Origin of the sequence: Brevibacillus sp. NSP2.1 (genome assembly GCF_000470975.2) — a bacterium.
GTDB lineage: Bacteria > Bacillota > Bacilli > Brevibacillales > Brevibacillaceae > Brevibacillus > Brevibacillus agri.
Window position 1 is genome coordinate 2,312,899 of sequence record NZ_CP048274.1, and the last position, 56,560, is coordinate 2,369,458.

Consider the following 56,560-nt stretch of genomic DNA (forward strand, 5'->3'; position numbering starts at 1 on the left):
TCCAGCACTTCGGTAAGCCTGAAAAAAGGCGATACGAAAACGGTTTCCCTCCAATACGGAGGCAAAGCGCTTTCCGGCCTCGATGCATACTGGGTATCTTCTGATGAATCGGTGGCGACGGTAAAAAGAGGCGAAATTACGGCGAAAGCAAACGGTACCGCAGTTATAACGGCTGAGTACAAAGGAAAGTCCATCAAAATTAACGTGAAAGTGTCCGGCAATCAATCCGGCAAGCTCGAAGCCAATGAGAGCAAAATTTCGCTGAAAAAAGGCGAGAAAGAAACGATCAAGCTCACCTATGATGATGAAAAGCTCGCTGGATCGAAAGCAACCTGGAAAACATCCAAATCTTCCGTAGCAACTGTATCGGATGGGGTCATCACGGCGAAAGCCAAAGGTACGGCAACCATCACAGCGGAATACAAAGGCTACAAGGTAGAAATCGAAGTCAGCGTCGACAACGGCAGCTCGGCTTTGCTGGAAGCAAACGAGACTAAGCTGAAGATGAAAAAAGGCCAGGAAAAAACGATTACCCTCCGCTATGACGACGAAAAGCTCAACGGCTCCAAAGCAGAGTGGAAAACATCCAAATCATCTGTAGCGACTGTTGACGACGATGGCGTTGTCACAGCGAAAAAGAAAGGGACCGCAACGATTACGGCTACGTACAAAGGTGAAAAAGTCGAAATCGAGGTTACGGTAGGCGACAAAGGCAGCAGCCTGCTGGAAGCGGACGACACCAGCCTGAGCCTGAAAAAAGGGGATTCGGAAACGATTACGTTGACCTATGATGGAACAAAGCTCACCGGCTCCAAAGCGAGCTGGAGCACGTCCAAGTCTTCCGTAGCTACCGTTTCCACGAGCGGCAAAGTGAAAGCGAAGGCGAAAGGAACGGCAACGATTACAGCCAAATACAAAGGCGAAGAAGTAGAGATCAAAGTAACGGTAAAATAATAACGCCCGCGAAAACGCTCGCTGAATCCAGACCATCTGGTTCAGCGAGTTTTTTTTAGGTCCGCACACAGTAGCCGGATGAAGACGCACTTGCTACAATCAGGAAAGACGGTAAAAATTCGGACGACACGTCAGCGTTTGTTTTGCGCTCGCGACTGTCGGGAAGGGGATGGCAGATGCAGGAACTCATCAGGCAAAAGCTGCTGGAAATCGAAAAAGAACACGAGCTGAAGGTGCTGTTTGCCGTCGAGTCCGGGAGCCGTGCCTGGGGCTTTCCTTCGCAGGATAGCGACTATGATGTACGGTTTGTGTACGTGAAGAAGCCCGAGTGGTATCTTTCCATTGATGACAAGCGGGATGTCGTGGAGCTGCCCATCGATGAAACGCTCGATATAAGCGGCTGGGATATACGAAAGGCGTTGAAGCTGTTTCGCAAATCCAATCCGGCTCTGCACGAATGGCTGGCTTCCGGTATCGTTTATCGGGACGAGCTCGGATTTCGCGCGGAACTGATTCAGATGCGCAACGAGTTGTTCTCGCCCAAAACAGCGATGCTCCACTATTTGAGCATGGCGAATGGAAACTACCGCAAGGATTTGCAGGGTGACCACGTGCGGATCAAAAAATATTTTTACGTCCTGCGCCCGATCTTGGCTTGCGAATGGATCGAAAAGTACAGGACAAACCCTCCGCTCCTGTTTCAGCAGTTAGTAGCCGAGCTGGTGACAGATGCGGACCTGCGGCGGGAAATAGACGAGCTGCTGCACCGGAAAATGGAGGGAGACGAGCTTGATCTGGAACCGAGGATAGATGTGATTCACGCGTATATCGACGACAGACTGGAAAGACTGAGCGCCTGTGCGAGCGAATACGCAGGCAGCATGCCCGATCAGACGGCCAGGCTGGACGAGCTGTATCGCCGCTATTTGCGCTTGGCCTGGCCGGAGTGATGCGAGTGCCGTAGGAGCAGCGAAAAGAGCACAGGGATGGGGGAGCAGCCAATGACAAAGCTGCCTGAGCATACCCGCGAGGAACTGAAGCGCAAGGACAAGTTGGGCGAGCCTGCAAAGTCCGCAAAGCCCGCATGTGTCCAAGCGACCGCCTTCATGCAGCGAAACACCACTTGCTGGGAGCCAGGCGTGACGGAGAGAGGTTCGGCAGCAGCGTGTTCAAAGCGTTTGCATCCGACAGACTTTCCAGCCTGCAAGCGATTTGTCATTGCTCCTTACGTCGGGGCTGGAGTGATTTTGCTTGGCATGAGCCGGGAGGAAGCGGCCGATGCCATGCAGTTCATTCCGCGACCATTTCGCACGTTTCAGCAGCCTTTGGACAGTGACGATTTCTCGTGTTGCTTTGTTTCCTACAAACCTCCCGGCGTTTGTGAGGCGGTGGAATTTCATCCGAATGTTGAAGTTCTTTTTTACGGAAAAAATTTGCTGGGGCAGCCGTATCAGGAAGTAGAAGCGTTCGTTCGGGAGCATGATCCTGATTGGCAAGCGACAGGCGACGGTTTTACTTCGTTTCGCTACGGCTTTGGCGTCTACGCTCCCTATGCGTTTGAAGACGTGTGCCAGCCTGTGGAATCTGTCATCGTCTTTGAAAAAGGCTACTACGCGCAAGCACCTGGAAGCGGCTAGATTGTAGCGGACGCATTGAAAAGCAAGCTCACAGTCGATTGCCCGCCAATTATTTGGTATAATGCCGTAGGTACATACGATCTTTTCCAACCATTATTTTTTCGTGCAAAGTGAGGATTTCCATGATGAAGAAGCTGGTACTCGTATTAGACGTAGAAAAAGCAGACAAAATCGACATGCAAAAGCTGGCCGACTCGATGTCGGAAGCCATTCAAACTGTAGAGGGCATCGTCTTGCACGACCTCGTCATGTTTGACAACGACGAAAACAATGCCGACAAGCTCATTGCCAATGTGAAAAAGGAGCTTTCCTAAAACGAACAGCGCTGCGCCGCGCAAGTGACGGCTTGCCGCCAGGGTGTAGCGGCTGCAGGGACAAAAGAACAGCCATGCCAAGACTCGCGTATTGTGTAGCGGGTCTTTTTGTGTTTGGACAGATTTGTTGCAAGACACAGCCAGTTGCAAGAGAAGGGAGGCAGTCTGTGAGAAACGGATATGCGGCAGGTTTGGAAGATTTTCTGCCGCTGCGATAAACTTTCGTACTCAGCTTGCTTTTCCACTTGCGCTAAACCTGCGTGTACCTCGCTTTCATTCTCACTGCTGAGCTAAACCTGCGCACCTCGCGTTTTCATTCCCGCCACTGTAATAAACTTGCACATCCCTGCTATCTTTTCCTACGCTACTAGCAAAGGGGGAGAGAATATGTACGCATGCAGCTTTTCCGGGACTGTTCTCGGCATAGACGGGATGATTGTGAGCGTGGAAACGGACATTGCCAATGGACTGCCGCAGTTCGACCTGGTCGGGCTGGGCGGCTCTGCCGTGAAGGAAGCGAGGGACCGCGTTCGTGCTGCCTTGCGCAATGCAGGCTACGATTACCCGATGCAGCGAATTACGGTCAATCTGGCGCCAGCGGACCAGCGCAAGGAAGGCTCTGGCTTTGACCTGGCCATCGCGTTTGGCATTTTGCTTGCCTCCAAACAAATACTGCCCCGCCCAGAGCGAATTTTGATCCTCGGAGAGCTTGCCCTCGATGGCTCCCTGCGTCCCGTGCCGGGCGTTCTCCCCATCCTGCTGGAAGCGACGAAGGCAGGCTTTACCCACGTCATTTTACCCGAGGCAAACGCCGCCGAAGCGCATCTGGTCGAGATTATCGTCTTGCCCGCCGCCAATTTGACGGAAGCGGTGCAGTATTGGAAAGAAGGACTACAGCCCAAAAATCCGCAGGCTGCGGCGTCTGCATCAACGCGGACTAGCCAAACCCCTGTGACCCCGCAGGCACCGGATTTTGCGCATGTGTACGGCCAGCGCTTCGTCAAACGCGGGCTGGAGATCGCGGCAGCCGGTTTTCACAACGTCATTCTGGTCGGACCGCCCGGCTGTGGCAAGACGCTGCTGGCCACCTGTTTGCCAGGCATCATGCCAAAAATGACGACGGACGAATCGTACGAGGTCACGAAAATATACAGCATTGCAGGACAACTGAAGCGCGAGGGCGGACTCATCCAAGAGCGGCCGTTTCGCGCTCCGCATCATACGATTACAGCTACAGCTCTGATCGGGGGAGGGGCACAAATTCCCCGACCGGGCGAATGCAGCCTCTCGCATGGCGGGATTTTGTTTTTGGACGAGATGCCCGAGTTTTCCCGTCACGTCCTTGAGGTGCTGCGCCAGCCACTGGAGGCAGGGATTGTGACGATTGGCCGCGCCAAGCAGGTGTTTTCCTTTCCGGCGAGATTTTTGCTGATCGGCTCGTGCAATCCTTGTCCGTGTGGATTTTTCGGCACCCGGGAGAAGCAGTCGTGCTCCTGCTCCCCGCAACAAATATACAAATACCGCTCCAAGCTGTCCGGGCCGCTTTTGGACCGGATTGACCTGCATATCGAAGTCCCGCGTGTGCCCGTACAACTGTTGCACAACCGCTCCATGGAGGAATCGTCGCGGGACATTCAGGCGCGAGTAGAACGGGCGCGCGCCATTCAATGCGACAGATATCGGCATCGCCCCGCCAGCCCCTTCAATAGCATGATGAACGCCGAAGAGCTGCGCAACTACACCAAACTGGACAAAGAAGGACAAGAAATGTTGCAGCTTGCGTTTGAGACGCTCGGTCTGAGCGCGAGAGCCTACGACAGAATCGTCAAGGTAGCGCGAACGATTGCAGATTTGGAGGGAGCAGCGAAGATTGAGGCCGCGCACGTCGCGGAGGCGATTCGGTACAGGGCGTTGGACAGAGGGGTGCCGTTTTGACCGCGTGCAGTAGGTGGGCAAGTGCGGTTGAGCGCTTTGGCACGCAACCGCTGCAAGCAACTACAACACCTACTGCAAGCACCTACCCAAACATCTAGCTACAAACCTCATTCTGGCAAACAAGCGCAAGCGAATACTCTCTGTACCGCTTGGCAAACGCCTTGCTTAACCCAAGCCTTTTACAAATCGCCTTTTTCTAAGCAACACGAAAACCCAGCTTCACTCACCCCATACCCAACCACTAAAACTCACACAACCGTAACGACATAAAAAACAAAGCTGGCACAATCAGACGGCTCCCACGGACGGCAGTACTTGAACGAAAGCGAAGTCACACCCCGGCGCAGCGCCCGAAAAGTGAACCGCTGCTGACCGCCTTGCCCAATCCGAGCGGGCTGCGAAGGCGGAACAAATTCACTGGATTGCAGAAACAGAAACGTCTCGTCCACCGAATTGGACAGTGCCCACTGGTACCCAGTCGTCGGATTTGCGTCGAGCGTGACCGCAAACGGCTGGCCGCTCTGCACCTGAAGCGTATAAGTCGAGATCATCGCCATTTTCATCATCCTTTCCTCTGCAAAACACCTTTCCCCAAACTGTATGAAAAAAACGGCAAAGTGCCTAAGCAATCCGAGTGGAGAGCGGCGAAAGGAGAGCAACTGGAGAGCGACAAAGCCAAAAATAATTGTTCCATATAGGAAAAAACGGCATGCCTCGCGCAGAAAATTATGCCGAGCTATCCAAAAGCTGCTTTTTTTTCAGCAGAAATTTAGTATGATTTGGAAAGGGATATGCAAAACAATGGCGAATAACTAGGAACAAAGACATATGTTGTCGAATAGACTGGAGATTTTGTGATCTCTTTTACCTAGTTTTCGCGCCGAAAACTTCTAGGGTTTGCGGTCTTACTGGTCGTTGAACTTCCCAGCACTTCCAATGAATTGGGCGTACATCCTATGCACCTCACACTTGGGAAGCTTTCTCTGTGTTCATATTTGCTAGGAAAGGGAAAGGAAAATTGATGGAGAGCATTGCGGAACTATTTGAGAAAAGAGAGTATTATCATGCGTTTCAGCCCATATGCCAATTCCCTGATAAAAAAAGAATAGGGTATGAGGTGCTGCTCCGCAGCAAAGCGGGACTAAACCCGGAACTGTTGTTTTCGATGGCCAAGGAAAAAAGAAAGTTGCCGGAGCTGGATACCCAGTCATTTCGGCATGCGCTTTTGTCTTTTCTTCGTTCATCCAAGGAACACACCCAGGAGCTCCTGTTTGTCAATATTTTTCCGTCCACGATCGTGGAAGATTCGTTTCCGGGATTCATCGAGGAAATCAAGCAAGCTTTTTTTCCGTATTTGAAAAGAATCGTACTGGAAATAAACGAATCGATCATGGAAGGGGAATGCTGGCATGAGCCCGTTTTTACCAATCGCATTGGCGAATTGAAAAAGATGGGTTTTTTGATCGCGTTAGATGATGTAGGGGATGCAGCAAATATTTTTCATAAAATAACTGATCTTTCGCCTGATTTCATCAAAATCGATCGTTTCTATTCCAAGGAGCTTTCGACTTCGCAAGAAAAACAGACAGTCGTCAAGCTGTTTGTTGACTTTTGCAAGTACGAACCTCAACTCATTCTTGAAGGAGTTGAAGAAGAAGAAGATTTTGCTTGCGCCTCTTCATTGGGAATTGCAATGGGACAAGGATACCTTTTTGGGAAACCAGATCGCCTGCGAGAAGATTAAGAGGGGAGAGCAGAATTGGAGGAATTACTGATGTTTGGTGATAGTAGCGTATATTCTAGGAAAGCCACTCTTTCCTTAAAAATATCCGAGTTTGAAGTCCCTCCGATGCAGGATATGCTGATTATCGGCAGAAAAGCGCCGATCGGACCGGAAGCAGTACGGAGGATGGCAGAGGCACTGTCTCCGGAGCAGTTTACCCTGCTGAAAATCGATCATCCGAAGATCGAGGCGGTGTTGCTGAGAAACTCGCTCCTGCAGATGATGGACGAAAAACTGCTGATGAAAATTATTCTTGAGGAATCAGAGCGGATGATTAGCGAATCAATGGTGTTGCGTTCTGAGCTGAAAATTGCGTTGTCTGTACAGCGAGAGGTGGATTTGCTATGAACATCTCCGAAATCATGAACCCGACGATCCATTCCATTTCCTCTGACAAATCCGTTTCCCATGCTGCAAGGCTCATGAGTGAGTATCAGATGGATTCGCTGGTCGTCATTGACCATGGAGAGGTCGTAGGTTTAGTGACTTCCCGAGATGTCCTGACTGCGCATCCAAACCGGATTGTCGCCGATGCGATGTGCAATCAGGTGCATTACCTGCTGGCGGATCAAAACATTTGGGAGGCGCACCATTACTTTCTCAATGAAAATGCCAGACTGGCGATTATCCTGGACGACGAGCAAATAAGCGGGATGATTACGAAAGAAATCGTGGAAATGCAAATTGCCCAATACAAAGACCCGCTGTCCGGTCTGTATCGGGCGCCTTATATCCAGTTTATCGGGGAGAGCTATTTGCAGAAAAAAATTCCGTTTCACCTGCTGTTCATCGATTTGAACGATTTCGGCAGAATTAACAAGCAATACGGGCATCCTTTCGGCGATGACGTCATCCGGACTTATTCGGCTGTGCTTTCCTCGATCGCCGAGGATCAGGGAGATCATCTGTGTCGGTATGCAGGGGATGAATTTGTCTTGATCTCTACTGCTCCTGACGCGCTCGTCGAGCAGTATATCGAGCTGATTTCGCGTCCGACCGACGTGCTGGACATCACGGTTTCGGCCGCAGTCGGCCATGTGAACGGCTACAGTGAGCCTGATTTCTTCGCCCACTCCTGGAGGGAACTGATCGCGCAAGCAAGCCTTGCCTCGTCTGCGATCAAGGCACAGAAGACGGCGTCTACGTTTTCCTGATCGTTACGTAAGCACGCTGCTGGATAAGGGCATGGTTACAGGCACACACTTTGAGTAAGCCGCCCGCTAAAAAAGGGGCAACTGAAACCGCCGCAAAGTTCATTCGTATTACATATTGTCAGAGTGAAATGAATTCGGTTAGAGGAGGCCTTTTCCATGATTATTACCACAACCAGCACGTTGCAAGGTAAAGAAATTGAAGCCTATTTGGATATCGTCAGCGGAGAAGTCATCATGGGGGCGAACGTGGTCCGCGACTTTTTGGCAGGAATCACGGACATCATCGGTGGCAGAAGCGGCTCCTACGAAAGCAAGCTGGCAGAAGGACGCGAAATGGCGCTGCAAGAAATGAAGGAAAAAGCGCGCGCGCTCGGGGCAAACGCAGTCGTTGGAGTCGACCTCGACTTCGAAACGCTCCGAGAAGGCATGATGATGGTCATCGCGACTGGAACCGCTGTTCGAGTAAAATAAGCCGGCAAATGCCCGGCTTTCTTTTTTTGTGCGAACACTTGCGAGCGCTTCAAGCCAATGAGAGCGAGAGCGAAGCGAGCGACGTTCCCCGACTGGTGTAAACGGTGCTGGTACGAAAAGCTGACGAAAGGGCGCCTCGCCTCTTCGCACGGCGTATAGAGGAAGCGGCGACAAAAGGGTGATGAACGTGTCTGTAGCAGATACACTGATAGAGCTGGCGCAAAAAATCAAAGCGAATCCGAAGCCGATCCGCAACTTTTCTGCCGTCTATCATTTTGTGCTTGCCGGAAAAGAGGGCGGTACGTACGAAATCAAATTTGCCAATGACGAAGCGACCTATCGCCTCGGGGCTACCGAACAGGCGGGCTGTACGCTGGAATTGTCCGATGAAAATTTCATCAAACTTGTCCGTGGTACACTCAATCCTGCCGCAGCTCTTGTCACGGGCAAGCTGAAAATAAAAGGGGACATGGGACTGTCTTTGAAGCTTCAAACATTGCTGTACGCCTACCAGTCCCGCCCTGAAAAAGCAGGAAACTAGACGGCGGCGCCTGTCTTTTGGCGGGCGTTCCGCTGTCGCTTTCCGGGCGATTGCATAAAAAAACTGGTCAACCTCCAAATAGTTGCGTTAAAATTATGACCAAACAATGACAAGGATTCCAAACAAAAGAACGAGGGAAAACATGCGCCATATTTGTTCCTTACTCGCCGTTGTCCATGAACTGACAGAACAATCTGTGCGTTTCGACTTGTACCAGGAGATTCGAAGGTCTACGGTTGACCGAGAGCTGCTGCGGCAAAATGCCCAGTTGCCTAGGCACTATTTTGACTTTTTGTTTCATTCCGGCGTCCTGGAAGTGGAGAACGATCCCCCTTATCAACCGGGGATTACGAAGCCTGCTTCCATCGGAATGAACATTCGATCACTCGGCGGCAATGTATTGTTTGACATGTGCTTCGCTCCACAGACGTATAAATTATGGCAGAATACAGATGCGAGTCTGGAAGACCTGTCTTTGCCGGCTGATATCTTTGAAGAGTACGTATATCGCTTGGGGGCGATCAGCAGGTTTCGCTATCTCGGGCGGGTAGACGATCCGCTCGTGGCAACCTCGCTTGGCGAAAACGACATGATCGAATTCAAGCGCGACTTTTTGCTGTCCAAAGGCGGAATTATTAAAACTGTCGTAGCATTTGCCAACTCGAACAACGGCAATCTCTTTTTGGGGATTACGGATGAAGGTACCATTTGCGGCATCGATCACGAAATCGAGCAATACGGCGACCCGGATAAATACATTTTGGCCATAACACAGTACATTCAGGACAAAACATCGCCATTTTTAACCCCTTTTCCTAAAATCTCCCTGAAAAAAGTGGACGGCAAGCATGTCGTCGCGATTTTTGTGGAGGTTTCCTCCGAGCTGATTTGCGGACTGGATAAAAACGGTGAGAAGTACGTTGTCATCCGCACGAACAATCGCTCGGTTGTGGTCAAAGACCCGCACCAAATAGGCGAAATTTACGTCAAACGAAAACTTGGCAGTGAGATCAGCCGACGATTGGGACTTTTGTAGAATCATCGGGCACGATTGATACTCGAAGGAGGGTGCTGCATGGTATCGTCTTTGCGTGCTTACCTGTTAATTGTGATGGTCGCAAGTATGATGATTTCCGGTTGTGCGCAGCCTGACAAGGTGCCGGCCGACATGAGTAACCGTATCGAGAAAGAGCTTGGTGCGGTAGAAAAGGTAACCGTCATGTCAACAGATGGGCAGGAAGTGATGCTGGATTTGCCGACATTCATGAAGGAGCTGTCTGGGCAAGGCAAAGATTTGCAGCTTTCAGAAACAGCCTTGAAGCAGGAAGACGTGCGCTTTACGCTCGTGCTCTACCGCAAGCAATTAGCCCCTCTCGTCGTGGCCGTCGGAGAAGGAGCCAGCCAGTTTGGCGAAAATACATATCGCGGTGCAGGCGCTGTCGCTTTTTATCACTGGATTCAAAAGCTGACAGGAAAAGGACTGCTGTCGCAAAAAATCGACACGGTCCTGCTCTCGGCTGAGGACCTCGCCAAGACACGGGTGCTTGGCGAGACGGAGATAGAAGACATCCGCAAGACGTTGGCAGCGGCTGTGCCAGAGACGGGAGCGAGCCTCAAGCAGTATCCGCTCTACCCGAATTATCGCTTGCGCATCAATTCAGCAGAAAGGCCGCTGGAAGTGACCGTGCTGACCCCTACCTTAATCAGTGTGCCGTTTGGAAAAGAAACCCACACGTTTCACTTGGACGGCGGGCTGTTTTCCAAGCTGACAGAATGGATTTCGCCAACGGACAAGAAGGAAGAAAAACAGCTCGAGCAGCTATTCAAGGCGAGCCGGATTCGGATTGCCGCAACAGGTGCGATGGCTGTAGAGAGCCTTGAACTGGAAGTCCGAAAAACGACCGTGGAGCAAGGGATTGCGCACCAGGCCGTGCGTCTTTTGCAAACGGCAGAGCTGCTGAAGGAAGCACCGAAAGATCCGGGACCGGAGCAGTATCGCTTGTTCTTTACCGTCAATGGGAAAGAGCGCGAAGTCATTTGGTATGCCAAGTATTTTCAATTGGATGCAAATTGGTTCACTCACAATGAAATGGCCGAAGCGCAGTGGAAATTGTTGCAAAGTCTTAGAAAATGATGGGTTTTCCTCATGAAGTTTCGAAGTTCTGGTCACGATAAAGAGAACATATTACTACCACTTTTGCAATTTTTGTCGTAGAATAGTTACGTTGCACTGATAGTGGAGGCTTTCGACCGGAAGAAGACAGATGTCTTTGTGCCGGTCTAAAAGCTTGCCGATCTTTATCTGCCATAGGAGGATGGAGAATGAACATTCATGAGTATCAAGGTAAAGAGATACTTAAGCAGTACGGTGTAAAAGTTCCTGAAGGTCGCGTAGCTTTCACAGTGGATGAAGCTGTTGAAGCGGCGAAAGAACTGGGCACCCAGGTTGTTGTCGTAAAAGCGCAAATCCACGCTGGTGGCCGCGGTAAAGCTGGCGGTGTAAAAGTGGCAAAAAACCTGGATGAAGTTCGTACATATGCCAGTGAAATTCTTGGCAAAGTGCTGGTAACTCATCAAACAGGTCCGGAAGGCAAAGAAGTAAAACGCCTCTTGATCGAGCAAGGCTGCGATATTAAAAAAGAATACTACGTGGGTGTCGTTGTTGACCGCGCAACAGGTAGCGTTGTCATGATGGCTTCTGAAGAGGGCGGTACGGAGATTGAGGAAGTAGCAGCGCAAACTCCGGAAAAAATCTTCAAAGAAGTAATCGATCCGGTAACGGGCCTGAACGCGTTCCAAGCGCGCCGTCTGGCTTATGCGATCAACATCCCGAAAGAACTCATCAACAAAGCAGCTAAGTTCATGATGAGCCTGTACCAAGCATTTGTTGAAAAAGACTGCTCTATCGCTGAAATTAACCCTCTCGTTGTTACTGGCGACGGTGAAGTAATGGCACTCGATGCCAAACTGAACTTCGACAGCAACGCTCTCTACCGTCATCCTGACATTGTAGCTCTGCGCGACCTGGATGAAGAAGACGAGAAAGAAATCGAAGCGTCCAAATACGATCTGTCCTACATCGCCCTCGATGGTAACATCGGTTGCATGGTAAACGGTGCAGGTCTTGCAATGGCTACCATGGACATCGTGAAATTTTACGGTGGAGATCCTGCCAACTTCCTCGACGTAGGCGGCGGTGCTACTGAAGAAAAAGTAACCGAAGCGTTCAAAATCATTCTGCGCGACGAAAAAGTAAAAGGCATTTTCGTTAACATTTTCGGCGGTATCATGAAATGTGACGTCATTGCAAACGGCGTAGTGAATGCAGCGAAACAAATCAAGCTGGATAAACCGCTCGTTGTGCGTCTCGAAGGTACAAACGTAGACCTCGGTAAGAAAATCCTTAACGAATCCGGTCTGAACATCGTTGCGGCTGAATCCATGGCTGATGGCGCTGAGAAAATCGTATCCTTGGTAAAGTAAGCAATTGCGAGTAGATACGTAAAAAAAGGTGGGAAAAAAACGCGATGAGTATTCTCGTTAATAAAAATACAAAAGTAATTACACAAGGGATTACCGGTGCAACAGGTTTGTTCCACACTCGCGGAGCCGTTGAATACGGTACACAAATGGTTGGCGGCGTGACTCCAGGTAAAGGCGGAACCGAAGTAGACGGTATTCCAATTTTCAACACCGTAGCAGAAGCGGTAGAAAAAACAGGCGCAAATGCTTCCGTTATCTACGTTGCTCCTCCTTTTGCTGCTGACGCGATCATGGAAGCGGTTGACGCTGAACTGGATCTGGTCATCTGCATCACCGAAGGTATTCCTGTCCTCGACATGGTAAAAGTAAAACGTTACATGGAAGGCAAGAAAACCAAGCTGATCGGACCTAACTGCCCAGGCGTTATCACTCCAGGCGAGTGCAAAATCGGCATCATGCCAGGCTACATTCACACCCCTGGTAAAGTGGGTATCGTATCCCGCTCCGGTACCTTGACTTATGAAGCTGTACATCAAACTTCCACTCGCGGCATCGGTCAATCCACTGCTGTAGGTATCGGTGGCGACCCTGTAAAAGGGATGGAGTTCATCGATGTACTGAAAATGTTCAACGAAGACCCAGACACTGAAGCCGTTATCATGATCGGTGAAATCGGCGGTACGGCGGAAGAAGAAGCGGCTGAATGGATCGCGGCGAACATGAAAAAACCAGTGGTAGGCTTCATTGGCGGACAAACTGCTCCTCCAGGAAAACGCATGGGCCACGCTGGTGCGATCATCTCCGGCGGTAAAGGTACAGCCGCTGAGAAAATCGCGAAGCTCGAAGAGTGCGGCGTTCGCGTAGCGAAAACGCCAGCAGTAATCGGTGAAACACTGGTAGAACTGCTGAAAGAGCGCGGCATGCTGGAGAAAGTGTTGAACAAGTAATCGTTTTGATAGCAGAAGTGGACAGGCAGATGCTTGTCCACTTTTTCTTTTTTTGAAAGAGGCCGCTGTCTTTCGCTACAATAGCACTCGAAGCCGTCCAAGGTAACGCTTGGAATGCAAGGAGGGTGTTTGATGGGCAAACCGCAAATCAGTGAGCGAGATTGGCTGTATGTACTGGCGATGACACCGGGGTTGGGACGTCGAACAATCAGGAAAATTAGCGAAACAGCAGGGTCTTTTCAGAATGCTGTCGATCATTGGCTTTTGATCGGGGAAGAGTTGGGGCTTTCTGTCGAGCTTGTGCAACAAGTTGATATGCAAACAAATGCCGCGGCTGTCATGCACCTGTTAGCAAAACGGGAGGCGAGTCGGACTCGCTTTCTTTGCATCTTTGACGAAGACTATCCCTCCTTGCTGCGGCATATTCCTGACCAGCCGCTGACGCTGTTTTGCCGAGGCGATCGCAAGCTGCTTGCAGAGGCGGCCATCGGTGTTGTCGGCTCGCGCAAGCCAACGCCGTACGGCCGGGCGAGCTGCGCGTATTTGGTGAAAGAGCTGGTGCAGGCGGGGCTTGCGATTGTATCCGGTCTGGCCTATGGCATAGATGGCGAAGCGCATCAGACGGCGCTTGCGGCTGGAGGAAAGACCATCGCCGTATTGGGCTGCGGGCTGAATCATGTGTACCCGCCAAGGCATCAAACGCTCTACGAAAAAATTGAATCTTTTGGACTACTTTTGTCCGAATACCCGCCAGATACTCCGCCCGTCCCAGGGCTGTTCCCCGAGCGAAACCGCATTATCAGTGGACTAAGTTTGGGCGTAGTAGTCGTGGAAGCAGCAGAAAAAAGCGGATCGCTGATTACAGCGGACTGTGCGCTGGAGCAAGGACGCGACGTTTTTGCCGTTCCAGGCCCGATTTTTTCCTTGATGAGCGCAGGGCCGCATAACTTGCTCAAACAAGGAGCAAAGCTAGTAACAAGACCCTGCGATATCTTGGAGGAGTTGCCGCGGGCTTATGCGAGCGGTGCTGAATCAGCGTCTGTCGCCGGAAAAGGCAGCAGTTCCATGACGCTTACCGCAGAGGAAAGCGTGATTGTGGAGGCGATCACTTACGAAGGCGTGCACGTGGATGAGCTTGTACAGCAACTGGAGCCTGACCGGCGCAAAAACGTGCACCAATTGCTTGTCCGACTGGAGGCAAAAGGGGTGCTTGCGGCACTGCCAGGGGGGTATTTCGCGCGGCGCTAAGGCATGTTTGACCTTTCCCGGGAATCCCCTAAAGCTTGCAAGTGTTTGACAAATCGGATAAGCATATTTAATAATAGGGAAGATTCCTTACTAAAAGGGGAGGAAAAAAATGGCTGATACGCTCGTAATCGTAGAATCCCCTGCGAAAGCGAAAACCATTGGAAAATATCTGGGTAGCAAATATATCGTGAAAGCGTCCATGGGACATGTGCGCGACCTCCCGAAAAGTCAGATGGGGGTAGATGTCAATCATGGCTTTGAACCCAAATACATAACCATTCGCGGCAAGGGCGATGTACTCAAGGGCCTGAAGGATGCCGCCAAAAAAGTAAAGAAAGTCTATCTGGCAGCCGACCCGGATCGCGAAGGGGAAGCAATTGCCTGGCATCTGGCCCAATATCTCGGACTCGATTTGAACCAGCCGCTTCGCGTGGTGTTCAACGAGATTACCAAAGACGCGATCAAGGAAGCGTTCAAGCATCCGCGCCATATCAACATGGATTTGGTGAACGCCCAACAGGCGCGGCGTATTTTGGACCGGCTGGTCGGCTACAACATCAGCCCGATCCTGTGGAAAAAAGTGCGCAAAGGTTTGAGCGCCGGACGCGTCCAGTCTGTCACCGTCAAGCTGATTATGGATCGGGAGCGCGAAATCCAGCAATTCATTCCCGAAGAGTACTGGACGATTGCCACCAAGCTCGCAAGCAACGGCAAAGAGTTTGAGGCGAAGTTTTACGGCTATGAGGATGAAAAAGTCGAGCTGAAGTCGGAAGAGGACGTCAAGCGCGTGCTGGACAAAATGAAGGATCAGTCGTTTGTCGTGCAAAAGGTAACAAAGCGCGAGCGCAAACGCAATCCTGCACCGCCGTTTATCACCAGCTCTCTGCAACAGGAAGCCGCGCGCAAGCTCAATTTCCGTACCGCCAAGACGATGCGGATCGCCCAGGAGCTGTACGAGGGGATTGACGTCGGCAACAAGGAAGGCGCAGTCGGTTTGATTACGTATATGCGTACAGACTCGACCCGCGTATCCGAAACCGCGCAAAATGAGGCGAAAGAGTACATACTGGAAAAATTCGGCGCTGACTACATACCGGCAGAACCTCGTGTCCAGGTCAAAAAAGAAAACGCTCAGGACGCGCACGAGGCGATCCGCCCAACCTCGGTCGCACGTACGCCGGATGAGATCAAGGAATTTTTGTCGAGAGATCAACTGCGCTTGTATCGACTCATTTGGGAGCGGTTTCTGGCGAGCCAGATGTCTTCCGCTGTACTCGATACCATGAGTGTAGATATTGATGCAGGGGGCGTCATGTTCCGGGCGACTGGCTCGAAAGTGAAGTTCCCTGGATTTATGAAGGTTTATATAGAAGGAAATGATGACGGCACGGAAGAAGAGAGCTTCCTGCCGCCAATCGCTGAAGGCCAGACGCTGGAACAGCGAGAAATAACGCCGGCGCAACATTTTACCCAGCCGCCGCCGCGTTACTCGGAGGCGCGTCTCATCAAGACGCTCGAAGAAGGCGGCATCGGCCGTCCCTCTACGTACGCTCCAACGCTGGAAACTATTCAGAAGCGCGGCTATGTCGCGCTGGAGGAAAAGCGGTTCATCCCGACAGAGCTGGGCGAAATCGTCATTACGCTGATCGAGGAGTTTTTTCCGGAAATTCTCAATGCGGAGTTTACCGCCCATATGGAGTCCGATCTCGACGAAATCGAGGAAGGCACAGCGAACTGGGTTCAAATTCTCGATGCGTTTTACGGTGACTTTGCCAAGCGAGTGGCCGTAGCGGAAGAAGAAATGAAGGAAGTCGAGCTGAAAGACGAAGAGTCTGACGAGACTTGCGAGCTGTGCGGCCGCGTGATGGTCTACAAGCTCGGGCGCTTCGGCAAGTTCCTCGCTTGTTCCGGGTTCCCGGAATGCCGCAACACGAAACCGATCGTCAAAGAAACAGGGGTAAAGTGCCCGCAATGTGAAACTGGACACATTATCGAACGTAAATCTAAGAAGAGCCGTATTTTTTACGGCTGCAACCGATATCCGGAATGCGATTTTGTATCGTGGGACAAACCGATTGCCCGTCCTTGCCCGAAATGCGCAAGCCTACTCGTGGAGAAAAAGCGCAAGAAGCAAGGGGTTAGCGTTGTCTGCACCAAATGCGACTATCAGGAAGAAGCAGACTCCTGATTGGACGAGGTAGAATTTGTAGCTTGGAGGAAGAACAGCATGACAACACCAACTATTACTGTAGTAGGCGCGGGTTTGGCCGGAAGCGAGGCTGCCTGGCAAATTGCCAAGGCAGGCATTCCCGTCAAGCTGTACGAAATGCGGCCTAAGACCCAGACACCTGCCCATCATACCGACAAATTCGCGGAACTGGTCTGCAGCAACTCCTTGCGCGCGAACTCCTTGGCCAATGCCGTCGGCGTATTAAAGGAAGAAATGCGCCGTCTAGGCTCGGTCATTATCGAGGCTGCTGACCGTTGCGCCGTTCCGGCAGGGGGAGCGCTTGCGGTAGACCGGCATGAGTTTGCTGGCTATGTCACGGATGCTGTGAAAAATCATCCGCTGATCGAGGTTATCACCGACGAGATCACCGACATTCCCGCGGATGGCATCGTCGTCATTGCGACAGGACCACTGACATCGCCAGCGCTTTCCCAAAAGCTCAAGGAGCTGACTGGGGAAGAATACCTATATTTTTATGATGCTGCAGCACCAATTATCGAAAAAGACTCGATCGACATGAACAAAGTCTTCGTGGCGTCCAGGTACGATAAAGGGGAGGCTGCTTACCTGAACTGCCCGATGACGGAGGAAGAATTTAATCGCTTTTACGATGAGCTGATTGCCGCCGAAGCGGTTCCGCTGAAGGAGTTTGAAAAAGAAATTTTCTTCGAGGGCTGCATGCCGATCGAAGTCATGGCAAAACGCGGACGCCAAACGATGCTGTTCGGCCCGATGAAGCCTGTCGGTCTGACAGACCCGCGCACAGGCAAAAAGCCGTACGCAGTCGTTCAGCTTCGCCAGGACAACGGCGCGGCTACCTTGTACAACATCGTCGGCTTCCAGACCCATCTGAAATGGCCGGAGCAAAAGCGGGTGTTCTCGCTGATCCCTGGCCTGGAAAACTGCGAAATCGTCCGTTACGGCGTCATGCACCGCAATACGTTCATTAATTCGCCGAAGCTGCTGCGCCCTACGTATCAGTACAGGGAGCGGGACACCTTGTTTTTTGCAGGCCAAATGACAGGGGTGGAAGGCTACGTGGAATCTGCCGCTTCCGGACTGCTCGCAGGCATCAATGCCGCGCGTCTGGCAAAAGGCGAAGAGCTGATCGTGCTCCCGCCGGAAACGGTCATGGGCAGCATGGCGCGCTATATTACGACGGCGGATCCGAAACATTTTCAGCCGATGAACGCGAATTTCGGGCTGGTTCCCGAGTGGCCAGAGCGCATTCGCAACAAGCGTGAGAAAAACGAAAAGCTTGCTGAGCGGGCGCTAGATACAATTCAGAATTTTACACAATAACGACACAATTAGCGTTGATATCCGAATTTCGTCTGTGTTACTATATAGGTGCTTCGAGGAGGGTGCATCCCATATGGACATTTCGCAACAAATTTCTGCGGATCTTGCGATGTTTACCCGTTATTTGCTAGTCGAAAAAAACGCCTCTCCTCATACGGTAAAGCAGTATATGGCAGATATCAGCGAATTTGTCTCCTTTATGGAACAGCACCAAATCTCTGCATTTGCTGCTGTTTCTTATTTGCATGGTCGCTCCTTTCTCGCGCACTTGGCGGGCAGGGGGTTATCCCGGCGAAGTATTGCGCGCAAGCTCTCGAGTTTGCGAAGCTTGTATCGATTTTTGTTGCGTGAAGGTCAACTGGAGCAAAATCCGTTCCAACTCGTTTCCACTCCGAAGATGGAGAAGAAACTCCCTTCCTTTTTGTATCCACAAGAAGTTCAAGCGTTTTTTGATCTGCCAGATACATCAACGCCTTTAGGAATACGCGATCGGCTGATATTTGAACTGTTGTACGCGAGCGGCATGCGAGTTTCTGAGCTGGTTACCTTGTCAGTCGACGATGTGAATCCGAGCATGGGCGTCGCGCTTGTATATGGAAAAGGGGCAAAAGAGCGGTATGTGCCTGTGGGAAGTTATGCCTGCGACGTTCTTAGGCAATACCTAGAGTATGGAAGAGAAAAACTGTTGGCCGGCAGAGTAGATCACGGCAACCTGCTGCTTAACTATCGCGGAGAGCCGTTGTCCGACCGCAGCGTCCGCCGGATTGTAGACAAATACGTAGATATGTGCGCTTCTCATTTGCGTGCTTCACCTCACACCTTTCGTCACACGTTTGCGACCCACATGTTGAATGGAGGAGCTGACCTCCGGACGGTCCAAGAGCTGCTGGGACATGTCAATGTCTCTACGACGCAGGTTTACACGCATGTGACCAAGGAGCGACTTCGCCATGTATATGACACCGCTCACCCGCGGGCTAACCCGAATAGTACAGGTTCCGCCAATCGGACATAACGGGAGGAATCAGTGATGGAACAGTTTCACGCAACAACCATATTCGCTATTACGCATAACGGGGCAACCGCGATGGCCGGTGACGGTCAGGTTACCTTTGGAAACAGCATGGTCATGAAGCATGGGGCCAAAAAAGTGAGAAGGCTCTATCGCGGAGAAGTTTTGGCAGGATTTGCAGGCTCAGTTGCCGACGCAATTACGCTGTTTGAAAAGTTCGAAGGCAAGCTCGAGGAATACCATGGAAACCTTCAGCGGGCTGCTGTTGAGCTGGCGAAGGAGTGGCGTTTGGACAAAGTTTTGCACCGCCTGGAAGCGATGATGATTGTCGGCAACAAGGATTACCTGCTGCTGATCTCCGGCAACGGAGAAATCATCGAGCCAGATGACGGGATTTTGGCGATCGGCTCTGGCGGAAGTTTTGCCCTGGCTGCCGGTCGCGCTCTGAAAATATACGCGCCGCACCTGAGTGCCCGGGAAATTGCAGAAGCATCACTTCGAACCGCTGCGGAGATTTGCGTGTTCACGAACAACAATCTTGTGGTGGATGAGTTGAATTGAGCAAAAGGGAGGAACTTCTGTGCTGAATCTTGAGCAATTAACTCCGCGTAAGATCGTAGAGCATTTGGACAAATACATCGTCGGGCAGGCACAAGCCAAGAAAGCCATCGCTGTGGCGCTTCGCAATCGCTATCGTCGGAGCCTTTTGCCGGAGCAGATGATTGACGAAGTGGTTCCCAAAAATATTTTGATGATCGGACCGACCGGGGTGGGGAAAACCGAGATTGCCCGCCGGATCGCCAAGCTGACCGGCGCGCCGTTTATCAAAGTAGAGGCGACCAAGTTCACCGAGGTTGGCTATGTAGGACGAGATGTTGAGTCGATGGTGCGCGATCTGGTGGAAGCCTCCATCCGAACTGTGAAGCAGGAAAAAGTGGAATCCGTCAAAGAAAAAGCGGAAAAGCTCGCCAACGAGGCGATCGTAAACGCATTGGTTCCATCCCGGAAACAGCAAAGCTCGTTCAAAAATCCGCTGGAAATGCTGTTCGGCGGACAACAGCAGCAAGAGCAAACGTCGCATGACCAGGAAGAAGCTTCCGTTCTGCAACAGCGCAGACAGGTGGCTTGGCAACTAGCGAATGGACAGTTGGAAGAACAAATGATCGAGATAGAGGTAGAAGATCAATCGCCAACGATGTTCGACATGTTCCAGGTTCCGGGTACAGAACAAATGGGGATGCAAATGCAGGATATGCTCGGCAGCTTGATGCCTAAACGGACGAAGAAGCGAAAATTGCGAATTAAAGATGCCCGAAAGGTATTAATTCAGCAGGAAGCGCAAAAACTGGTGGATATGGACGAAGTTACGCAAGAGTCGATCCGTCGGGCAGAGCAGCATGGCATTATCTTTATCGACGAGATCGACAAGATTGCAGGCAAGGACGGCCGTGGACCGGATGTATCCCGCGAAGGCGTGCAACGAGATATTTTGCCGATCGTGGAAGGTTCTACGGTTATGACGAAATACGGTCCGGTAAAAACCGATTACGTCCTGTTTATCGCGGCTGGAGCGTTTCACATGGCCAAACCGTCTGATTTGATTCCTGAGCTGCAGGGGCGTTTTCCGATCCGGGTTGAGCTGACGAGCTTGCGCGTCGAGGATTTTGTGCGAATTTTGACGGAACCGAAAAATGCGCTGCTCAAGCAGTATGTGGCTTTGCTGGAAACAGAAGGCGTGCGGGTAGAATTTACGCAGGAAGCGATCCAGGAGCTCGCGAAAATGGCTGCGGAAGTCAATCAGAGCACAGACAACATCGGTGCTAGACGCTTGCACACCATCCTGGAAAAGCTGCTGGAGGATCTCTCGTTTGAAGCCCCGGAAATTCATCTGGAAGTTGTGCAAATCACCCCTGATTACGTCCGGCAAAAGCTCGGATCGATCGCGGGGAACAAAGACTTGAGTCAATACATTTTATAATGATTGGGTAGGTAGTACACATACATTGGGAGGAAATACAGATGGATCTACTGTCGAAAACAAGAAGAATTAACCGCATGTTGCAAAAATCTGCGGGCCATGCTGTTAATTTTAACGAAATGGCGCAAGTGCTGAGTGACGTAATTGAAGCGAATACATTTGTCGTAAGTCGCAAAGGCAAGCTGCTTGGTTTTGCCATCCACCAGGAAATGGACAATGGCCGCATGCGCAAAATGCTGGAAGAGCGCCGCTTTCCAGAGGAGTACAGCCAAGGTCTTCTGAAAGTGGAAGAAACGTCCGCAAACCTGGACGTAGAAAGCCCTTACACTATTTTCCCGGTGGAGATGAAAGACGTATTCCGTTCCGGCTGGACGACTCTCGTTCCGATCATGGGTGGCGGAGACCGTTTGGGTACACTGATTCTCGGACGCATCAACGACCAGTTTGTGGACGATGACCTGATCCTCGCGGAAGTGGGCGCGACCGTAGTAGGAATGGAGATCCTGCGCGAGCGTTCGGAAGCGATTGAGGAAGAAGCGCGCAGCAAGGCTGTCGTGCAAATGGCAATCGGTTCCTTGTCCTACAGCGAGCTGGAAGCGGTTGAGCACATTTTTGAAGAGCTCGAAGGCAAAGAAGGCTTGCTCGTCGCTTCGAAAATTGCCGATCGCGTAGGCATTACCCGCTCCGTTATCGTAAACGCACTGCGCAAGCTGGAGAGTGCGGGCGTCATTGAATCCCGTTCCTTGGGAATGAAAGGAACTTTTATCAAAGTTTTGAACGAAAAACTGCTGCCTGAGCTGGAAAAGCTCAAAACTTCGTAAGGAAAATTGCAATAAAAGTTTAGTCAAAGTGAACTGAAAGGTATAGCGACATCGGTTGCTATACCTTTTTTCATGGGTATTTATACCCAGTTTCAACAATGTCCGACAAACCGCTTCCAGAAATTATCTATTGATTTTTTAGTGCTAGCCCACTTGTGACGCATTGAATATGGATTGCATGTCAAAACAAGTAAAAAACAGGGATTTAGTGCCATTGAATCATTTTGAAAGTCGCCATCAATAGGGGCTTTTTTCACTATTACGATTTTGCTATGATTGAATCGTAAATTGGATGTCGAAAATACAGGAATTATAGGCAGTTTTGTGGAAATGAATTGACACATAATTGGGGGAGAAGGCTATATGCTGGAGAGCTATCATCTGCAGGTCCTAGAGAGAGCGATGAATGCCGCGACGTTGCGGCACCGGACGATCGCGAACAATCTTGCCAACATCGATACCCCTCAATTCAAAAGTCAACAGGTAATTTTTGAGGGCTATCTGCAAGAGGAACTAAATGGGCAAATAGGAAATGGGAAGCTTGCGGCTTATCGCACCGATCAACGCCATATTCCATTTGGCAATGCCGGCGGGGTTGCAATGCCTCAAGTCGTTTCCAATCCGAATAGCTACGTGCAGAACAGCGGGAATGATGTCGATCTGGAAGCAGAGACAACAGAGCTGGCGAAAAACCAGATCTGGTACAGCGGCTTAACACAACTGACAGCAGGGCATTTCCAGAAGCTGCGCAGTGTCATTGAGGGTGGAGGGAAATAACGATGAGCTTGTTTCAAGGAATTAATACGAGTGCCTCTGCATTGACTGCCAATCGCTTGCGCCTGGATACGATCGCGTCGAATATTGCGAACGCAGAAACGACACGCGCGAGTTTTGTCGATGGCAAGTGGCAGCCGTACCGTCGAAAAATGGTCGAATTGTCACCCCGCTCGACCCAATCGTTCGACAGCTTTCTGCAGGCGGCAGTGGGAACTGTTTCTGGCAGTGGCGGAGAACAAGGGGTAAGAGTCACGGCCATTCAGGAGGACACCACGCCATTTAAACGCGTATATGACCCTGCTCATCCCGATGCGGATCAAGAGGGCTACGTGCTTTTGCCGAATGTCGATCCGATGAAGGAAATGGTCGACCTGATCTCGGCATCACGATCCTATGAGGCCAACGTGACAGCTTTAAACGCAAGCAAGGCGATGATGTTGAAAGCATTGGAAATCAAATAAAGCAGGTGAACAATAAAAGATGGACATAAACGCACTTTCCCAAACGGTTCCGGTTCGGACGCCTGTCGCAAACAAACTGCCAACGCCTGCCGAAGTGACAAAAGACTTTTCGTCGTACTTGACGGACGCGCTAAGCCAGGTGAATCAGGCTCAAGTAGAATCGGCAAATCTCGCAGATCGATTCGCTGCCGGAGAAATTACGGATGTGCATCAATTGACAGTCGCCGGACAAAAAGCTTCCGTGATGCTGCAATTGACCATGCAAGTCCGGAATAAAATGATCGAGTCCTACCAAGAAATCATGCGAATGCCGATTTGATTGTCGTTTTATCCAGTGAGAGGTGAATCATGAACGAACGTTTAGCTTTATACAGAAATCAGCTTACGTCTAAATGGAACCAGTTTTCCAAGAAACAAAAATGGATGATTGCCGGAATCTCGCTTTTTCTGCTAATTTCGCTGGGCTTATACATATACATCGCTTCTCAGCCGGTCTACAAGCCACTCTACGATCAGAGACTGAGCGAGCAAGAAATCGGCGCAATCAAAAAAGAACTTGAAGGCCAGCAGATTCCGTACCGGATTACGGGAAATGGGACAAGCATTGAAGTACCGGAAAAAATGGCACAGGATGTCATCGTCGATCTGGCCGCACAAGGAATCCCCAGCCAGGCAGGCATCAACTCTGAGATTTTTTCCAATACGCTCGGTGTTACCGACAGGCAATTCGATGTGATGAAAAAAGAAGCGTTGCAACAAGAGCTGCGCAAAATGCTCGAACGTGTGAAAGGCGTGCGCTCGGCACAAGTGATGATTACACTGCCGCAGGAAAGTGTTTGGGTGACAGAGACACCGGATACGGCAACGGCATCGGTCATCGTCGACGTGGAACCGGGTACGACGCTCGATCAAAAGCAGATTAACTCGCTGTATTTGCTCGTTTCCCGAAGCGTTCCGAAATTGCCGATGGACGCCATCGCGATTACGGACCAATACTCGAATCCGCTGGAACGCGCGGAAGGCAACGAAGCAGAAGGAACATTAAGCAGCTTCAAACAGCAAGAGGCAATCAAGTCCGAGGTTGAGAAGAAGATTCAACAAAACCTGTATAACTTGCTTGGAACGATTATGGGCCGAGACAAAGTGATTGTGCACGCATTTATCAAAATGAATTTTGATAAGGAAAACCGCGTGGAAAATCTCGTGGAGGCGCCCGACAAAGAGAACAACGAAGGACTTATCATCTCTTCTCAAAAATTATCAAAAGCTTTCTCGGGTCAAGGCCAACCGCCGGGGGGCATCGCCGGAACAGGCGCGAATGCAGTCCCCAACTACCCAGGGAACAATCCTCAGGGCAGCAACAGTCAGTATGAAGAACTGAATGATACCATTAACCGCGAAGTCAATCGAATCACGCGAAATGTTACACTAAGCCCGTACAAGATTGAAGATTTGACGATCAACGTAGGGGTCGAACCGCCGACTGGCGGAGAATTAGATGCTGCTACAATCGAAAGTATCAAACAGGTACTGCGCAATGTCGTCCGTGTGACACTGAGCGACAGAGCGACCGATTTGAGCGAAGAAGAACTGGACAAACACATTTCCGTTCTCCCACGTCAATTTTCTGGCAAAGTGGCTGTCGAAGAATCCAGTGCACTCAGCCCGGCTGTATTGTGGACCGTTGGTGGTATTGCCGTGCTGGCTCTCGCCGCTGTAGCCTTCCTCATCATCCGCAGACGCAACCAGGCGAAGCAGGAACAGGAAGAAGAAATGTCAGACTTGCTGGCTCCAAACCAACCTGCCGAAATTCCTGACTTGATCTATCAGGAAGATGGAGACCAGGTCGTGGTCAGAAAACAGCTTGAAAAATTGGCGCGAAGCAAGCCGGATGAATTTGTTGTTCTGCTTCGTACTTGGCTAGCAGAAGATTAAGGAGTGAAAGATATGGCTCGCGGCGCTAAAGAGTTGTCGGGAAGACAGAAGGCGGCTATCCTCCTCATCTCACTAGGGCCGGAAATCTCTGCCCAGGTGTTCAAGCATTTGCGTGAGGATGAGATTGAGCAGTTGACATTGGAAATTGCCAATGTGCGAAAAGTAGATACTGATGAAAAAGATAAAATCTTGGCTGAATTTCACCAAATCGCCGTAGCGAAGGAAGTCATTTCGCAAGGCGGCATTACGTACGCAAAAGAAATTTTGCAAAAAGCGCTGGGCGAGACGAAAGCGATGGATATCATCAATCGCTTGACGGCAAACCTGCAAGTGCGGCCGTTCGATTTTGCCAGGAAGGCAGATCCTGGTCAAATTTTAAACTTCATCCAAAACGAGCATCCGCAGACCATTGCACTGGTGCTTTCTTATCTCGAACCGCAGCAGGCTGCGATGATTTTGTCGGCTTTGCCGCAAGAGCGCCAGGCTGAGGTAGCGAAGCGGATTGCGACGATGGACAGCACTTCTCCGGAAGTGATCGCCCAGGTGGAGCAAGTCCTCGAGCAGAAGCTCTCGGCAACGGTGACACAGGATTATACGCAAGCTGGCGGGATCGAGGCAATCGTGGCAGTTCTCAATGGTGTCGATCGTGGGACGGAGCGCACGATTCTCGATTCTCTCGAAATTCAGGACCCCGAATTGGCCGAAGAAATCAAGAAGCGCATGTTTGTATTCGAAGATATCGCCACACTGGACAACCGCTCCATTCAGCGCGTCATCCGCGACGTGGAAAATGCGGATTTGCAGCTTTCGCTCAAAGTGTCCAGCGAAGAAGTTCGCGAAGTTATTTTCCGCAACATGTCCAAACGGATGGCGGACACTTTCAGAGAAGAAATGGAGTTCATGGGACCAGTTCGTCTGCGCGACGTCGAAGAAGCACAATCTCGTATCGTTGCGATTATCCGTCGCTTAGAGGAGGCTGGTGAGATCATCATCGCCCGCGGTGGAGGAGATGATATCATTGTCTAGGATCATTAAAGTGGCGAATTATCGGCCTTCAGAGGACTCTGTCCTCCTCTCGGTGACGCCTGTACCACCTAAGACGGAAAGTGATCCCGAAAGGTTGCAAAAAAATCTACAAATTTTTCAAGAAGCTGAAATAGAGGCCAAAACGATTCTGGCAGACGCGGAAGAAACCGCGCAAACCATTCTCCGCCAAGCGATAGAAGAGGCCGAACAACTGAAGCAGGAAGCCTCGCTGGAGATTCAGCAATGGTGGGAGCAGAAACAGCAGGAGGCTGCCCAGTTGTTCAGCTCGACGCAGGAGCAAGCGACGGCCGAAGGACACGAAAAAGGCTTTGCAGAAGGCAAGCAGCAAGCGTACGAGGAAGAGACGCAAGCACTCGCCGAGGCGCGTGCGATTCTGGAGCAGGCATACAGCAGCAAGCAGCAGATCATCGCGGAAGCAGAGCCGTTTTTGGTAGAGCTGGCCCTGGAAATCGCCAAAAAAATTATCGGACAGGAACTGCAGCAAAATCCGGAGCAGGTGCTGGAAATTGCGAAAAAAGCGCTGCGGCGCTCGCGAGTCCACGGCGAGATCACGATCTGCGTCAACCACAACTACTTCCATTACGTTTCCGAGCATCGCCCCCAACTGCTGGCGTTGCTGGAAGGACAGGCGGAGCTTTCCATCTATCCGGACTACACGATAGCAGATGGCGGCTGTGTCATTCGCACACAGCTCGGAAGCGTGGACGCACGGGTGGATACACAACTAGAAGAGATCAAACAAGCATTGCTTGCGATTGCCGGAGGAAGTGAGTCCCGATGAGCATCCTGGACATATCCAAGTACAGACAGGCGCTGTATGAGCTCGATCCGCTACGCGTGAACGGGAAAGTGACACAGGTGGTCGGCCTGACCATCGAGTCGCAAGGACCCGAAGTGAAGCTCGGCGAGATTTGCCATCTGTACCCGACGAACAGCAAAGAGCCGATTATCGCCGAAGTGGTTGGTTTTCGGGAAAACAAAGTGCTGCTGATGCCGCTTGGCGAGCTGACAGCCATCGGACCGGGCTGCGACGTTGTGGCGACGGGCCGATCGCTGGAAGTAAAAGTAGGGCCGGAAATACTCGGCTCGGTGCTGGATGGACTGGGCAGGCCGTATCAAGGGACGCTGCCGCTCGGACTGGCTTCCTATCCGACGAACAACCTCCCGCCGAACCCGATCCTGCGCCCGCGCATCAAGGAGCCGCTCAGCGTCGGCGTACGCGCCATAGACGGACTTTTGACGGTCGGAAAAGGACAACGTGTCGGCATCTTTGCCGGATCAGGGGTAGGGAAAAGTACTCTGATGGGGATGATCGCCCGCAATACGACGGCGGACATCAACGTCATCGGGCTGATCGGGGAGCGCGGACGCGAAGTCATGGAGTTTATTGAACGCGATCTGGGGGAAGAAGGGCTAAAGAGGTCTGTCGTCGTCGTCGCCACTTCCGACCAGCCGGCCATGATTCGCATCAAGGGAGCCTTGATTGCGACCTCGATCGCCGAATATTTCCGGGATCGCGGACTGAATGTGATGCTGATGATGGATTCTGTCACCCGGTTTGCCATGGCGCAGCGGGAAGTGGGACTAGCCATCGGAGAGCCTCCAGCCACACGCGGCTACACCCCGTCCGTGTTCGCCCTGATGCCGAAGCTGATGGAGCGGGCAGGAACGGCCGACAAAGGCAGCATCACGGCGTTTTACACGGTACTCGTCGACTCGGATGACATGAACGATCCGATTGCGGATACGGCGAGGGGAATTTTGGACGGACACATTGTCCTCGACCGGAAAATCGCACAAAAAGGCCATTTTCCTGCCATTGATGTGATGGCAAGCGTCAGCCGCGTCATGTCGGAAATCGTCTCGGACGAGCACAAGGAAGCCGCCAGACAGTTGAAAAAGCATCTGGCGACATTCCGGGAAGCGGAAGACTTGATTAACATCGGAGCGTACAAGCCAGGATCAAACCGCGACATTGATGCCGCGATCCGCTATAAAGACATCATTTCTGAGTTTACGGCCCAAGGCACACATGAGCCCTCGACCCTTCAAAGCGCAATCAAGGCGCTGTTAGCCCATTTCGGAGGAGTGAACTAGAGTGAAAGTGTTTCAGTTTCATCTCCAAAAAGTTCTGGATCTGAAGGAAAAAGAGAAAGAGCAGGCAGAGTGGGCATTTGGGAAATCGATTCAGCGCAAAAACGAAGAAGAGTGGAAACTTGTGCAATTGACTGAACAGCATGATGAGATGACCCATATGCTTGAGGAAGCGCAAATGCAGACGTGCAGCGCGGCGCAGCTTATCTCTATCGCGCAGTACCAGCAAGCGGTAGCCCGCTCGATTACGAGGCAGCAACGAACCTTGCGCGGGTGTGAGCAGGACGTGGAGCGCTGTCAGTCCCATTTGACCGAGAGAATGAAAGAGTCCCAGTTGTGGCAACGACTGCGGGAAAAATCTCTCCATCAATTTCTCGACGAGCAGAGACAGCGTGAGCAAAAAGAAATGGATGAGATCGGCACGCAGCTCTATCTTCGCCGCAGCAACTAAGGGAGGTACCAGATGGAAGAAATCCAAGAAGAACGGGAATACGGCAGGTTGGAATGGTTTTTTTACATGATCGTCATTCCTGCACTGTTTGCCAGCCTCCTTGGCGGCGTTCTCCTGAGCTTGCTGGGAGTGAACGTGCTAGGGAATGTTCTCCACTGGGCTAACTCCATACCGTACGTGGAAAAGCTCGTCCCGGACGAATACGACACGCTGTCCGGTGAGGAGGAAAAGAAAGAACCAGACACGGAGAAGCAAGTGGCGACCCTGCAGCAAGACCAGGCGAAAAATCAGCAGCAAATTTCCGCGCTGAAAGAAGAAGCAGCGAAAAAAGACGCCACGATTCAAGCGCTGGAAAAGCAGGTGCAAGACTTGAACAAGCTCATGGAGGAACAAAGAGCCAGCGAAGAGGAGCGGCAAAAGCAGTTTACGGACCTCGCCAAAGTGTACACGACGATGTCAGCGAAAAACGCAGCAGCCATCATCGAAAATTTGAGCCTGGACGAGTCTGTCGCGGTCATGACCAAAATGAAGCCCAATCAGCGCGCAGACATTTTGGCAAAGATGGACCCGAAAAAAGCGGCAGACATTTCGATACTGCTGAAAGATTCTGTTGTCAACAAGGACGACGACATTGCGGCCTTGCAACAGCGGGTTCAGGTGCTGACAAAGGCGCTTAGCGAGACGCGCAGCGGCTCTTCCTCCAGCGCAAACGACCAGGCACTGAGCGAGACATTCGCGCAGATGCCAGCAGAAGATTCTGCCGCGGTCATTCGCTCGCTCATGAGTACGAACAAGAGCAGAGCGCTTACCCTCTTAAAAGAAATGCCTGCGGACAAGCGGGCGCAAACACTCTCTGCGATCGCCAAGGAAGACAAAAAAGAGAAAGACAATCTGGCGGCACGCATCACAGAAGAGTTGCTTCGATAACAAAAAGCATGGCTTTTCGTTGTCGTTTCCATAAGCAACAAATCCAAAAGAGGAGGTGAACGAGATGAATGTAGCCAATCTGACTCCGCCAGTAGGTTCAGCCGGGAGCGTCACATCTGTCGGTGCTGCCACAGGCAATGGAGATGCTGGCATGGGGCAGTTGTTCTCTTTGCAAATGCTGCAAACTTTTGAAACGATGCTAGACTCCAAAGGGGCAGTTGCTTCTCCGGCAGGCTTGTCAGAGGAAGACCAGAAATTGCTCGATGAACTGATGGCGTTGATCGCTCAACTGCTTGCCGCAGGACAGCAAGGAAACGCAGAACTGAACGAGCAAGTAGGCGAAAAGGCAGCAGCGGTTGAACAGCTTTTGGGCAAAGTGTCCGGACAAGGCATGGAGCTTGCCTCGCAGGCTGGAGTGGATCTCAAGCAACTTTTGTCCAAGCTTTCGCAAAAGGAAGCATCTGCCGATGAGATGGACAAGCTGGCCGCACTTCTCGAAGCACTGAAGAACCAAAAAGGCAATGAAAGCAAAGCGAAGCATGGCGCGCTGCCGCTGCGCTCCGAGACGATTCCCAATCTAAATGCATCGCAGCAAGAAGCGTTCAAGACGATTTCGCCTTTGCGGATGAACCTCGGCCTGGCTGCCTACAAGCTGGAAGCGGGAGTATCTTCCCAACCGATCCAGCCGACGCTTTCCGGCAGTTTGCTGAATCAGGAAGGAAACCCGGAGGAATCGCTGCTGACGACAGCGAACCAAATTTCGGTTGTTTCCCAGCAAGCGCCTCAGACGCAAAGCGTGGCAAGTTTTCAACAGGCAGTCGGACAGACGCACCATGTGAACGCGAACCAATTGCCGCAGCAGCTTACCCAGCTTTTCGTTTCCAAGCTGCAACTAAGCGGCCATAACGGTGTGCATGAAGCACGGCTGATCTTGAATCCGCAGTCGCTCGGGCAGGTGGACGTGACGATTACTTCGCACAACGGGGTAATTACCGCCCAGTTCCACGCCGAGACACAGGCCGGAAAAGATTTGCTCGACAACCAGCTTCCGCAATTGCGGCTGGCTTTGACGCAGCAAGGCTTGCAGGTCGATCGTCTGGAGGTCAATCAACAGCAGGACACGGCATTCAGCTTCCAGCAACAGCGCGAGCAAGCCGGACAGCAGCGGGACAATCAGCAGCAACAGCAACAAAAACAGGCTGAACAAGAGTTTGCGCTAGAGGCGCTCGTAGACAGCAGTGAAACGAGCGAGTCGCTATGGAATCGCCTGCGGGAATCAGCCCGTGGAGTGGACGATCTCGTCTAGGGATGGAATGAAGGAGGAAGCAGCATGAACCATTTTCGTGTCGCGCAGCCCTATTTCCCTCCGAAACCGAATCACGTCACCAAAGCGGCTGCCCAGACAGCGCCGGGAGCCAGCAAAACGTTTCAACAGTACTTGACCGAATCGACGACTCCACATGCCAAAGCACAGCCACTTTCGTTCAGTCAGCATGCCATGAGCCGCCTGCAGCAACGTGGAATCGCGCTTGGAGGGCATCAGTTGGAACGTTTGGAGTCAGCGGTTCAAAAGGCAGCCTCCAAAGGGGCCAGAGAATCTCTCATCATTATGGATAACGTGGCTTATGTCGTGAGCATCGTAAATCGGAAAATCATTACCGCTGTGGACGATGGCAGCATGAAGGACAATGTATTTACCAACATCGACAGCGCCATCTTCGTATAAATGGCCTGTACGAGCGGGCTGGACCTCTCCGGAGGAAGCCTACGGGTTACCGAACGACAGAGGTAATCCAGACTTGTAAGAGAGCAGAGGAGGAGACAGATCATGCTTCGTTCCATGTATTCAGGTATCTCAGGTATGCGCGGCTTTCAAACAAAGCTTGATGTCATTGGGAACAACATTGCGAACGTAAATACGGTTGGCTTCAAAAAAAGCCGTGTCATGTTTCAAGATATTTTGAGCCAAAATGTGCAAGGTGCCGGCGCTCCGACCGACGGTGGAAAAGGCGGTACCAACCCGACCCAGATCGGTCTCGGTTCCTCGATCGCATCGATTGATACCGTGTTTTCGGCGGGAAGCCCGATGACGACAAACTTGCCGACAGACCTTTCCATTGAAGGCGACGCCTTTTTCATGGTGAGCCCGGATGACGGCGCGACGATCTACTACACGCGCGCAGGCAACTTCACCCGCGACTCCCAAGGCTTCCTGGTTAACCCGCAAGGACTGAAACTGTTGAACAGCGATGCTGCTCCGATCCAGATCAGCCAGGCTGACGGTGTCGTCTCCTACTCCATCGGCAAAGACGGCGTCATTACGACCGTAGACGATGCGGGCGCGCTTGCAGCCGACAACACGATTGGCGTCATGACGTTCAACAACCCGAGCGGTCTGAAAAAAGTCGGCAATTCGCTCTATGAAAACACGGTGAACGCCGGTGCTCGTGACGAAGACCCAATGACACCAGTTACTCCAGCAGATGCACGCGTGAGCATCATTGCCGGTCAACTGGAAATGTCCAACGTCGACCTCTCTGAAGAGTTCACGGAAATGATCGTGGCGCAGCGCGGCTTCCAGGCGAACTCGCGGATCATTACGACGTCCGATTCCGTTCTCGAGGAACTGGTGAATCTGAAACGATAACTTCTTGCAGTGGATTAGGCGGGGAAGCGATTTACTCCTTCCCCTGTTTAATCCCGAAAAGGAGCACACGATGATTAAACTGACCCGTTTTAACGGCACTGCGTTTTATCTGAACATCACTCACATCGAAACGGTTGAAGCAACACCCGATACCGTGATTACGTTGTTCAACGACAGGAAGTACATCGTGAAGGATTCCGTAGAGTCCATCGCTGAACGTGTTCAGGCTTTTTATCAAAACGCTCATCCGATAGCGACTGCACCCAAGCTGCCGGACGATTTAAATGAATAGCGGGAGGCATTGCGATGTTTCAAAATCGTTTGTTTAACATGGCTCTAATTATCATCATCGCGATTTCGCTACTGGGAGTCATCTCGTTTGTGCTCTGGCAAACGTATCTCTCTCCGGCCGCGCAGACGGCCAGCTCCGAAGAAAAAGAAGTGAAGCCTTTGTCAGCGAAAGAAATGCAGGAGTACTCCGTAGATACTGGCGAGATCACAACCAATTTGCTGACGAACAATTACATGATTGTGCGCTTCAGCATTACAGCGGACAGTGCAGATGCCAAAACGGAACTGGAGCAGCGATTGCCACAGGTCAATCAGGTGATTATTAAAACGTTGGCTGGCCTGACACCAGAAGACATAAAAGGAACCGAAGGCGTAAACAAGCTGGAAGCGAAAATCATGAATGAAATCAGCTCCCTGATGCAAGAAGGCAAAATCGTGCAAGTCGTGACGACCAAGCGGGTCTTGTCCTAGGGAAGCGATCACACGGATACATAGCAAGGAGGTGACGACATATGGCCGAGGTTCTCTCACAAAGTGAGATTGACGCGTTGTTGGCCGCTCTATCATCTGGTGAGATGGATGCCAACGAGCTGAAAAAAGAAGAGACTGAGCGCAAAGTCAAAGTGTATGATTTCAAACGCGCGTTGCGGTTCTCCAAAGACCAGATCCGTGGCTTGACACGAATCCATGAGAACTATGCGAGGCTGTTGACTACTTATTTTTCAGCTCAGCTCCGTACCTTCGTGCAAATTACGGTTGCCTCCGTCGATCAATTGCCGTATGACGAATTTATACGCTCCATTCCCAAGATGACCATCTTGAACATCTTCGAAGCTCCTCCTTTGGAAGGACGAATGGTCTTGGAGGTCAATCCAAACATCGCCTATACCATGCTGGATCGGCTTCTTGGTGGCCAGGGTGCAATCCCGGAAAAAATGGGTGCACTTACGGAAATTGAAACAACGGTGATGGAGCGAGTATTCGGCAAGGCGCTGGATACATTCCACGAGGCATGGAAGCAAATTATTGAGCTTGATCCGTACCAGGAAGGACTGGAAATGAATCCCCAGTTCATGCAGATTGTCTCGCCAAACGAGATTGTCGTCGTAATCTCGTTCAGTACGAAAATCGGGGACACGACAGGAATGATTAACCTTTGTCTGCCTCACGTCGTACTGGAGCCGATCATGACCAAGCTTTCCGGTCAGTACTGGTTCTCCAAGCAGAAAAAGACACGGGATGAAGATGAACGCCTGCGTGTCGAAGAACGAGTAAAGGTGGCCAAACTGCCGATCATTGCGGAAATGGGGACGGCTACGATTACCGTCGGCGATTTTCTGGCGCTGCAAAAAGGCGATGTCATCCAGTTGGATCAGTCGCTTGACAGCAAGCTGAAGATCAAGATAGGCGATCAGTTGAAGTTCCTGGGGCAACCGGGTACGCTCAAAGGCAGAATGGCCGTGCAGATTGATGAAGTCATAGAGGAGGGGGAGGACCAAAATGAGTAGAGATATGCTTTCTCAAGACGAGATTGACGCGCTACTTCGCGCGAACAACTTGGTTGAGGACGAAGAGGAAGCAAAGCCCGCGGAGAGTCAGAATGTGGCTGATTTTCTTTCCCCGTTTGAACAGGACGCGCTTGGCGAAATCGGAAATATCTCCTTCGGCAGCGCCGCAACCGCGTTATCCACTTTGTTAAGCCAGAAAGTCGACATTACCACGCCGACCGTTTCCGTTGTCAACGTGGATGAGTTGGAAAGCGAGTTTCCAATTCCTCATGTGGCGGTCCACGTCGAGTACACGGATGGCTTCAAAGGGATCAACCTGTTGGTCATTCGGATGGAAGATGCGGCGGTAATCGCAGACCTGATGATGGGGGGAGATGGCAAGCCTGCCGATACGGAAATGTCCGAGCTGCACATCAGCGCAGTCCAGGAAGCGATGAACCAAATGATGGGTTCAGCGGCGACATCCATGTCCACGATCTTCAACCAGTTCATCAACATTACACCTCCGGGCATCGACGTGATGGACTTGGCGCAGGGCAAGGGCGGAGACAGCTTCTCCGACGATGACAGCCCGCTGGTGAAAGTCTCCTTCCGCTTGAAAGTCGGCGAACATGGCGAGTTGATTGACTCGAATATCATGCAGCTTTTGCCGCTTTCTTTTGCGAAGAAAATGATTGACCGACTGGTGGGAGGCTCGGATGACGAGGCAGCCGCAGCACTTGTAGCCGAGACGGAAATGCCGTCTATTCCGGCCCCGAGCGCGTCCGCTCCACCGCCAGCCCAGCCTGTGCAGCAGGAGCCTGTACAGAGCCCCGTACCGCCTGTAGCGCCGCCGCCTCCTGCACAGCAGCCGATGCAGCAGCCACCGGCTGGATATGCTCCGCCGATGGGTTATCCGGGGCAACCGATGTATCCGGACCCATACGCGCAATATGCGATGCCGCCGGGGTATGCTCCGTATCCGGGCGTTTACCAGCAACCGCCTATGGCTCCGCCAGCGCCGCAGCATTTCGGAAGCCCGGCAGCCAACCAGGCAAATGTCGTGCCAGCGCAGTTTGCACCGCTTGGCGCGTCCCCGATGTACACAGGAGAACTGCAAAATTTGAATCTCTTGCAAGACATTCCGCTGCAAGTAACGGTGGAGCTGGGACGTACCAAAAAGTTGATTAGAGAAATTCTTGACTTGTCTGCCGGATCCATCATACAGTTGGACAAGCTGGCAGGTGAGCATGTAGACATTTTGGTCAATAACAAGTTGATTGCCAAAGGCGAGGTTGTCGTCATCGACGAGAATTTCGGTGTCCGCGTCACCGATATCATCAGCCAGTTTGATCGTGTTCAAAAATTGCAATAAACCACAAATCAAGAGCAAGTATTGGGGAGGATCTATTCATGTCAAACAAAGTATTGATCGTTGATGATGCAGCATTCATGCGTATGATGATTAAGGAGATTTTGTCCAAAAACGGCTACAGCGTCGTAGGGGAAGCAAGCGATGGAGCACAGGCGGTTGAGAAGTACAAGGAATTGGGACCAGATTTGGTGACAATGGACATTACCATGCCGGAAATGGATGGCATTTCTGCTCTGAAAGAAATCAAAAAGCTCGATCCGAACGCACGCGTCATCATGTGCTCCGCGATGGGACAACAGGCCATGGTTATTGATGCGATTCAGGCGGGCGCGAAAGATTTCATCGTAAAACCATTCCAGGCAGATCGCGTGCTGGAAGCGATCAAAAAGACTTTGAGCTAATGATGAAGATCCGGAATGCAGGGACGAGGCTTTTGTGGATCTTCAGTCTGATCCTCGTGCTGTTTGTCTCCGCCCTGCCCATTGCCGTCCATGCGGAAGGTACTGTAGCCGATGCGTACAACCAAGGGAATACAGACAAGAGCAATGCGCCCGCCGGCGGCGAACAGCCGGCGGCCATTCCGGGCAGCGGAACAGGCAGCATGATCGGTTATTTGGTGCAAGTCATTTTTTCACTCGGCTTTATCGCTGTTCTTATCTTTTTCCTGCTCCGTTTTCTCGGGCGACGCCAAGTCGGGCAAAGCCAAGGACCGATCAAAATTATCAGTGCGGCAGCCCTTGGCAACGGGAAGACGCTGCAGGTGGTCATGATCGGAGAGTCCTTGTACATTGTGGGAGTGGGAGAGAATGTCCAACTGCTTCGCCGCATCGAACCGGGGGAAGAGGTGGACCTGATCTTGGCCGATGCGGAAATCGCACCGATCAAAAACCCGTTATCGCTGAACTGGCTGCCATTCAGCAAAAAGAAGCAGGCTGACGAAGAGTTGCTGTTTTCTTCGGATGTGGACGGAAAAACCTTTCAGGAGCTTTTGAAAGGGCAGTGGGACAACGTGAAAAATCGACCACTCAACTCCGACTTGTGGGACAAAGAGGAAGTTTCCGACAGAGGGGACCGAAAATGAAATATTTTTTACAGGTGCTTGTGCTTGTTGCCGCAGTGCTCGCGGTACCGGAGATGGCGGCAGCCGCGCCAGGAGGAACACCGCTAATTCCGAGCATTGACTTGCAAATCGGCGGCGGCACTGGGACACCACAGGAGACATCCTCAGCGATTCAGTTGTTGCTGATCTTGACTGTGCTCTCAGTGGCACCAGCTATCTTGTTGTTGATGACGAGTTTTACGCGAATTGTCATTGTCTTGTCGTTTGTGCGAAATGCCTTGGCGACCCAGCAAATGCCGCCCAACCAGGTGCTGGTGGCGCTCGCTTTGTTTCTGACGTTTTTCATCATGGCCCCGACTTTGGGCAAAGTGAATGAAACGGCCGTGCAACCATTTATGCAGGGCAAGCTGACGCAGCAGCAGGCATTCGATGCGGCGGTCATTCCGTTCAAGGAATTTATGGCCAAGCAGACGCGCGAAAAAGATTTGGCGCTGTTTTTGGAATTTACGAAAGCGGAGCGACCGAAGACGATTCAGGATATTCCGCTTACTGTTCTCGTACCTGCCTATGCGATCAGCGAGCTGAAAACGGCCTTTCAGATCGGCTTTATGATCTTCATCCCGTTTCTGGTCATCGACATGATTATCTCCAGCATTTTGATGGGGATGGGGATGATGATGCTGCCGCCGGTCATGATTTCGCTGCCGTTCAAAATTTTGCTGTTCATTATGGTAGACGGCTGGTACTTAGTAGTGAAATCCCTTTTGACCAGTTTTTAGCGACATTCCGAAGGGACCAGGAGGTTAGAGCATGACACAGGAATTACTGATGCAAATTGCCCAAAGCTCTGTTTACACCATCCTGCTGGTTTCGGCGCCCGCGCTCGGGATCGCCTTACTGGTCGGGTTGATGGTCAGCGTTTTTCAGGCAACCACGCAAATTCAGGAGCAGACGCTCGCATTCATTCCGAAGATCGTCGCCGTGTTTATTATCATTTTGGCGGTAGGACCGTGGATGCTGCGCGTCATGCTAGATTTTACGATGGGGATCTTCGGAAACCTGCATCGTTTTGTCGGATAGCGTATGAGCCTTTATCTCACGTATTTGCCTGTTTTCTTGCTGGTGTTTGTCAGAATGAGCGCCTTTTTTGTAGTGGCTCCCTTTTTCGCGATCAGGGGCGTGCCTGCCCAGTTCAAAATCGGCTTGGCCTTCATCGTCGCCTTGATTAGCTTTCAAGCGTTGCCGGTGCAAGGACAGATTCCGCTGGATTTGACGTTTATGCTCTATGTGATAAAGGAAGCGCTCGTAGGCTTGATTCTCGGCTATATTTGCGAGCTGATGTTTGTCGCTGTCCAGGTTGCCGGAGGGCTGATGGACATGCAAATGGGCCTGGCCATGGCGAACGTGATCGACCCGAAAACGGGCGCCTACATCCCTGTGACGGGGAACTTCAAGAATATCTTGGCGATTTTGTATTTTTTTAGCATCAACGGACATCACATGCTGCTGCGCGGGATCATGAGCAGCTACCAGGCGATTCCGGTGGATCGCATGTGGGCCGCTTTTGGCAGTGAAAGCGCGATGATGACAGCGGTCAAAGTGTTTCAGAACATGTTTTTGAGCGCGTTTTTGATGGCGGCGCCAATCGTGGTCGCGCTGTTTTTGGTAGACCTCTCTCTTGGTATTATCGCCAAATCTGTCCCGCAGTTTAATATTTTTGTGGTCGGCTTGCCGATCAAACTGCTTGCCAGCTTTCTGCTCTTGATCGTTGTCATGCCCGCCTTTTTACTGACGTTAAACGGACTGTTTGACAACATGTTCCGGGCACTCGCAGAAATGATGAAATCGCTCGGAGGATCACCATGACGCAGATGAGGTTCCTTTACCCCGTAGACCTGCAGTTTTTTAGCGGCGAAAAAACGGAGAAGGCGACTCCCAAGAAAAAGGAGGATGCCCGAAAAAAGGGGCAGGTGGCGAAAAGCCAGGATCTCTCTCCTTCCATCGTATTGACTTCGTTCTTTTTTTTGCTGATGATGCTCGGGCCTTCCATGCTCAGTACGTTCCAGAACCTGATGCGAGAAGCGCTTATCACGTTTACGAGCTGGCAGTTGAACGAAGAGAATCTGAAAGTCATCGTCATGTCGATGGCCTTCGAGGCGCTGAAAATCGTGGGCCCTGTACTGGGGCTGGCCTTTCTGGTCGCCTTCGCCGTCAATTACATGCAGGTGGGCTGGATGATTAGTACGGAGCCGCTGCAGATGAAGCTGGAGAAGCTGGACCCGATCAAAGGAGCCAAACGCATTTTCTCCATGCGCTCCCTCGTCGAATTGCTGAAATCGCTATTGAAAATCAGTGCTTGCATGTATGTGGCTTACGTCATTTTATGGAGTGCAAAAGAACAAGTCACCCAGCTTTCCTTGCTCTCGCTGGGGAGCGTCCTGTCTTTTACAGGAACTGAAGTAACCAAACTCGGAATTTACATCGGTTTGCTGCTGTTCATTCTGGCGATTATGGATTACGCCTATCAACGGTATGAACATGAAAAGAATTTGCGGATGTCCAAACAGGACATTAAAGACGAGCACAAGCAGGCGGAAGGGGACCCGCTAATCAAAGGGAAAATTCGCGAGAGGCAGCGGAGCATGGCGCTGCGTCGGATGATGCAAGAGCTGCCGAAAGCGGACGTCATCATTACGAACCCGACCCACTTTGCCGTCGCAATCCGCTACGATGCCAGTGCAATGAGCGCCCCTACGGTAGTGGCAAAAGGCCAGGATTACCTGGCGCTGAAAATCAGAGAGGTGGCCAAGAAGCACCGGATTGTTACGATGGAAAACAAGCCCCTGGCCCGGGCTCTCTATAGTCAGGTTGAAATTGGACAACAAATTCCCGAAGAGATGTTTAAAGCGGTCGCGGAAGTCCTCGCGTACGTCTACAAGCTGCAAGGGAAAGTGAAATAACGAGGAAGGAGGATGAACGGTGGGATTTCGATTCAAGGAAATTGGTACGATTCTATTTGTGATAAGCATTGTTGTCATGATGGTAATCCCACTCCCTTCTGGGCTTCTTGATTTGCTGCTCATTTTGAATATCTCCCTTGCGTTGACCATTTTGCTTGTGTCGATGTACACAAAAGAAACGCTGGAGTTCTCCATTTTTCCGACAGTGCTTTTGATTACGACGTTGTTTCGGCTCGCTTTGAACGTGTCCACGACGCGGAACATTTTGTCGCATGGGGAAGGCGGACAAGTGATCGAGACGTTTGGCAGCTTTGTCGTCGGTGGGAACCAGGTAGTCGGATTCGTCGTGTTTCTGATTCTGATCGTCATTCAGTTCATCGTCATTACAAAAGGCTCCGAGCGTGTCGCAGAAGTAGCCGCACGCTTTACGCTCGACGCGATGCCAGGGAAGCAAATGAGTATCGACGCGGACTTGAATGCAGGGATGATTACAGAAGCAGAAGCGCGTGTACGGAGAAAAAAGATCGAAAATGAGGCAGACTTTTACGGGGCCATGGATGGTGCCAGCAAATTCGTCAAAGGGGACGCCATCGCAGGAATTATCATCTTTATTGTGAACATCATCGGCGGATTCATCATCGGGATGCTTGTTCATGGCTTCAGCTTTCAAGAATCTGCTTCCCGTTTTACCACCATGTCGGTCGGGGATGCACTCGTCAGCCAGATTCCTGCGCTGCTCATCTCGACCGCAGCCGGGATCATCGTCACTCGCTCCACCTCCGGGGAAGGGCTGGGCGACGACATCGCCCGGCAAATGTTCTCCTTTCCGCGCCTTTTGTACATCGTAGCTGGCTGCATGCTGCTGCTTGGCCTGTTCACCCCAATCGGGCTGCTGCCTGTTTTGCCGGTGTCCGGGATCATGGGTTACGCAGCGTGGCGGATGGACAAGAAGCAGAAGATCGAGATTCAGGAATCGGCAGACAAGGTGGAGGAGCAGCAAATCGAAGAAGTGCGCAGTCCGGAAAGCGTGGTCAACCTTTTGCAAGTGGACCCGATCGAGTTCGAATTTGGCTACGGCCTGATTCCGCTCGCTGACGTAAAGCAAGGCGGGGACCTGCTGGATCGCGTCATCATGATTCGCAGACAGATCGCGCTGGAAATGGGGATCGTCGTTCCCGTCATCCGCATCCGCGACAACATTCAGTTGCGGCCAAACGAATACATGATAAAAATCAAAGGCAACCAGGTCGCCAAAGGGGAAATTCTGCTCGATCACTACCTCGCCATGAGCCCTGGAATTGACGATGATTCCATTGTCGGGATCGAAACAGTAGAGCCTGCGTTTGGATTGCCTGCATTATGGGTAACAGAAGAAAATAAGGAGATTGCCGAGCTGTCTGGCTACACGGTAGTCGATCCGCCGTCTGTCGTAGCGACGCATCTCACAGAAGTGGTCAAGCGCCACGCGCATGAGCTGCTCGGCCGACAAGAAACGCGGGCGCTTATCGACAACGTGCGAGAAGTGGCCCCGGTACTGGTGGACGAGCTCATTCCAGGACTTTTGTCGATTGGCGATGTGCAAAAAGTACTGCAGAAGCTGTTGCGTGAAAAAGTGTCGGTTCGCAATCTGCAAGTCATTCTCGAAGCGTTGGCGGACCACGCCATGTTTACAAAAGACCCGGAAGTGCTGACCGAGTACGTAAGACAGGCGATGTCCAGACAGATTACGCTGCAGTTTACAGAGCCCGGACAGCCTTTGCGGGTGCTGACAGCAGGCGCCGGCTTGGAAAAAGCAATCTCCGAGCGGGTGGAACAGTCTGAGCAGGGAAGCTACCTGGCGATGGACCCAGAGACGTCGCAACGGATCTTCCAAAGCATGTCGGCGGAAGTGAGCAAAATGATTAACTCCGGCCAGCAGCCGATCATCCTCGCGTCACCGGCCATTCGCATGTACCTGCGTCAGTTGGTGGAGCGAATGATGCCTGATATTCCTGTATTGTCGTACAGCGAGCTAGAGCCAAATGTTGAAGTGCAAAGCGTAGGGATGGTGAACATTTCGTGAGGGTAAAACGTTACATTGTCGATTCGATGCCAGAGGCGATGGAAAAAATCAGGCTCGATCTGGGAATAGACGCAGTCATCCTGAACTCCAAATCGATCAAGACAGGCGGATTGTTCGGTATGTTTGGCAAACAGAAAATCGAAGTAATCGCTGCTGTCGATGAAAAGGCAACGGAACGCGAGAGTGCTCCGGTCGCGGATGAGCATCGGTCGAAGGACGTTTTCTCCACTGGGCAGACGGGTACCTACACGGCTCAGCAAGCTTATCGCAGAGCCAACCAGGCAAAAGAAGCCGCTGAGCGAGCGATGCCGCAACGAAGCGAGCCAAGGACGCCGGACAATCCGGCATCTGCCCCGGCTGCTGTGGCGACGCGCACGGAGGCGGCACAGCCGGCCAGCCGGCAGAGGGAAGTTGCGGTCAAAGAAGCTCCCGCCGAGCAGGCAAAGGAAAGCGCGGCAGCTCCCAGCAGCACGACGCACGATGCCCTCGCGAACGAAGTCCGCGACATGCGGCAAATGTTCCAGAAGCTGTTGGTCAACGATCTCAGCCAGCAACTGCCCCCCGCCGTGCAGGAAGTACGCAGCCGGCTGGTCAGGCAGGAGACGGCGGAAGAGGTGACGGCGGAAATCATCCGCAAGCTGATGGAGCAGGCGCAACCTCAGGGCGGATGGAGCGAGGAAACGGCTTTTCGCGAGACGCGCAAGATCATTGCGTCGATGCTTGCGCCCTACGCACCGAAGTCAGCAGGCATCCCGCGAAATGTCCAGTTCGCCTTCTTTTTCGGGCCTACGGGCGTAGGCAAGACGACCACGATCGCCAAGCTGGCAGCCAGCAGCATGCTGAAGGAAAAGCGCCGGATCGGGTTTATTACCGCAGATACGTACCGGATGGCAGCCGTGGAGCAGTTGAAGACGTACGCCAACATCTTGAATGTGCCGCTGGAGGTTGTGTTTTCTCCGAAAGAAATGGCCCCGGCTATGGAGCGTCTCAGCGACTGCGATCTCATTTTTGTCGACACGGCTGGCCGCAATTTCCGCAACGATGAATACGTGCAAGGGATTCGCGAGCTGGTCGAGCATGGGAAGAACAACGTGAATTACCTCGTGCTGAGTCTCGGCTCGAAGTACAACGACATGAAAACCATCGTGGAAAACTTTGCGGAGGTCCCTGCCAAGCAGGTCATTTTCACCAAGGCAGACGAGACGAACAGCTACGGCTCGATCTTGAACATTTGCTATGAGAGCAAGCTTGCCCTCTCTTACTTCACGACGGGACAAAACGTGCCAGACGATATCGTGGCAGCCTCACCAGAGCTTGCGGCGACGATGATTATGGGAGATTGACTTAGATGAGAGACCAAGCAGAACAACTTCGCTTGCGCATGCAGCAATCCGGCGCAAGAGAAAAAACGACCCGGCTGGTGACCGTGACCAGTGGAAAAGGCGGGGTTGGCAAGTCCAATTTCAGCTTGAATTTTGGGCTTGGATTGCTCGAACGGGGCCATAAAGCAGTCTTGTTCGACGTCGATCTCGGCCTTGCCAACCTCGATGTGTTGATGGGGATTACGCCGAAGAAGCACCTGTTCCACTTGCTTGAGCCGGACACTGATGTTTGGGAAATCATTGAGCGAGGGCCCGGGGGACTGGAATTTATTGCGGGCGGGTCTGGATTTACCCAGATCATGCAACTGGACGAGCCGAAGCTGGATCGGCTGTTTTCCCGCCTGAATCCGTTGCAGGGCTATGCGGATACGATCATTTTTGATACGGGAGCGGGTTTGTCGAAGGAGTCGTTGCGCTTCATGCTCTCGTCGGATGAAGTCATCCTGGTGACAACGCCGGAGCCGCCAGCGATTACGGACGCTTACGCCGTGATTAAAATGCTCCACGCCCGCAACCCTGCGGTTGTCATCCGCCTGGTCATCAATCGCGTCTCCTCGGAGAGAGAAGGCAAGATGACGGCCGACAAGCTGGCGATGGTCGCCAAGCGGTTTCTGGACATGGACATCCAGTCGCTTGGACATGTTTCTGACGATCCTCACGTATCAAAGGCTGTGAAGCAACAGCGTCCTTTTCTACTTACATATCCGCAATCGCAAGCCGCAAAAAGCATTCGGAATCTGGTAGCCCGGTATTTGGAGACTCCAGCCGATGCAGATGCAATGACGAGCGGGCTGAAAGGTTTTCTTGCGAGGCTGAAACACTTCATACGATAAGGCAAACAGGTAGGAAGGGAGTGACATTCGATTGAGCAAAATTCGAGTTCTGGTCACAGATGATTCTGCATTCATGCGTAAAGTTATTAGCGACATTTTATCAGGCGATCCCGAGATTGAAGTGATTGATCGAGCAAAGAATGGACTCGAATGTATCGAAAAGTGCAAACAACTCAGTCCGGATGTCCTCACACTGGACATCGAGATGCCGATCATGAACGGCCTGGAAGCATTGGAAAAGCTCATGGCAGACTGTCCGGTGCCAGTGGTTATGCTGAGCAGCCTGACACGCGAGGGAGCAGAGGCGACGATTCAGGCTTTGGAACTGGGTGCCTTTGACTTTATTACGAAGCCGTCTGGCCCGATTTCACTCGATATTCACAAAGTCGCGGATCGGCTGATCGAGCGGGTCAAAGCGGCGGCGGTAGCGAAAGGCCACATGCGCCGGACGCTGCGACCGAGCAGACCTGCCGCGCCAGAGCCAATGCGGCCAAGTCCGGCTTCTGCCACCGCTCCGGTGCGAACGGCACAGCCGCCTGTCCTGAACGCTTTGCCGCGACTGCAAAGCAGCGGAAAAGCAAGACTGGTCGTGCTGGGAACGTCGACAGGCGGCCCCAAGGCGCTGCAAAACGTCCTGACCGCAATCCCGGCTGGCTTCCCGGCACCGATCGCGATTGTGCAGCACATGCCGGCTGGTTTTACGAAATCGCTGGCGCAAAGGCTCGACTCCCTATGCCACATACGTGTGACGGAAGTAACGGACGGGGAATGGCTTGAGCCGGGCACAGCCTATATTGCACCAGGCGGGTATCACTTTGAGGTGCACCAGGCGAATGGAAAGCTGCAGGCCCACCTGCACCAGCAAGAGCCGCGGGGAGGTCACAGACCTTCTGTCGACGTCCTTTTTGAATCCGCCAGTCGATTGACAAATGTAGACAAATGGGCAATTATCATGACAGGCATGGGAAATGATGGGACCAAAGGTCTAAAGCAGATGAAGGAGCTTGGACCTGTTACCAGTATTATCGAAGATGAGTCGAGTTGTGTCGTATTCGGGATGCCACGAGCGGCGATCCAGGCAGGACTGGCAGATCATGTGGCCCCATTAGAAAAAATTCCAGAGCTGTTGTGCAAGCTCTTGCACTGATTTTGGGAGGTGGATCACCGATGGATATGAATCAGTATTTGGACATGTTTATTGAGGAGTCAAAAGAACACCTGCAAGCAATCAACGCCAATTTGTTGCTGTTGGAAAGTGATCCGGGAAACATTGCGCACGTCAAGGAAATTTTTCGTTCGGCGCACACCTTGAAAGGGATGTCGGCGACCATGGGCTTCGAAGATATGGCCAGCCTGACGCACGAAGCGGAAAACGTGCTCGATCTGATTCGCAACCAGAAGCTGACGATCACCAGTGACATCATGGATGTCATCTTTCAAAGCGTGGATCTGATCGAAAGCATGGTGATCGATATTACAGAAGGCGGAGACGGCTCGGCCGACGTATCGGGTCCGGTGAAAAAGCTGAGGGCGATTGTCTCCGGCGATTATTCCGCCGAACAGGAAGTGGCGGCGGCTGCGACAGCCGTAGCGGAAGAGGAAGCAGTCGAGGCGGCGCAAGCGGAAGGCACGCCTGCCGAGGACCACGACCTGGACGACTACGCGCTGATGGTGCTGAAGCAGTCCAAGGAGCTCGGCAACAACGTGATGTGGATCAAGGTCACGCTGAATGAGAACTGCCTGCTGAAAGCGGCGCGCGCCTACATGGTGTTCGACCAGTTGGAATCGATGGGGGAAGTCATCAAGACGAAGCCGTCGGTCGAGGATATCGAAAACGAGTGCTTCGAGCAATCTTTCGAGATCGCCTACGTCACCATGCAGTCTGCGGAAAAAGTCCGCAGCACGATTCTTAACATTTCGGAGATACAGGACGTTGCGATTGATCCGATTCAATTGAAAAAAGAAGCGCCACCAACTCCTGTAGTGACGGAAGCAGCCGCACCTGTGGAGAAAAAAGCGCCGGACAATGCCCAGGCAGCCGCTGCCAAGAAAGCGACCGCTGGCGGCAAAACGATCCGCGTCGACATCGACCGCCTGGACATTTTGATGAACCTGTTCAGCGAGCTGGTAATCGACCGCGGACGTCTGGAGCAGTTGGCTCGCGAGATCGGCAAAAGCGAGCTGCAGGAAACGGTGGAGCATATGAGCCGCATCAGCGGAGATTTGCAAAACATCATCCTGACGATGCGCATGGTTCCCGTCGAGCAAGTCTTCAATCGCTTCCCGCGCATGATTCGCGATTTGCAGAAGGAGCTACATAAAAAAGTGAATCTGGAAATCATCGGGGCGGAGACAGAGCTGGATCGCACCGTCATCGACGAGATCGGGGACCCGCTCAACCACTTGTTGCGCAACTCGCTCGACCACGGGATCGAATCGCCGGCAGATCGGAAAATGGCCGGAAAGCCGGAAGAAGGAACGATCGTACTGCGCGCGTTCCACAGCGGCAACCACGTCTTTATCGAAGTGAAAGACGACGGCGCAGGCATCAACAAGGAAAAAGTGCTGAAAAAAGCGATTGAACGGGGCATTGTGAATCCGGCCAACGCAGACAGCATGTCGGATAAGCAAATTCACGAACTGTTGTTCGCAGCGGGTTTTAGTACCGCTGAAGTGGTCTCGGATATTTCCGGCCGCGGCGTAGGGCTGGATGTCGTCAAATCCAAGATCGAATCGCTCGGCGGCAGCGTCGGTGTCGAATCTGTTCGCGGACAAGGAACGACTTTCCTGATCCAGCTCCCGCTGACGCTCTCGATCATTTCTGCGATGCTTGTGCAGGTAAAAGACGAGAAGTACGCGGTGCCGCTTTCCTCGATTATTGAAACGGCTGTGTTCAAGAAAGACCAGATCATGATGGCTCATCGCCAAAAGGTGATCGACTTCAGGGGACGCGTTGTTCCGCTCGTTTCCTTGCAGGACATTTTCCAGGTGCCGGACAACGGGGCGGACAAAGACGATGAAGTAGCGGTTGTCATCGTCCGCAAAGGGGAAAAAATGGCCGGGCTTGTGGTCGATTCCTTTATCGGCCAGCAGGAAATCGTCCTCAAATCACTTGGCAAGTACCTGGTCAACGTCTTTGCCATTTCGGGTGCAACGATCCTGGGAGACGGCCAAGTCGCTCTCATCATTGATTGCAACGCACTGATTAAGTAGAGGGAGGGGCAGCCACATGCTCGATCAAAAAGAAATCGTAAGCGAAGTCAAAGTGATTGTGTTTCGGTTAAAGGACGAAGAGTACGGGGTAGAAGTCAATCAAGTAAAATCGATCGAAAAGCTGGAGCACATCACCCGTGTTCCACGCACGCCCCAGTTCGTCAAAGGAGTTATCAACCTGCGCGGAGTAGTCACCCCGATCATTGACCTTCGCAACCGGTTCGGGCTGGAGGAAAGCCTCTATTCCGAATCGACCCGCATCATCATCGTCGCGGTAGGCGAACTGGAAGTCGGCTTGATTGTGGATGCTGCCAACGATGTCATCGACATCCCGGTCAATGCGATTGAGCCGCCGCCAGAAGTTGTAGGCGGGGTTGAAGCCGCTTATCTGCGCGGAGTAGCGAAGCTGGACAAACGACTGTTGATTTTGTTGAATCTCGATAAAGTATTGAGCACAGAGGAAATCAAACAACTGGACTCAATTGAGGGGTAAGAAAGATGGCCTATTTCACAAAGTTTGGGGATTTCCAATTTGATGTGCTGCGGGAAATCGGGAACATCGGTGCAGGACATGCTGCAACGGCTCTCTCCAAGCTGATGCAAAAAGAGATCGACATGAAAGTGCCTCAGGTCAGCATCATACCGTTTGACGAAGTGGCGGATTGTGTCGGTGGCGCGGAAGCGGTTGTCGTTACCGTCTTTTTACGAGTTGAAGGCGATTGTCCAGGAAACATGTTTTTCATTCTCGACCTGGACTCTGCGAGACATCTGCTGGAACAAATTACGGGGATCAACAAGGATGTTTATGATTGGGAAGAGCTGGAAATTTCGGCTCTTCACGAGATCGGCAATATTTTGACTGGGTCCTATCTCTCCTCACTGGCAGATTTCACACAGCTCAACCTGCAGCCTTCTGTACCTGCGCTCGCTGTGGATATGGCTGGAGCGATTCTCAGCTACGGATTAATAGCGTTGGGTCAAGCGGGTGACTTTGCCCTCACGATTGACACAGCTTTTTTTGAAGGCAATGAAAAAGTCAAAGGGAACTTTTTCCTTATCCCTGATCCTGAATCGCTTCCTATTCTATTTCGTTCATTAGGGGTTCCGTTCGATGGAGATTATTAAGATAGGTATGGCCGACCTCGGTGTGGCAAAGCCACCGAGCAAGCTACGAACCACAGGTCTGGGTTCTTGCGTAGGGGTTGTCCTCTACGATCATATCCATAAAATTGCAGGGATGGCACACGTTATGCTTCCGGAGTCTTCGCTGGCCAAAAGCGGGGAGGTGACGATCGGGAAGTACGCCGATACAGCGATTCCCCATCTGATCGAGTTGATGGAAAAAGCAGGTGCCCAAACCCGGAATATCGTCGCCAAAATCGCGGGTGGAGCACAGATGTTTGCCTTTCTCGGAAGCAGCGACACCATGCGGATTGGGCCTAGAAATGTCGAGGCTTGCAAACAGGCTTTGAAGGAAGCTCACATTAGAATCGTGGCAGAAGATACAGGGGGAAACTGCGGTCGGACAATAGAGATGGATGCCACCAGTGGGGTTCTTCAAATCCGTACGGTAAATCAAGGTGTGAAGGAAGTATAAGAATGTTGGGAACCATTTGGATAAATGCAGGCATGGGGTTGCTCGCTTTTGTCATCACATTTTGCACGGCACTTGCGAGTAATGTCTGGCTTGTCTCTCTGGAGCGGGCCGTCATTGCTCTGGTGATATTCTTCCTTGCCGCTTTTCCGATCCGCTTTGTTCTGGCTCTCGTCACCGAGACACCAGGCCAGTCCGTGACAGCAGAAGGACCAGAGGAGTCAACCGCTCCTCTGGCTGAAGGCGGGACAGAGGCGAAGCCGACAGAACAAACGGGTGAGACGGCGGCAGAGGAAGCATTTTCTCCGCTCTCCTTCACCAAGCTGGAGGCGGTACCTCCTACTGAGGATCCAGCCACCGTTGCAGAGGTCGTTAGGCGCTTAACAGATGAGTAAAGGTTGGTGACTATTCGTGGCACGGCTAACCAGTCAAGAAAAAGCAAAAGAGTTCGATAAATGGGTCATGTGGAAGCAAGAGGGCAGTCGCGAAGCGGAAGTTGATCTCATCACCAAGTTTTTGCCGCTGGTGGACAAGGTGGCAAATCGGCTGGCCATCAATTTGCCGGCTAACGTGGACAAGGATGACTTAATCAGCTACGGACGATTTGGGTTGCTGGACGCTTTGGCCAAATTCGATCATACGCGGGGACTGCAATTCGAGACATATGCTATGTGGCGCATTCGCGGAGCCATGATTGACGGCCTGCGTGAAAATGACTGGATCCCTCGCACCGTTCGGGACAAGGCCAAAAAAATCGAAGAAGCGTACACCACCTTGGAGCAGAAAATGCTGCGAATGCCAACCGATCAGGAAGTTTCCGAATATCTCGGAATAAGCGAAAAAGATCTGCAGCAGGTGTTTCTGGAAACCTCTTTGGCCAGCATGGTTTCCATTGACGAGGCAGTAGGGGAAGAGGACGAGCAGAAGACCGCAAGACATTCCTACATCGTGGACGAGCTGACTCCGCGACCGGAAACGGTAGCAGAAGTCGGCAGCTTGAAAGAAGTGCTAGTAGGTGTAATCGACAAGCTTCCAGAGAAGGAAAGACTCGTCGTCTCCCTGTTTTACTTCGAGGAGATGACGCTGTCCGAAATCGCTGAAATCATGAGCTTGTCACCTTCACGGATCTCCCAGCTTCATTCGAAGGCTCTTTTCCGGCTTCGTTCCGCCTTGTCGAGATGGAAGTCGCAATTGATGTAAACGTAATGTACCCAAGCTTGAGAGGGGTAGAATGTATGGAAGGGATCGGGAATTATAGACTAGAGGTAAAAATCTCAGCAGATAAACTAGAGGCAGAAATCTTTCTGAAAGTCGGGGAAGAAGACCTCGAAAGCATCGTGCTCAAGGAATCGGACGTCTACAACGCGCTGCAAACGAGCAAAGTGAAGGCGGGCATCCTCGAAGAAGTTGTGCAGGAGCTGTGTGCAATCCCTGCGAAGTATGCAAACGCCCGCGTCACGATTGCGCGCGGAGTCGCTCCAGTTGACGGAACCGATGCTTTTATCGAGTATCCGTATTTGGCAACTGTTTCCGATGAGGAAGGGCCAAAAGAACTGGAAGATGGCCGAGTCGATTTTTATAATATAACCAGCATACCGAATGTAGTAAAAGGACAGCTCTTAGCCCGCAAAATTCCAGCTACCCCTGGAACCCCGGGGACAGCAGTTACCGGAGAGCCCATCGCTCCCAAAGCAGGCAAGGAAATCAACATCAAGCCCGGCAAAAATGTCGTGCACAACCAGGAGCGTACGATGCTTTACGCTGCCATTGATGGACAAGTTTCCTTTACCGACCAGGACAAACTGAACGTCTTTCCCGTTTTTGAAGTGAACGGGGATGTCGATTTTGGTGTAGGCAACATTGACTTTGTGGGAACGGTGGTCATTCGCGGGAACGTATTGAACGGATTTCGGGTCAAGGCATCGGGCGATATCCGCGTGTTAGGAAGCGTAGAGGGAGCCGAGCTATACGCGGACGGATCGATTGAGATTAAAAGCGGCATCGTGGCGCAGGACAAAGGCATGATCGTCGCAGGGAAGGACATCCGCACGTCGTTTATCCAAAATGCGAATGTGACGGCGGGCCATCAGGTGATCGTGTCGCAGAGCATCATGTTTTCCACCGTGCGGGCAGGAAAGCAAATCATTTGCAAAGGCCCGAAAGGCATTATTATCGGGGGCGTCCTGCAGGCGGGAGAAAAAATTGCCGCCCGGGTGTTCGGCAACAACAGCGCAACCCCTACCGTTTTGGAGGTAGGCGTGAAGCCGGAGCTGCGCCAGGAACTGGCCAACATTCAAAAAGATTTGCAGAATGTGTATGAAAATTTACGCAAAACGGATCAGGGCCTGGGTGTGCTCAATCAAATTTTGCACTCAGGCAAGGAGCTTACAACCGAAAAGCGGATCATGCAAATCAAGCTGACCAATACGCGACTGGTTTTGGAAAAGGAATGCAAGGAGCTTGAAGCCCGGAAAAAGGAGCTGGAAATCGAGCTAAAAGGCGAAGGCCCCGCCGCCGTAGAGGTGTACCAAGTTATGTATCCGGGGATCAAGCTGACATTCGGCAAGCTCGTGCATTTTATCAAGCATGAGTACGCCCGGACGCGCTTTATCGTCCTCGATGGGGAAATCAGTACCGCAACCCTCATCTAAAAGCCGAGTTTGATTCCGCAGGCGAGGAAGGGAGTTGAGCTGTATGAGTTTGAAAGCGGTTGAATTGCAAGTGGCGCTGCCACGCACGTTAGAGGTCAGCCGGATTCAGGAGCACCAGCTACAACGGTCCATGCATGAAACACAGTCGATGATCGATCAGCGCAAAGATTTGGACGCGCACATGCGCCAGCGTCCGGCGAACGTCGATGAAACGCAAAAAAATCAGATTCGCGAGAGGGAGCAGGGACAGCAGCAGAAGCAGGAGGACCCAGCGCACAGCGCATCTGCCGAAGCAAAGAATGCCGCAGCAAAAGAGCACAGCTCTCCTTCCTCTGTCTCCATGCGAGATCCCATGCGCGGGCGCTTTATTGATATTTCCTTATAAAAGGAACAAAGTAAGACAAGCCAGAAGCAAAGGTGGCCAACATGGACCAAGTGTATCTCATCTTGATTGGAGCGGGAATCATCATCATGCTGCTTGCTTTTTTCCTGCAAAGAAAGACGCCGGATGATGCTGCCGCCATACCGACACAGCGACTGACAGACAAGGCAGAAACTGAAAAAAGCCTGCAACGGTTAAGCAAGCAGTTCAAGCAGGAAACCGCCCTTCTTTCTGCCGAATGGCAAGAAACAAGGGCTGATTTGCTTCACGAAATCGATCTGTTGAAAAAGCGGGTCGAGCAACTGGAGCAGCAATGGAACGAAAGAGCTGCCCATGCGCAAGTGGCCGCCTCCGCCGAGCAGGGGCAAGCGAATGGCGCGCAACCTGCGGCAGAGGATGTCGATATGCTGGCTTTGCGCGAGCGCTATCGGCGCGTGTTCGAGTTGAGCCGGGAAGGGCTCTCTCCTGACGAGATCGCCAAGCGGCTGGGCGCAGGCCGCGGGGAAATCGACCTCATTTTCGCGCTGGCGCAAAGGAACGAGCGAGGTTTTGCCGATGCGTAAACGCGAGCTGTTATTCGGATTTGGCGCGGGCTTGCTCGTGGCTGCTTCGATCATCGGTCTGGTCGCACCGAAAAGCGAAGCGCCACCGGCAGCACTTACCGAGGAAGAAATCAAGCAGGCGGCGACCGAACTGCAAATGGTCGTACTCACGCCAGAGGAATACAAGCAATGGCAGGAAGAAAAAAAGGTCAACGTCCAGCCTGCACCGAGCGCCCCGAAGGCGCCGGCAGCGCCTGAAGTGCAGCAGACGAAGCCCCCGGCGACAGTCCAGCCGAAAGCGCCAGTGACGAGCGAAGCGACACCGCCAAGCGTGGAGAGTGCCGCACAGCCTGCTCCTGCCGCTGAGACGGCGAGCCAGAGCACCACGCCGGCGACAGCACCAGCCGCAACTGCCGCTCCACAGCCGCCTGCTGTCGCGTCTCCCGCAGCGAAGAAAACCGTCTCCTTTACAGTGCCGTACAAAGCGACGGCGGAGGGAGTTGCCGCGACGCTCGTCAAGGAAGGGATATTGCCTAAAAACAACAAGTTTGTGGAAGAGTTGCGCTCCATGGACAAGCTGAACCGCATCCGGGTAGGGACGTATCAGGTTTCGGTGCCTGTCTCGGAGGCGGAGATTGCCAAGCTCATCACCACGCCGCCGAAAAAATAAGGCGGTATTTTTTTGCAAAAATAATGGAATTCGTTTGTTGCAATTGAAACACCCATATGATATATTCATTTACGGTGTTGAAATCGCACGTCCACCAATTCCGGCAATGGTGCTGCCACTTTGGCAGAATTGCTTGGAACATGCGGTGAGGCGGAGGTAGGCATCAAAAAAACCACTTTTTGAAGGAGGTGTGAAATATGGCAGTAATTTCGATGAAACAACTGCTCGAGGCTGGTGTACACTTCGGTCACCAAACTCGTCGTTGGAACCCGAAAATGGCTCGCTATATCTTCACCGAACGTAACGGAATCTACATTATCGACCTGCAAAAAACCGTGAAAAAAGTTGAGGAAGCGTACAACTTCGTACGTGAACTCGCTCAAGACGGCGGAAAAGTGCTCTTCGTTGGTACGAAGAAACAAGCACAAGAATCCGTAAAAGAAGAAGCTGAACGTACAGGTCACTACTACATCAACCAACGCTGGTTGGGTGGTACCCTGACAAACTTCACAACCATCAAAAAACGTACAGCTCGCCTCGCTGAGCTGAAACGCATGGAAAACGATGGTACTTTCGAAGTATTGCCTAAGAAAGAAGTTATCGTTCTGCGCAAAGAAATGGATCGCCTGGAAAAATTCCTCGGCGGTATCGCTCACATGGATAAATTGCCAGACGCTCTGTTTGTCATCGATCCTCGTAAAGAGCGCATCGCTGTAGCAGAAGCTCGCAAATTGGGTATCCCAATCGTTGCAATCGTAGATACTAACTGCGATCCAGATGAGATCGACTACGTGATCCCAGGTAACGATGACGCAATTCGCGCTGTGAAACTGCTCACTGCAAAAATGGCAGACGCTCTCTTGGAAGGCAACCAAGGAACAGAGCAACAAGCCACAACAACTGCGTAAGCAAGTGTGTAAAAGGGTGGACTGAGGGTGTCAGAGCCCCCGTCCATCCTTTTTTTTCTTCAAAAGGCATTTGTAGATTGTAACTTTCCAAGGAGGTTTCACCCAATGGCAATTAGTGCACAAGCGGTTAAAGAACTGCGCGAGCGTACAGGCGCAGGTATGATGGATTGCAAACGCGCGCTGGAAGAAACAGCGGGCGACATGGAAAAAGCGATTGACCTGCTCCGCGAGCGCGGTATCGCAAAAGCGGCGAAAAAATCCGGCCGTATCGCAGCAGAAGGTTTGACAGCTACAGCGGTTGCTGGTAACGTAGCAGCAGTTGTGGAAGTAAACTGCGAAACAGACTTCGTTGCGAAAAACCCTGAGTTCCAAACACTCGTGAAAGACATCGCTGAGCACGTTGTATCCCAACGCCCTGCAACTGTAGAGGAAGCGCTGGAGCAACCGTTCAAAGGTGCTGGCGACACTCTGGCACAAGTTATCAACGAAAAAATCGCGACTATCGGAGAAAACATCTCCTTCCGTCGTTTCGCTGTATCCGAGAAATCCGACAACGGCGTATTCGGTACTTACCTGCACATGGGTGGTAAAATCGGCGTGCTGGTAACACTCGAAGGCACGCAAAACGAAACATTGGCGAGAGACCTGGGTATGCACGCTGCTGCTTCCAACCCTCGTTTCGCTAACCGTGAAGAGGTTTCCCAAGACGAAATCGATCGCGAGCGCGAAGTTCTGAAAAACCAAGCACTGGCTGAAGGCAAGCCTGCTAACATCGTAGAGAAAATGGTGGAAGGCCGCCTCTCCAAATTCTTCGAAGAATACGTACTGGTTGAGCAACCATTCGTAAAAGACCCAGACAAGAAAGTATCTGCTCTGTTGAAAGAAGCAGGCGCTTCCTTGAAAGAATTCGCTCGCTTCCAAGTAGGCGAAGGGATCGAGAAGAAGCAAGAAGACTTCGCAGCCGAAGTAATGGCTCAAGTGAATAAGCAGTAATAAAGGTATAGGGAACACCTTCGTGTTCCCTATTTTCAAAGCGAGAGTTTCACGACATGTGAAACTCTCCTGCACGTAAAAAGCAATGTGTCCGAAGCTTTTCAGAAGGAATGCAGACGAGGCACAGAGAATGATTCATGAATGGAGGCCGTTTCACATGCCACTTCCTGCCTATAAACGGGTTGTGTTAAAGTTGAGTGGGGAAGCACTGGCGGGGGACCTCGGGTACGGAATCGACCCGAAGGTGATCTTCTCCGTAGCGAACCAGATCAAGGAAATCGTAGAATTGGGAGTACAAGTCGCCGTAGTCGTCGGTGGAGGTAACATCTGGCGCGGACTTTCCGGAAGCTCCAAAGGAATGGATCGGGCTACTGCTGACTACATGGGGATGTTGGCCACGATTATGAACTCACTCGCCTTGCAGGATGGGTTGGAAAAAGTGAACGTCCCGACTCGTGTCCAAACCTCGATTGAGATGCGACAAGTGGCGGAGCCATACATACGCCGACGCGCCATTCGCCACCTGGAGAAAATGCGCGTGGTCATTTTCGCTGCCGGAACGGGTAACCCTTATTTTTCTACAGATACGACGGCTGCCCTGCGTGCTGCTGAAATCGAAGCAGAGGTCATTTTGATGGCGAAAAACAAGGTCGATGGGGTCTATTCCGCTGACCCGAGCCTGGATCCGAATGCGCAAAAGTACGACAAGCTGACGTTCCTGGAAGTCCTCAACAAAGGGCTGGGTGTTATGGATTCGACCGCATCGAGCTTGTGCATGGATAACAGCATCCCACTCATCGTGTTTAACATTTCCGAAGAAGGCAATATTCGCCGGGCAGTAATGGGCGATAAAATCGGTACTCTAGTGAAGGGGGAATAATCATGCCACAAACAGTGCTAAAAGACATGGAAGATCGTATGAATAAAGCGATCCTCGCTTTGAAAAAAGACTTGTCCAGCCTCCGTGCAGGCCGTGCCAACCCTGCGATGCTGGACCGCGTGATGGTGGACTACTACGGTACGCCAACACCGATCAGCCAGCTCGCGAACATCAGCGTTCCTGAGCCGCGCATGCTGACGATCCAGCCGTGGGACAAAACTGCGCTGAAAGAAATTGACCGTGCGCTGCAACAGTCTGACCTGGGCATTTCTCCATCCAATGATGGGGTTATCATCCGCCTGGTCATCCCGCCGCTTACCGAAGAGCGCCGCAAAGAGCTCGTGAAGCTGGCGTCAAAAGGCGGAGAGGAAGCGAAAGTCGCCATCCGCAATATTCGCCGCGATGCGAATGACGAGATCAAAAAGCTGGAAAAGGCTGCGACCATTTCCGAGGATGAATCCCGTCGCCATCAGGAAACGATCCAAAAAACGACCGACAAGTTCATCGCAGAAGTCGACAAGATCGTGAAGGACAAAGAAAAAGACATCTTGGAAGTATAATTTTTAGGGCGATCCCCCTCATTTGAGGGGGATGTACGTCTATATCTCTCATTACGGGGGAACACTTTATGTTAGAACATCTGGCGCGCAAATGGAGCCGCAAGGAAAAACAATCGGTACCAGCCGAGTTGGATCGTTCCGGAAAAATCCCGCAGCATGTCGCGGTGATTATGGACGGCAACGGTCGTTGGGCCAATATGCGCAATTTACCCCGGGTCGCCGGGCATCGAGCAGGCATGAAAACGGTAAAGGAAGTCGTAAAGGCTGCTGACGAGATCGGCGTGCGTTACATGACCATGTACGCTTTTTCTACAGAAAACTGGAAGCGACCACGCGACGAAGTCGATTTTCTCATGAAGCTTCCGCAGGAATTTTTGTCGACAGAATTGGATGAATTGATCGAACGCGACGTGCGCATCCGCATGCTCGGCAGCAAGGAAGAGCTGCCGTCGCATACGTTGAAGGCTCTGCATGAAGCAGAGGAGCGCACCCAAGGAAATCAAGGTCTTCAATTGTGTTTTGCCTTGAATTACGGAGGCCGCGACGAAATCGTCAAAGCGTTTTCCGT

63 protein-coding genes (2 of these 63 running past the window's edge) are annotated in these 56,560 nt (G+C 51.9%); 62 read left to right on the top strand and 1 reads right to left on the bottom strand.

The features are described from left to right. The 5 genes from M655_RS11645 to M655_RS11665 all read left to right on the top strand — a co-directional run. On the top strand, positions 1–954 hold the 3' portion of the coding sequence (locus tag M655_RS11645) for an Ig-like domain-containing protein (protein ID WP_005834302.1). 399 nt of this gene lie to the left of the window's left edge; the window shows 954 of its 1,353 coding nt (coding positions 400–1,353); the start codon falls outside the window, past its left edge; it ends in the stop codon at positions 952–954. A 176-nt stretch (positions 955–1,130) separates the two neighbouring features. Continuing rightward, positions 1,131–1,904: a nucleotidyltransferase domain-containing protein gene (locus tag M655_RS11650; RefSeq protein WP_005834300.1), complete on the top strand. Its 774-nt coding sequence runs from the start codon at positions 1,131–1,133 to the stop codon at positions 1,902–1,904. A 51-nt stretch (positions 1,905–1,955) separates the two neighbouring features. Next, a complete protein-coding gene (locus tag M655_RS11655; RefSeq protein ID WP_007777737.1) occupies positions 1,956–2,591 on the top strand; it encodes a hypothetical protein in 636 nt (211 codons plus the stop codon). Positions 2,592–2,713: 122 nt separating this feature from the next. Next, positions 2,714–2,905 (top strand): hypothetical protein, encoded by a 192-nt coding sequence (locus M655_RS11660; protein ID WP_007777738.1) that lies wholly within the window; start codon positions 2,714–2,716, stop codon positions 2,903–2,905. 387 nt (positions 2,906–3,292) lie between these two features. After that, a complete protein-coding gene (locus tag M655_RS11665; RefSeq protein WP_026557326.1) occupies positions 3,293–4,840 on the top strand; it encodes a YifB family Mg chelatase-like AAA ATPase in 1,548 nt (515 codons plus the stop codon). 248 nt (positions 4,841–5,088) lie between these two features. Here M655_RS11665 and M655_RS11670 read toward each other — a convergent pair whose 3' ends face one another. Beyond that, on the bottom strand, positions 5,089–5,403 hold the full coding sequence (locus M655_RS11670) for a protease inhibitor I42 family protein (RefSeq protein WP_005834292.1): 315 nt from the start codon (positions 5,401–5,403) through the stop codon (positions 5,089–5,091). Between the two features lie 458 nt (positions 5,404–5,861). On the opposite strand from M655_RS11670, the gene M655_RS11675 reads away from it, so the two are divergent. The 57 genes from M655_RS11675 to uppS all read left to right on the top strand — a co-directional run. Continuing rightward, positions 5,862–6,584 (top strand): EAL domain-containing protein, encoded by a 723-nt coding sequence (locus M655_RS11675; protein ID WP_007777743.1) that lies wholly within the window; start codon positions 5,862–5,864, stop codon positions 6,582–6,584. 15 nt (positions 6,585–6,599) lie between these two features. Further along, entirely contained in the window at positions 6,600–6,971 is a 372-nt protein-coding gene (locus M655_RS11680; RefSeq protein ID WP_235694688.1) for a hypothetical protein, read from the top strand. Then, on the top strand, positions 6,968–7,777 hold the full coding sequence (locus M655_RS11685; RefSeq protein ID WP_005834288.1) for a GGDEF domain-containing protein: 810 nt from the start codon (positions 6,968–6,970) through the stop codon (positions 7,775–7,777). The genes M655_RS11680 and M655_RS11685 overlap by 4 nt, the downstream gene beginning before the upstream one ends. Positions 7,778–7,933: 156 nt before the next feature. Continuing rightward, positions 7,934–8,248 (top strand): YbjQ family protein, encoded by a 315-nt coding sequence (locus tag M655_RS11690; RefSeq protein ID WP_005834287.1) that lies wholly within the window; start codon positions 7,934–7,936, stop codon positions 8,246–8,248. Positions 8,249–8,429: 181 nt separating this feature from the next. Beyond that, positions 8,430–8,789 carry an SCP2 sterol-binding domain-containing protein gene (locus M655_RS11695; protein WP_005834285.1) on the top strand — a complete coding sequence of 120 codons (360 nt, stop codon included), beginning with the start codon at positions 8,430–8,432 and terminating at the stop codon, positions 8,787–8,789. A gap of 142 nt (positions 8,790–8,931) precedes the next feature. Beyond that, positions 8,932–9,825 (top strand): AlbA family DNA-binding domain-containing protein, encoded by an 894-nt coding sequence (locus M655_RS11700; RefSeq protein WP_007777751.1) that lies wholly within the window; start codon positions 8,932–8,934, stop codon positions 9,823–9,825. A 39-nt stretch (positions 9,826–9,864) separates the two neighbouring features. Beyond that, complete coding sequence (locus tag M655_RS11705) at positions 9,865–10,923, top strand: hypothetical protein (protein WP_005834281.1); 1,059 nt, start codon at positions 9,865–9,867, stop codon at positions 10,921–10,923. Positions 10,924–11,111: 188 nt separating this feature from the next. After that, positions 11,112–12,272 (top strand): ADP-forming succinate--CoA ligase subunit beta, encoded by a 1,161-nt coding sequence (sucC, locus tag M655_RS11710; protein WP_005834279.1) that lies wholly within the window; start codon positions 11,112–11,114, stop codon positions 12,270–12,272. A gap of 44 nt (positions 12,273–12,316) precedes the next feature. Next, on the top strand, positions 12,317–13,219 hold the full coding sequence (sucD, locus tag M655_RS11715) for a succinate--CoA ligase subunit alpha (RefSeq protein ID WP_005834278.1): 903 nt from the start codon (positions 12,317–12,319) through the stop codon (positions 13,217–13,219). Between the two features lie 132 nt (positions 13,220–13,351). Next, the gene (gene dprA / locus M655_RS11720; protein ID WP_026557324.1) at positions 13,352–14,467 is read left to right on the top strand and encodes a DNA-processing protein DprA; all 1,116 of its coding nucleotides are present in this window, start codon (positions 13,352–13,354) and stop codon (positions 14,465–14,467) included. A 109-nt stretch (positions 14,468–14,576) separates the two neighbouring features. Beyond that, positions 14,577–16,655 carry a type I DNA topoisomerase gene (topA, locus tag M655_RS11725; RefSeq protein WP_005834274.1) on the top strand — a complete coding sequence of 693 codons (2,079 nt, stop codon included), beginning with the start codon at positions 14,577–14,579 and terminating at the stop codon, positions 16,653–16,655. A 39-nt stretch (positions 16,656–16,694) separates the two neighbouring features. After that, positions 16,695–17,999 (top strand): FADH(2)-oxidizing methylenetetrahydrofolate--tRNA-(uracil(54)-C(5))-methyltransferase TrmFO, encoded by a 1,305-nt coding sequence (trmFO, locus tag M655_RS11730; protein ID WP_005834272.1) that lies wholly within the window; start codon positions 16,695–16,697, stop codon positions 17,997–17,999. Between the two features lie 73 nt (positions 18,000–18,072). Beyond that, positions 18,073–19,014, top strand: coding sequence for a tyrosine recombinase XerC (gene xerC, locus M655_RS11735; protein WP_005834270.1), 942 nt, complete (start codon positions 18,073–18,075; stop codon positions 19,012–19,014). 15 nt (positions 19,015–19,029) lie between these two features. Continuing rightward, positions 19,030–19,572 (top strand): ATP-dependent protease subunit HslV, encoded by a 543-nt coding sequence (hslV, locus tag M655_RS11740; protein WP_026557323.1) that lies wholly within the window; start codon positions 19,030–19,032, stop codon positions 19,570–19,572. A 19-nt stretch (positions 19,573–19,591) separates the two neighbouring features. After that, a complete protein-coding gene (hslU, locus tag M655_RS11745) occupies positions 19,592–20,989 on the top strand; it encodes an ATP-dependent protease ATPase subunit HslU (RefSeq protein ID WP_005834268.1) in 1,398 nt (465 codons plus the stop codon). A 41-nt stretch (positions 20,990–21,030) separates the two neighbouring features. Then, the gene (gene codY / locus M655_RS11750) at positions 21,031–21,810 is read left to right on the top strand and encodes a GTP-sensing pleiotropic transcriptional regulator CodY (protein ID WP_005834266.1); all 780 of its coding nucleotides are present in this window, start codon (positions 21,031–21,033) and stop codon (positions 21,808–21,810) included. 363 nt (positions 21,811–22,173) lie between these two features. Next, positions 22,174–22,587, top strand: coding sequence for a flagellar basal body rod protein FlgB (gene flgB, locus M655_RS11755; RefSeq protein WP_005834264.1), 414 nt, complete (start codon positions 22,174–22,176; stop codon positions 22,585–22,587). A gap of 2 nt (positions 22,588–22,589) precedes the next feature. After that, positions 22,590–23,048 carry a flagellar basal body rod protein FlgC gene (gene flgC, locus M655_RS11760; RefSeq protein WP_005834262.1) on the top strand — a complete coding sequence of 153 codons (459 nt, stop codon included), beginning with the start codon at positions 22,590–22,592 and terminating at the stop codon, positions 23,046–23,048. Positions 23,049–23,067: 19 nt separating this feature from the next. Continuing rightward, positions 23,068–23,367, top strand: coding sequence for a flagellar hook-basal body complex protein FliE (gene fliE, locus M655_RS11765; protein WP_005834260.1), 300 nt, complete (start codon positions 23,068–23,070; stop codon positions 23,365–23,367). A gap of 29 nt (positions 23,368–23,396) precedes the next feature. Then, on the top strand, positions 23,397–24,983 hold the full coding sequence (gene fliF / locus M655_RS11770; protein WP_005834259.1) for a flagellar basal-body MS-ring/collar protein FliF: 1,587 nt from the start codon (positions 23,397–23,399) through the stop codon (positions 24,981–24,983). Between the two features lie 12 nt (positions 24,984–24,995). Then, complete coding sequence (gene fliG, locus M655_RS11775; RefSeq protein WP_005834258.1) at positions 24,996–26,009, top strand: flagellar motor switch protein FliG; 1,014 nt, start codon at positions 24,996–24,998, stop codon at positions 26,007–26,009. After that, positions 25,993–26,811 (top strand): flagellar assembly protein FliH, encoded by an 819-nt coding sequence (gene fliH, locus M655_RS11780; RefSeq protein WP_007777769.1) that lies wholly within the window; start codon positions 25,993–25,995, stop codon positions 26,809–26,811. The genes fliG and fliH overlap by 17 nt, the downstream gene beginning before the upstream one ends. Then, positions 26,808–28,127 (top strand): flagellar protein export ATPase FliI, encoded by a 1,320-nt coding sequence (gene fliI, locus M655_RS11785; protein WP_007777772.1) that lies wholly within the window; start codon positions 26,808–26,810, stop codon positions 28,125–28,127. Before fliH ends, fliI begins: the two co-directional genes overlap by 4 nt. Before the next feature lies 1 nt (position 28,128). Continuing rightward, positions 28,129–28,575 (top strand): flagellar export protein FliJ, encoded by a 447-nt coding sequence (gene fliJ / locus M655_RS11790; protein ID WP_005834253.1) that lies wholly within the window; start codon positions 28,129–28,131, stop codon positions 28,573–28,575. 12 nt (positions 28,576–28,587) lie between these two features. Continuing rightward, the gene (locus M655_RS11795; protein ID WP_005834251.1) at positions 28,588–29,502 is read left to right on the top strand and encodes a MotE family protein; all 915 of its coding nucleotides are present in this window, start codon (positions 28,588–28,590) and stop codon (positions 29,500–29,502) included. Between the two features lie 64 nt (positions 29,503–29,566). After that, complete coding sequence (locus M655_RS11800) at positions 29,567–30,808, top strand: flagellar hook-length control protein FliK (RefSeq protein WP_026557322.1); 1,242 nt, start codon at positions 29,567–29,569, stop codon at positions 30,806–30,808. A gap of 24 nt (positions 30,809–30,832) precedes the next feature. Then, a complete protein-coding gene (locus M655_RS11805; RefSeq protein WP_005834248.1) occupies positions 30,833–31,228 on the top strand; it encodes a TIGR02530 family flagellar biosynthesis protein in 396 nt (131 codons plus the stop codon). Positions 31,229–31,330: 102 nt separating this feature from the next. Next, positions 31,331–32,149 carry a flagellar basal body rod protein FlgG gene (gene flgG / locus M655_RS11810; protein ID WP_007777776.1) on the top strand — a complete coding sequence of 273 codons (819 nt, stop codon included), beginning with the start codon at positions 31,331–31,333 and terminating at the stop codon, positions 32,147–32,149. Positions 32,150–32,219: 70 nt separating this feature from the next. Continuing rightward, positions 32,220–32,441 carry a flagellar FlbD family protein gene (locus M655_RS11815; RefSeq protein ID WP_005834244.1) on the top strand — a complete coding sequence of 74 codons (222 nt, stop codon included), beginning with the start codon at positions 32,220–32,222 and terminating at the stop codon, positions 32,439–32,441. 14 nt (positions 32,442–32,455) lie between these two features. Continuing rightward, positions 32,456–32,911 (top strand): flagellar basal body-associated FliL family protein, encoded by a 456-nt coding sequence (locus M655_RS11820; protein ID WP_005834243.1) that lies wholly within the window; start codon positions 32,456–32,458, stop codon positions 32,909–32,911. A 41-nt stretch (positions 32,912–32,952) separates the two neighbouring features. Continuing rightward, positions 32,953–33,948, top strand: a complete 996-nt coding sequence (gene fliM / locus M655_RS11825; RefSeq protein ID WP_005834241.1) for a flagellar motor switch protein FliM — start codon at positions 32,953–32,955, stop codon at positions 33,946–33,948. Then, a complete protein-coding gene (fliY, locus tag M655_RS11830) occupies positions 33,941–35,302 on the top strand; it encodes a flagellar motor switch phosphatase FliY (protein ID WP_026557321.1) in 1,362 nt (453 codons plus the stop codon). The genes fliM and fliY overlap by 8 nt, the downstream gene beginning before the upstream one ends. A 38-nt stretch (positions 35,303–35,340) precedes the next feature. Beyond that, positions 35,341–35,703: a response regulator gene (locus M655_RS11835; protein WP_005834238.1), complete on the top strand. Its 363-nt coding sequence runs from the start codon at positions 35,341–35,343 to the stop codon at positions 35,701–35,703. Further along, on the top strand, positions 35,703–36,383 hold the full coding sequence (locus M655_RS11840) for a flagellar biosynthetic protein FliO (RefSeq protein WP_026557320.1): 681 nt from the start codon (positions 35,703–35,705) through the stop codon (positions 36,381–36,383). Before M655_RS11835 ends, M655_RS11840 begins: the two co-directional genes overlap by 1 nt. Beyond that, positions 36,380–37,141 (top strand): flagellar type III secretion system pore protein FliP, encoded by a 762-nt coding sequence (fliP, locus tag M655_RS11845; protein ID WP_005834235.1) that lies wholly within the window; start codon positions 36,380–36,382, stop codon positions 37,139–37,141. Before M655_RS11840 ends, fliP begins: the two co-directional genes overlap by 4 nt. A gap of 31 nt (positions 37,142–37,172) precedes the next feature. Continuing rightward, entirely contained in the window at positions 37,173–37,442 is a 270-nt protein-coding gene (gene fliQ / locus M655_RS11850) for a flagellar biosynthesis protein FliQ (protein ID WP_005834233.1), read from the top strand. A gap of 3 nt (positions 37,443–37,445) precedes the next feature. Next, entirely contained in the window at positions 37,446–38,228 is a 783-nt protein-coding gene (fliR, locus tag M655_RS11855) for a flagellar biosynthetic protein FliR (RefSeq protein WP_025846110.1), read from the top strand. Beyond that, positions 38,225–39,322 carry a flagellar biosynthesis protein FlhB gene (gene flhB / locus M655_RS11860; RefSeq protein ID WP_005834229.1) on the top strand — a complete coding sequence of 366 codons (1,098 nt, stop codon included), beginning with the start codon at positions 38,225–38,227 and terminating at the stop codon, positions 39,320–39,322. The genes fliR and flhB overlap by 4 nt, the downstream gene beginning before the upstream one ends. A gap of 19 nt (positions 39,323–39,341) precedes the next feature. Continuing rightward, the gene (gene flhA / locus M655_RS11865; RefSeq protein WP_005834227.1) at positions 39,342–41,384 is read left to right on the top strand and encodes a flagellar biosynthesis protein FlhA; all 2,043 of its coding nucleotides are present in this window, start codon (positions 39,342–39,344) and stop codon (positions 41,382–41,384) included. Then, complete coding sequence (gene flhF / locus M655_RS11870; RefSeq protein WP_026557319.1) at positions 41,381–42,727, top strand: flagellar biosynthesis GTPase FlhF; 1,347 nt, start codon at positions 41,381–41,383, stop codon at positions 42,725–42,727. Before flhA ends, flhF begins: the two co-directional genes overlap by 4 nt. A 5-nt stretch (positions 42,728–42,732) precedes the next feature. Next, positions 42,733–43,599 (top strand): MinD/ParA family protein, encoded by an 867-nt coding sequence (locus M655_RS11875; RefSeq protein ID WP_026557318.1) that lies wholly within the window; start codon positions 42,733–42,735, stop codon positions 43,597–43,599. Positions 43,600–43,630: 31 nt separating this feature from the next. Then, complete coding sequence (locus tag M655_RS11880) at positions 43,631–44,746, top strand: protein-glutamate methylesterase/protein-glutamine glutaminase (protein ID WP_005834221.1); 1,116 nt, start codon at positions 43,631–43,633, stop codon at positions 44,744–44,746. 20 nt (positions 44,747–44,766) lie between these two features. After that, positions 44,767–46,812, top strand: a complete 2,046-nt coding sequence (locus tag M655_RS11885; RefSeq protein ID WP_005834218.1) for a chemotaxis protein CheA — start codon at positions 44,767–44,769, stop codon at positions 46,810–46,812. Between the two features lie 16 nt (positions 46,813–46,828). Beyond that, complete coding sequence (locus tag M655_RS11890; RefSeq protein ID WP_005834216.1) at positions 46,829–47,305, top strand: chemotaxis protein CheW; 477 nt, start codon at positions 46,829–46,831, stop codon at positions 47,303–47,305. Between the two features lie 5 nt (positions 47,306–47,310). After that, a complete protein-coding gene (locus tag M655_RS11895; RefSeq protein WP_005834215.1) occupies positions 47,311–47,937 on the top strand; it encodes a chemotaxis protein CheC in 627 nt (208 codons plus the stop codon). Further along, entirely contained in the window at positions 47,924–48,409 is a 486-nt protein-coding gene (locus M655_RS11900) for a chemotaxis protein CheD (RefSeq protein ID WP_005834213.1), read from the top strand. Before M655_RS11895 ends, M655_RS11900 begins: the two co-directional genes overlap by 14 nt. Positions 48,410–48,411: 2 nt before the next feature. After that, a complete protein-coding gene (locus M655_RS11905; protein ID WP_005834211.1) occupies positions 48,412–48,801 on the top strand; it encodes a hypothetical protein in 390 nt (129 codons plus the stop codon). A 16-nt stretch (positions 48,802–48,817) separates the two neighbouring features. Next, positions 48,818–49,606 carry a FliA/WhiG family RNA polymerase sigma factor gene (locus tag M655_RS11910; RefSeq protein WP_005834208.1) on the top strand — a complete coding sequence of 263 codons (789 nt, stop codon included), beginning with the start codon at positions 48,818–48,820 and terminating at the stop codon, positions 49,604–49,606. A gap of 35 nt (positions 49,607–49,641) precedes the next feature. Then, entirely contained in the window at positions 49,642–51,057 is a 1,416-nt protein-coding gene (locus M655_RS11915) for a flagellar assembly protein A (RefSeq protein ID WP_005834206.1), read from the top strand. A 43-nt stretch (positions 51,058–51,100) separates the two neighbouring features. After that, a complete protein-coding gene (locus tag M655_RS11920; RefSeq protein WP_005834204.1) occupies positions 51,101–51,442 on the top strand; it encodes a hypothetical protein in 342 nt (113 codons plus the stop codon). A 41-nt stretch (positions 51,443–51,483) separates the two neighbouring features. Beyond that, entirely contained in the window at positions 51,484–52,002 is a 519-nt protein-coding gene (locus tag M655_RS11925; protein WP_025846099.1) for a DUF6115 domain-containing protein, read from the top strand. After that, a complete protein-coding gene (locus tag M655_RS11930) occupies positions 51,995–52,651 on the top strand; it encodes a hypothetical protein (RefSeq protein ID WP_007786821.1) in 657 nt (218 codons plus the stop codon). The genes M655_RS11925 and M655_RS11930 overlap by 8 nt, the downstream gene beginning before the upstream one ends. 197 nt (positions 52,652–52,848) lie before the next feature. Next, a complete protein-coding gene (gene rpsB, locus M655_RS11935) occupies positions 52,849–53,559 on the top strand; it encodes a 30S ribosomal protein S2 (RefSeq protein ID WP_005834198.1) in 711 nt (236 codons plus the stop codon). Between the two features lie 105 nt (positions 53,560–53,664). After that, complete coding sequence (gene tsf, locus M655_RS11940; protein WP_025846098.1) at positions 53,665–54,552, top strand: translation elongation factor Ts; 888 nt, start codon at positions 53,665–53,667, stop codon at positions 54,550–54,552. A gap of 157 nt (positions 54,553–54,709) precedes the next feature. Next, positions 54,710–55,432 (top strand): UMP kinase, encoded by a 723-nt coding sequence (gene pyrH / locus M655_RS11945; RefSeq protein ID WP_005834193.1) that lies wholly within the window; start codon positions 54,710–54,712, stop codon positions 55,430–55,432. A gap of 2 nt (positions 55,433–55,434) precedes the next feature. Next, positions 55,435–55,992: a ribosome recycling factor gene (frr, locus tag M655_RS11950; RefSeq protein WP_005834191.1), complete on the top strand. Its 558-nt coding sequence runs from the start codon at positions 55,435–55,437 to the stop codon at positions 55,990–55,992. 68 nt (positions 55,993–56,060) lie between these two features. Beyond that, positions 56,061–56,560, top strand: the 5' portion of a protein-coding gene (uppS, locus tag M655_RS11955; RefSeq protein WP_005834189.1) for an undecaprenyl pyrophosphate synthase. It continues 271 nt past the right edge of the window; the window shows 500 of its 771 coding nt (coding positions 1–500); the start codon lies at positions 56,061–56,063; its stop codon lies off the right edge, out of view.

Bases quoted from the DNA above. Each gene is read 5' to 3' on its own strand.
- M655_RS11650 (WP_005834300.1), top strand. From the start codon at position 1,131: ATGCAGGAACTCATCAGGCAAAAGCTGCTGGAAATCGAAAAAGAACAC.
- M655_RS11655 (WP_007777737.1), top strand. From the start codon at position 1,956: ATGACAAAGCTGCCTGAGCATACCCGCGAGGAACTGAAGCGCAAGGAC.
- M655_RS11660 (WP_007777738.1), top strand. From the start codon at position 2,714: ATGATGAAGAAGCTGGTACTCGTATTAGACGTAGAAAAAGCAGACAAA.
- M655_RS11665 (WP_026557326.1), top strand. From the start codon at position 3,293: ATGTACGCATGCAGCTTTTCCGGGACTGTTCTCGGCATAGACGGGATG.
- M655_RS11670 (WP_005834292.1), bottom strand. From the start codon at position 5,403: ATGAAAATGGCGATGATCTCGACTTATACGCTTCAGGTGCAGAGCGGC.
- M655_RS11675 (WP_007777743.1), top strand. From the start codon at position 5,862: ATGGAGAGCATTGCGGAACTATTTGAGAAAAGAGAGTATTATCATGCG.
- M655_RS11685 (WP_005834288.1), top strand. From the start codon at position 6,968: ATGAACATCTCCGAAATCATGAACCCGACGATCCATTCCATTTCCTCT.
- M655_RS11690 (WP_005834287.1), top strand. From the start codon at position 7,934: ATGATTATTACCACAACCAGCACGTTGCAAGGTAAAGAAATTGAAGCC.
- M655_RS11695 (WP_005834285.1), top strand. From the start codon at position 8,430: ATGAACGTGTCTGTAGCAGATACACTGATAGAGCTGGCGCAAAAAATC.
- M655_RS11700 (WP_007777751.1), top strand. From the start codon at position 8,932: ATGCGCCATATTTGTTCCTTACTCGCCGTTGTCCATGAACTGACAGAA.
- M655_RS11705 (WP_005834281.1), top strand. From the start codon at position 9,865: ATGGTATCGTCTTTGCGTGCTTACCTGTTAATTGTGATGGTCGCAAGT.
- sucC (WP_005834279.1), top strand. From the start codon at position 11,112: ATGAACATTCATGAGTATCAAGGTAAAGAGATACTTAAGCAGTACGGT.
- sucD (WP_005834278.1), top strand. From the start codon at position 12,317: ATGAGTATTCTCGTTAATAAAAATACAAAAGTAATTACACAAGGGATT.
- dprA (WP_026557324.1), top strand. From the start codon at position 13,352: ATGGGCAAACCGCAAATCAGTGAGCGAGATTGGCTGTATGTACTGGCG.
- topA (WP_005834274.1), top strand. From the start codon at position 14,577: ATGGCTGATACGCTCGTAATCGTAGAATCCCCTGCGAAAGCGAAAACC.
- trmFO (WP_005834272.1), top strand. From the start codon at position 16,695: ATGACAACACCAACTATTACTGTAGTAGGCGCGGGTTTGGCCGGAAGC.
- xerC (WP_005834270.1), top strand. From the start codon at position 18,073: ATGGACATTTCGCAACAAATTTCTGCGGATCTTGCGATGTTTACCCGT.
- hslV (WP_026557323.1), top strand. From the start codon at position 19,030: ATGGAACAGTTTCACGCAACAACCATATTCGCTATTACGCATAACGGG.
- codY (WP_005834266.1), top strand. From the start codon at position 21,031: ATGGATCTACTGTCGAAAACAAGAAGAATTAACCGCATGTTGCAAAAA.
- flgB (WP_005834264.1), top strand. From the start codon at position 22,174: ATGCTGGAGAGCTATCATCTGCAGGTCCTAGAGAGAGCGATGAATGCC.
- flgC (WP_005834262.1), top strand. From the start codon at position 22,590: ATGAGCTTGTTTCAAGGAATTAATACGAGTGCCTCTGCATTGACTGCC.
- fliE (WP_005834260.1), top strand. From the start codon at position 23,068: ATGGACATAAACGCACTTTCCCAAACGGTTCCGGTTCGGACGCCTGTC.
- fliF (WP_005834259.1), top strand. From the start codon at position 23,397: ATGAACGAACGTTTAGCTTTATACAGAAATCAGCTTACGTCTAAATGG.
- fliG (WP_005834258.1), top strand. From the start codon at position 24,996: ATGGCTCGCGGCGCTAAAGAGTTGTCGGGAAGACAGAAGGCGGCTATC.
- fliH (WP_007777769.1), top strand. From the start codon at position 25,993: ATGATATCATTGTCTAGGATCATTAAAGTGGCGAATTATCGGCCTTCA.
- fliI (WP_007777772.1), top strand. From the start codon at position 26,808: ATGAGCATCCTGGACATATCCAAGTACAGACAGGCGCTGTATGAGCTC.
- M655_RS11795 (WP_005834251.1), top strand. From the start codon at position 28,588: ATGGAAGAAATCCAAGAAGAACGGGAATACGGCAGGTTGGAATGGTTT.
- M655_RS11800 (WP_026557322.1), top strand. From the start codon at position 29,567: ATGAATGTAGCCAATCTGACTCCGCCAGTAGGTTCAGCCGGGAGCGTC.
- M655_RS11805 (WP_005834248.1), top strand. From the start codon at position 30,833: ATGAACCATTTTCGTGTCGCGCAGCCCTATTTCCCTCCGAAACCGAAT.
- flgG (WP_007777776.1), top strand. From the start codon at position 31,331: ATGCTTCGTTCCATGTATTCAGGTATCTCAGGTATGCGCGGCTTTCAA.
- M655_RS11815 (WP_005834244.1), top strand. From the start codon at position 32,220: ATGATTAAACTGACCCGTTTTAACGGCACTGCGTTTTATCTGAACATC.
- M655_RS11820 (WP_005834243.1), top strand. From the start codon at position 32,456: ATGTTTCAAAATCGTTTGTTTAACATGGCTCTAATTATCATCATCGCG.
- fliM (WP_005834241.1), top strand. From the start codon at position 32,953: ATGGCCGAGGTTCTCTCACAAAGTGAGATTGACGCGTTGTTGGCCGCT.
- fliY (WP_026557321.1), top strand. From the start codon at position 33,941: ATGAGTAGAGATATGCTTTCTCAAGACGAGATTGACGCGCTACTTCGC.
- M655_RS11835 (WP_005834238.1), top strand. From the start codon at position 35,341: ATGTCAAACAAAGTATTGATCGTTGATGATGCAGCATTCATGCGTATG.
- M655_RS11840 (WP_026557320.1), top strand. From the start codon at position 35,703: ATGATGAAGATCCGGAATGCAGGGACGAGGCTTTTGTGGATCTTCAGT.
- fliP (WP_005834235.1), top strand. From the start codon at position 36,380: ATGAAATATTTTTTACAGGTGCTTGTGCTTGTTGCCGCAGTGCTCGCG.
- fliQ (WP_005834233.1), top strand. From the start codon at position 37,173: ATGACACAGGAATTACTGATGCAAATTGCCCAAAGCTCTGTTTACACC.
- fliR (WP_025846110.1), top strand. From the start codon at position 37,446: ATGAGCCTTTATCTCACGTATTTGCCTGTTTTCTTGCTGGTGTTTGTC.
- flhB (WP_005834229.1), top strand. From the start codon at position 38,225: ATGACGCAGATGAGGTTCCTTTACCCCGTAGACCTGCAGTTTTTTAGC.
- M655_RS11875 (WP_026557318.1), top strand. From the start codon at position 42,733: ATGAGAGACCAAGCAGAACAACTTCGCTTGCGCATGCAGCAATCCGGC.
- M655_RS11885 (WP_005834218.1), top strand. From the start codon at position 44,767: ATGGATATGAATCAGTATTTGGACATGTTTATTGAGGAGTCAAAAGAA.
- M655_RS11890 (WP_005834216.1), top strand. From the start codon at position 46,829: ATGCTCGATCAAAAAGAAATCGTAAGCGAAGTCAAAGTGATTGTGTTT.
- M655_RS11895 (WP_005834215.1), top strand. From the start codon at position 47,311: ATGGCCTATTTCACAAAGTTTGGGGATTTCCAATTTGATGTGCTGCGG.
- M655_RS11900 (WP_005834213.1), top strand. From the start codon at position 47,924: ATGGAGATTATTAAGATAGGTATGGCCGACCTCGGTGTGGCAAAGCCA.
- M655_RS11905 (WP_005834211.1), top strand. From the start codon at position 48,412: ATGTTGGGAACCATTTGGATAAATGCAGGCATGGGGTTGCTCGCTTTT.
- M655_RS11915 (WP_005834206.1), top strand. From the start codon at position 49,642: ATGGAAGGGATCGGGAATTATAGACTAGAGGTAAAAATCTCAGCAGAT.
- M655_RS11920 (WP_005834204.1), top strand. From the start codon at position 51,101: ATGAGTTTGAAAGCGGTTGAATTGCAAGTGGCGCTGCCACGCACGTTA.
- M655_RS11925 (WP_025846099.1), top strand. From the start codon at position 51,484: ATGGACCAAGTGTATCTCATCTTGATTGGAGCGGGAATCATCATCATG.
- M655_RS11930 (WP_007786821.1), top strand. From the start codon at position 51,995: ATGCGTAAACGCGAGCTGTTATTCGGATTTGGCGCGGGCTTGCTCGTG.
- rpsB (WP_005834198.1), top strand. From the start codon at position 52,849: ATGGCAGTAATTTCGATGAAACAACTGCTCGAGGCTGGTGTACACTTC.
- tsf (WP_025846098.1), top strand. From the start codon at position 53,665: ATGGCAATTAGTGCACAAGCGGTTAAAGAACTGCGCGAGCGTACAGGC.
- pyrH (WP_005834193.1), top strand. From the start codon at position 54,710: ATGCCACTTCCTGCCTATAAACGGGTTGTGTTAAAGTTGAGTGGGGAA.
- frr (WP_005834191.1), top strand. From the start codon at position 55,435: ATGCCACAAACAGTGCTAAAAGACATGGAAGATCGTATGAATAAAGCG.